This is a genomic window from Streptomyces sp. 840.1, assembly GCF_003751445.1.
GTDB lineage: Bacteria > Actinomycetota > Actinomycetes > Streptomycetales > Streptomycetaceae > Streptomyces.
On sequence record NZ_RJUU01000001.1, the window covers coordinates 5467285 to 5523879 of the forward strand.

At 72.6% G+C, this 56595-nt stretch carries 52 protein-coding genes (2 of these 52 cut by a window edge); 25 read left to right on the forward strand and 27 right to left on the reverse strand.

From position 1 onward, the window contains the following. Positions 1 to 586: the 3' portion of an Ig-like domain-containing protein gene (locus EDD93_RS25010; RefSeq protein ID WP_123527276.1), read on the forward strand. Its footprint begins 110 nt before the window's first position; the window shows 586 of its 696 coding nt (coding positions 111-696); the start codon falls outside the window, past its left edge; it ends in the stop codon at positions 584 to 586. A gap of 52 nt (positions 587 to 638) precedes the next feature. Here EDD93_RS25010 and EDD93_RS25015 read toward each other — a convergent pair whose 3' ends face one another. Next, the gene (locus EDD93_RS25015; RefSeq protein WP_260255856.1) at positions 639 to 2327 is read right to left on the reverse strand and encodes a hypothetical protein; all 1689 of its coding nucleotides are present in this window, start codon (positions 2325 to 2327) and stop codon (positions 639 to 641) included. Positions 2328 to 2554: 227 nt separating this feature from the next. Between EDD93_RS25015 and EDD93_RS25020 the strand changes: the two genes are divergently transcribed. Continuing rightward, the gene (locus EDD93_RS25020) at positions 2555 to 3856 is read left to right on the forward strand and encodes a phosphodiester glycosidase family protein (RefSeq protein WP_123527277.1); all 1302 of its coding nucleotides are present in this window, start codon (positions 2555 to 2557) and stop codon (positions 3854 to 3856) included. A gap of 113 nt (positions 3857 to 3969) precedes the next feature. On the opposite strand, the gene EDD93_RS25025 is transcribed toward EDD93_RS25020, so the two are convergent. The 5 genes from EDD93_RS25025 to EDD93_RS25045 form a co-directional block, all read right to left on the reverse strand. Then, positions 3970 to 6102 carry a 3-hydroxyacyl-CoA dehydrogenase NAD-binding domain-containing protein gene (locus tag EDD93_RS25025; RefSeq protein WP_123527278.1) on the reverse strand — a complete coding sequence of 711 codons (2133 nt, stop codon included), beginning with the start codon at positions 6100 to 6102 and terminating at the stop codon, positions 3970 to 3972. Next, positions 6099 to 7319, reverse strand: a complete 1221-nt coding sequence (locus EDD93_RS25030) for an acetyl-CoA C-acyltransferase (protein ID WP_123527279.1) — start codon at positions 7317 to 7319, stop codon at positions 6099 to 6101. The genes EDD93_RS25025 and EDD93_RS25030 overlap by 4 nt, the downstream gene beginning before the upstream one ends. 241 nt (positions 7320 to 7560) lie before the next feature. Further along, on the reverse strand, positions 7561 to 8835 hold the full coding sequence (locus EDD93_RS25035; protein WP_185092434.1) for a ribonuclease D: 1275 nt from the start codon (positions 8833 to 8835) through the stop codon (positions 7561 to 7563). A gap of 115 nt (positions 8836 to 8950) precedes the next feature. After that, complete coding sequence (locus tag EDD93_RS25040) at positions 8951 to 9613, reverse strand: response regulator transcription factor (protein WP_024488613.1); 663 nt, start codon at positions 9611 to 9613, stop codon at positions 8951 to 8953. Positions 9614 to 9898: 285 nt separating this feature from the next. Beyond that, positions 9899 to 10567: a DUF3000 domain-containing protein gene (locus tag EDD93_RS25045; RefSeq protein WP_123527281.1), complete on the reverse strand. Its 669-nt coding sequence runs from the start codon at positions 10565 to 10567 to the stop codon at positions 9899 to 9901. A gap of 92 nt (positions 10568 to 10659) precedes the next feature. On the opposite strand from EDD93_RS25045, the gene hemE reads away from it, so the two are divergent. Then, positions 10660 to 11733 (forward strand): uroporphyrinogen decarboxylase, encoded by a 1074-nt coding sequence (hemE, locus tag EDD93_RS25050; RefSeq protein WP_123527977.1) that lies wholly within the window; start codon positions 10660 to 10662, stop codon positions 11731 to 11733. A gap of 21 nt (positions 11734 to 11754) precedes the next feature. On the opposite strand, the gene EDD93_RS25055 is transcribed toward hemE, so the two are convergent. Next, the gene (locus tag EDD93_RS25055; protein WP_123527282.1) at positions 11755 to 13137 is read right to left on the reverse strand and encodes an FAD-dependent oxidoreductase; all 1383 of its coding nucleotides are present in this window, start codon (positions 13135 to 13137) and stop codon (positions 11755 to 11757) included. Positions 13138 to 13220: 83 nt separating this feature from the next. Continuing rightward, positions 13221 to 14174 (reverse strand): DUF4349 domain-containing protein, encoded by a 954-nt coding sequence (locus tag EDD93_RS25060; protein WP_123527283.1) that lies wholly within the window; start codon positions 14172 to 14174, stop codon positions 13221 to 13223. Between the two features lie 127 nt (positions 14175 to 14301). On the opposite strand from EDD93_RS25060, the gene hemG reads away from it, so the two are divergent. Next, on the forward strand, positions 14302 to 15813 hold the full coding sequence (gene hemG / locus EDD93_RS25065; protein WP_123527284.1) for a protoporphyrinogen oxidase: 1512 nt from the start codon (positions 14302 to 14304) through the stop codon (positions 15811 to 15813). 4 nt (positions 15814 to 15817) lie between these two features. Further along, positions 15818 to 16552, forward strand: a complete 735-nt coding sequence (gene hemQ, locus EDD93_RS25070) for a hydrogen peroxide-dependent heme synthase (RefSeq protein ID WP_123527285.1) — start codon at positions 15818 to 15820, stop codon at positions 16550 to 16552. 160 nt (positions 16553 to 16712) lie between these two features. Here the strand turns inward: hemQ and EDD93_RS25075 are convergent, their stop codons facing one another. The 3 genes from EDD93_RS25075 to EDD93_RS25085 form a co-directional block, all read right to left on the reverse strand. Next, positions 16713 to 17756 carry a TIGR04222 domain-containing membrane protein gene (locus EDD93_RS25075; RefSeq protein ID WP_123527286.1) on the reverse strand — a complete coding sequence of 348 codons (1044 nt, stop codon included), beginning with the start codon at positions 17754 to 17756 and terminating at the stop codon, positions 16713 to 16715. Position 17757: 1 nt separating this feature from the next. Beyond that, positions 17758 to 19068, reverse strand: coding sequence for a DUF692 domain-containing protein (locus EDD93_RS25080; protein WP_123527978.1), 1311 nt, complete (start codon positions 19066 to 19068; stop codon positions 17758 to 17760). 115 nt (positions 19069 to 19183) lie between these two features. Further along, complete coding sequence (locus EDD93_RS25085) at positions 19184 to 19951, reverse strand: peptidyl-tRNA hydrolase (protein ID WP_123527287.1); 768 nt, start codon at positions 19949 to 19951, stop codon at positions 19184 to 19186. Positions 19952 to 20022: 71 nt separating this feature from the next. Between EDD93_RS25085 and EDD93_RS25090 the strand changes: the two genes are divergently transcribed. From EDD93_RS25090 to EDD93_RS25105, 4 genes are read left to right on the forward strand one after another with little or no spacing between them, the layout of a single operon-like run. After that, positions 20023 to 20700, forward strand: a complete 678-nt coding sequence (locus EDD93_RS25090; RefSeq protein ID WP_123527288.1) for an AIM24 family protein — start codon at positions 20023 to 20025, stop codon at positions 20698 to 20700. A gap of 11 nt (positions 20701 to 20711) precedes the next feature. Next, a complete protein-coding gene (locus EDD93_RS25095; RefSeq protein WP_260255952.1) occupies positions 20712 to 21617 on the forward strand; it encodes an ATP-binding cassette domain-containing protein in 906 nt (301 codons plus the stop codon). Continuing rightward, the gene (locus tag EDD93_RS25100; protein ID WP_123527289.1) at positions 21614 to 22285 is read left to right on the forward strand and encodes an ABC transporter; all 672 of its coding nucleotides are present in this window, start codon (positions 21614 to 21616) and stop codon (positions 22283 to 22285) included. The genes EDD93_RS25095 and EDD93_RS25100 overlap by 4 nt, the downstream gene beginning before the upstream one ends. Before the next feature lie 13 nt (positions 22286 to 22298). Continuing rightward, positions 22299 to 22478: a hypothetical protein gene (locus EDD93_RS25105; protein WP_123527290.1), complete on the forward strand. Its 180-nt coding sequence runs from the start codon at positions 22299 to 22301 to the stop codon at positions 22476 to 22478. Positions 22479 to 22498: 20 nt separating this feature from the next. Here the strand turns inward: EDD93_RS25105 and EDD93_RS25110 are convergent, their stop codons facing one another. From EDD93_RS25110 to zapE, 4 genes are all read right to left on the reverse strand, one after another. Beyond that, complete coding sequence (locus EDD93_RS25110) at positions 22499 to 23380, reverse strand: polysaccharide deacetylase family protein (RefSeq protein ID WP_185092435.1); 882 nt, start codon at positions 23378 to 23380, stop codon at positions 22499 to 22501. A 140-nt stretch (positions 23381 to 23520) separates the two neighbouring features. Beyond that, positions 23521 to 24900 carry an alkaline phosphatase PhoX gene (locus tag EDD93_RS25115; protein WP_123527292.1) on the reverse strand — a complete coding sequence of 460 codons (1380 nt, stop codon included), beginning with the start codon at positions 24898 to 24900 and terminating at the stop codon, positions 23521 to 23523. Positions 24901 to 25035: 135 nt separating this feature from the next. Continuing rightward, complete coding sequence (locus EDD93_RS25120; protein ID WP_073734893.1) at positions 25036 to 25461, reverse strand: OsmC family protein; 426 nt, start codon at positions 25459 to 25461, stop codon at positions 25036 to 25038. A gap of 84 nt (positions 25462 to 25545) precedes the next feature. After that, positions 25546 to 26637, reverse strand: coding sequence for a cell division protein ZapE (gene zapE, locus EDD93_RS25125; protein ID WP_123527293.1), 1092 nt, complete (start codon positions 26635 to 26637; stop codon positions 25546 to 25548). A gap of 35 nt (positions 26638 to 26672) precedes the next feature. On the opposite strand from zapE, the gene EDD93_RS25130 reads away from it, so the two are divergent. The 4 genes from EDD93_RS25130 to msrB all read left to right on the forward strand — a co-directional run bounded on the left by EDD93_RS25130 (position 26673) and on the right by msrB (position 29919). Next, positions 26673 to 27437 carry a pyrimidine reductase family protein gene (locus EDD93_RS25130; protein ID WP_123527294.1) on the forward strand — a complete coding sequence of 255 codons (765 nt, stop codon included), beginning with the start codon at positions 26673 to 26675 and terminating at the stop codon, positions 27435 to 27437. A gap of 147 nt (positions 27438 to 27584) precedes the next feature. Further along, positions 27585 to 28037: an indole-3-glycerol phosphate synthase gene (locus tag EDD93_RS25135; RefSeq protein ID WP_123527980.1), complete on the forward strand. Its 453-nt coding sequence runs from the start codon at positions 27585 to 27587 to the stop codon at positions 28035 to 28037. Positions 28038 to 28106: 69 nt separating this feature from the next. Further along, positions 28107 to 29501, forward strand: coding sequence for a UDP-N-acetylmuramate--L-alanine ligase (gene murC / locus EDD93_RS25140; protein ID WP_123527295.1), 1395 nt, complete (start codon positions 28107 to 28109; stop codon positions 29499 to 29501). A 10-nt stretch (positions 29502 to 29511) separates the two neighbouring features. Continuing rightward, positions 29512 to 29919, forward strand: a complete 408-nt coding sequence (gene msrB / locus EDD93_RS25145; RefSeq protein ID WP_123527296.1) for a peptide-methionine (R)-S-oxide reductase MsrB — start codon at positions 29512 to 29514, stop codon at positions 29917 to 29919. Between the two features lie 13 nt (positions 29920 to 29932). Here msrB and EDD93_RS25150 read toward each other — a convergent pair whose 3' ends face one another. From EDD93_RS25150 to EDD93_RS25160, 3 genes are all read right to left on the reverse strand, one after another. Continuing rightward, a complete protein-coding gene (locus tag EDD93_RS25150; protein ID WP_123527297.1) occupies positions 29933 to 31537 on the reverse strand; it encodes a serine/threonine-protein kinase in 1605 nt (534 codons plus the stop codon). 132 nt (positions 31538 to 31669) lie between these two features. Further along, complete coding sequence (locus EDD93_RS25155; RefSeq protein ID WP_123527298.1) at positions 31670 to 32128, reverse strand: hypothetical protein; 459 nt, start codon at positions 32126 to 32128, stop codon at positions 31670 to 31672. 116 nt (positions 32129 to 32244) lie between these two features. Beyond that, positions 32245 to 34707 (reverse strand): GTPase-associated protein 1-related protein, encoded by a 2463-nt coding sequence (locus EDD93_RS25160; protein ID WP_123527299.1) that lies wholly within the window; start codon positions 34705 to 34707, stop codon positions 32245 to 32247. Between the two features lie 141 nt (positions 34708 to 34848). Between EDD93_RS25160 and EDD93_RS39690 the strand changes: the two genes are divergently transcribed. Then, positions 34849 to 34992, forward strand: coding sequence for a hypothetical protein (locus EDD93_RS39690; protein WP_185092436.1), 144 nt, complete (start codon positions 34849 to 34851; stop codon positions 34990 to 34992). On the opposite strand, the gene EDD93_RS25170 is transcribed toward EDD93_RS39690, so the two are convergent. Continuing rightward, the gene (locus tag EDD93_RS25170) at positions 34983 to 35231 is read right to left on the reverse strand and encodes a DUF397 domain-containing protein (RefSeq protein WP_123527301.1); all 249 of its coding nucleotides are present in this window, start codon (positions 35229 to 35231) and stop codon (positions 34983 to 34985) included. The genes EDD93_RS39690 and EDD93_RS25170 overlap by 10 nt on opposite strands. After that, positions 35228 to 36040 (reverse strand): helix-turn-helix transcriptional regulator, encoded by an 813-nt coding sequence (locus EDD93_RS25175; RefSeq protein ID WP_123527302.1) that lies wholly within the window; start codon positions 36038 to 36040, stop codon positions 35228 to 35230. The genes EDD93_RS25170 and EDD93_RS25175 overlap by 4 nt, the downstream gene beginning before the upstream one ends. 153 nt (positions 36041 to 36193) lie before the next feature. Here EDD93_RS25175 and EDD93_RS25180 point away from each other — a divergent pair, with 153 nt between their 5' ends. Next, positions 36194 to 36655, forward strand: coding sequence for an ATP-binding protein (locus tag EDD93_RS25180; RefSeq protein WP_123527303.1), 462 nt, complete (start codon positions 36194 to 36196; stop codon positions 36653 to 36655). Positions 36656 to 36678: 23 nt separating this feature from the next. Here EDD93_RS25180 and EDD93_RS25185 read toward each other — a convergent pair whose 3' ends face one another. After that, positions 36679 to 37299 carry an L-threonylcarbamoyladenylate synthase gene (locus EDD93_RS25185; protein WP_123527304.1) on the reverse strand — a complete coding sequence of 207 codons (621 nt, stop codon included), beginning with the start codon at positions 37297 to 37299 and terminating at the stop codon, positions 36679 to 36681. Between the two features lie 193 nt (positions 37300 to 37492). Here EDD93_RS25185 and EDD93_RS25190 point away from each other — a divergent pair, with 193 nt between their 5' ends. From EDD93_RS25190 to EDD93_RS25200, 3 genes are all read left to right on the forward strand, one after another. Then, complete coding sequence (locus tag EDD93_RS25190; RefSeq protein WP_123527305.1) at positions 37493 to 37945, forward strand: MarR family winged helix-turn-helix transcriptional regulator; 453 nt, start codon at positions 37493 to 37495, stop codon at positions 37943 to 37945. 149 nt (positions 37946 to 38094) lie between these two features. Further along, positions 38095 to 38541, forward strand: coding sequence for a hypothetical protein (locus EDD93_RS25195; protein WP_123527306.1), 447 nt, complete (start codon positions 38095 to 38097; stop codon positions 38539 to 38541). A gap of 43 nt (positions 38542 to 38584) precedes the next feature. Next, on the forward strand, positions 38585 to 39394 hold the full coding sequence (locus EDD93_RS25200) for a hypothetical protein (protein ID WP_123527307.1): 810 nt from the start codon (positions 38585 to 38587) through the stop codon (positions 39392 to 39394). Between the two features lie 44 nt (positions 39395 to 39438). Here EDD93_RS25200 and EDD93_RS25205 read toward each other — a convergent pair whose 3' ends face one another. The 3 genes from EDD93_RS25205 to EDD93_RS25215 are packed head-to-tail and all read right to left on the reverse strand — an operon-like array spanning position 39439 to position 41079. Next, entirely contained in the window at positions 39439 to 39909 is a 471-nt protein-coding gene (locus EDD93_RS25205) for a hypothetical protein (protein ID WP_123527308.1), read from the reverse strand. 44 nt (positions 39910 to 39953) lie between these two features. Next, positions 39954 to 40412 carry a cupredoxin domain-containing protein gene (locus tag EDD93_RS25210; RefSeq protein WP_123527309.1) on the reverse strand — a complete coding sequence of 153 codons (459 nt, stop codon included), beginning with the start codon at positions 40410 to 40412 and terminating at the stop codon, positions 39954 to 39956. Positions 40413 to 40449: 37 nt separating this feature from the next. Beyond that, positions 40450 to 41079 carry a hypothetical protein gene (locus EDD93_RS25215; RefSeq protein ID WP_123527310.1) on the reverse strand — a complete coding sequence of 210 codons (630 nt, stop codon included), beginning with the start codon at positions 41077 to 41079 and terminating at the stop codon, positions 40450 to 40452. A 378-nt stretch (positions 41080 to 41457) separates the two neighbouring features. Between EDD93_RS25215 and EDD93_RS25220 the strand changes: the two genes are divergently transcribed. The 7 genes from EDD93_RS25220 to EDD93_RS25250 all read left to right on the forward strand — a co-directional run bounded on the left by EDD93_RS25220 (position 41458) and on the right by EDD93_RS25250 (position 50979). Then, complete coding sequence (locus tag EDD93_RS25220) at positions 41458 to 42219, forward strand: hypothetical protein (RefSeq protein WP_398905145.1); 762 nt, start codon at positions 41458 to 41460, stop codon at positions 42217 to 42219. A 16-nt stretch (positions 42220 to 42235) separates the two neighbouring features. Continuing rightward, positions 42236 to 44386 carry a bifunctional serine/threonine-protein kinase/ABC transporter substrate-binding protein gene (locus EDD93_RS25225; protein WP_123527311.1) on the forward strand — a complete coding sequence of 717 codons (2151 nt, stop codon included), beginning with the start codon at positions 42236 to 42238 and terminating at the stop codon, positions 44384 to 44386. A gap of 5 nt (positions 44387 to 44391) precedes the next feature. Further along, complete coding sequence (locus EDD93_RS25230; protein WP_123527312.1) at positions 44392 to 46512, forward strand: bifunctional serine/threonine-protein kinase/ABC transporter substrate-binding protein; 2121 nt, start codon at positions 44392 to 44394, stop codon at positions 46510 to 46512. A 40-nt stretch (positions 46513 to 46552) separates the two neighbouring features. Further along, a complete protein-coding gene (locus tag EDD93_RS25235) occupies positions 46553 to 47410 on the forward strand; it encodes an alpha/beta fold hydrolase (protein ID WP_123527313.1) in 858 nt (285 codons plus the stop codon). A 286-nt stretch (positions 47411 to 47696) separates the two neighbouring features. Continuing rightward, positions 47697 to 48725: an L-threonine 3-dehydrogenase gene (gene tdh / locus EDD93_RS25240; RefSeq protein WP_123527314.1), complete on the forward strand. Its 1029-nt coding sequence runs from the start codon at positions 47697 to 47699 to the stop codon at positions 48723 to 48725. 78 nt (positions 48726 to 48803) lie between these two features. Continuing rightward, positions 48804 to 49997 (forward strand): glycine C-acetyltransferase, encoded by a 1194-nt coding sequence (locus tag EDD93_RS25245; RefSeq protein ID WP_123527315.1) that lies wholly within the window; start codon positions 48804 to 48806, stop codon positions 49995 to 49997. A gap of 55 nt (positions 49998 to 50052) precedes the next feature. Beyond that, complete coding sequence (locus tag EDD93_RS25250; RefSeq protein ID WP_123527316.1) at positions 50053 to 50979, forward strand: LysR family transcriptional regulator; 927 nt, start codon at positions 50053 to 50055, stop codon at positions 50977 to 50979. 53 nt (positions 50980 to 51032) lie between these two features. On the opposite strand, the gene EDD93_RS25255 is transcribed toward EDD93_RS25250, so the two are convergent. The 3 genes from EDD93_RS25255 to EDD93_RS25265 form a co-directional block, all read right to left on the reverse strand. Further along, complete coding sequence (locus EDD93_RS25255; protein ID WP_185092437.1) at positions 51033 to 53180, reverse strand: discoidin domain-containing protein; 2148 nt, start codon at positions 53178 to 53180, stop codon at positions 51033 to 51035. Positions 53181 to 53430: 250 nt separating this feature from the next. Further along, positions 53431 to 56121 (reverse strand): ABC transporter permease, encoded by a 2691-nt coding sequence (locus EDD93_RS25260; protein WP_398904838.1) that lies wholly within the window; start codon positions 56119 to 56121, stop codon positions 53431 to 53433. Continuing rightward, positions 56118 to 56595, reverse strand: partial view of an ABC transporter ATP-binding protein gene (locus tag EDD93_RS25265; RefSeq protein WP_260255862.1) — the 3' portion only. 233 nt of this gene lie beyond the right edge of the window; 478 of the gene's 711 nt are visible here — the last part of the coding sequence; its start codon lies off the right edge, out of view; it ends in the stop codon at positions 56118 to 56120. Before EDD93_RS25265 ends, EDD93_RS25260 begins: the two co-directional genes overlap by 4 nt.

Below are 56595 nucleotides of genomic sequence, written 5' to 3' on the forward strand. Positions count from 1 at the left end.
TCCCGGCCAGGAGATCGAACTGGGCCTGTCGCTGACCCCGGTCGGCGGCGCCTACCGCACCTACGGCTACCTGCTCGACGACCTGCTCGGCGACGTCGCGACGATGCCGCGCCACCCCGGCCTGAGCCACCTGGCCAACGGGCGCTTCGCCACCTACGCGAGCGGCGTCGAACCCCGGGTGGTGAGCTGCTTCGTGCGGGTGAACGACGAGGCTCCGGAGGGTGCGGTCCTGCTGCCCCGGGTGACCATCGGTCTGATGCTGGACCAGGGGGACAAGCTGGTCTCGTCGGCCATCGTCTCCGACGCCGGGTTCCGGGTCCGCCGGCAGCCCGTCGCCGCGCAGAGCATGGTGATGCGGCAGGGCGGCCGCGCCGTCCTGCCGGCCGGTCACAGCCCGGCCGAGGGCACGCGGTTCGTGGGCGTGGGCATCGCCGGGCACGGCGTCCTCACGTGCCGGCCCGACGGAAGCGTGGTCTACGAGGCCGACCCCGGGTACTGGGGGTACGACCGGTTCGAGCTGTGCTACGAGGACGCCCGGGGGCAACGCACCTGGTCCGAGGTGATGGTGAGCATCGGCGACTTCTGATTCTCGCCGAAGGCGGGTACGGCCGGAGAATGCGGTGCGCATTCCGTGGCCGTCACCCGTCCAGAGTGACGCTTCCGGCAGCGGCCGAGAATAGCGATCCGCCGGTGCTCAGCGAGACATAGACCTCGTAGACGCCCGGCGCCGCACGCTGGAGATCAACTCCGTTGTAACCGGAAGTGGCGAAGTACGCGAAATCGTAGTTTCCGTAGTCGCCCTTCCGTATCTGCTTACGGATGGCCCCGGTCTTCTTCGACATTCCGAGCCGGAAGGAATGGGTGGAGGCGGCTCCCTGGAGTACCAGGTAGTACTGCCCGTGTCCCCGGTCGCCGGCTTCGACGCCGTGGACGAAGAAGACCCCCTCCACATGCAGAGTCCGCTCCCTCAGCCAGGTCGACTCCAGAGAGAACGCCGTCTCTGCGGAGAAGTGACCGACAATGGGGCGGCGGATGAGCCGCACGCTCTTTCCGTCCCCGATGAGCGCCGCCTCGTTGCCGCCCACGGGACGCCGGATATCGAAGGGCCGGCGAGCCACCAGCGGAGTGCGCCGGTCTATTCCCTCCGCCGGGCTCGTGACGCGGACCGAGAGATCGTACGAGCCGACCGGTATCCCCTTCATGGAGATACCCGAAGGGCTTTCGGGCTCGAACCCACCGTTGGGATAGTCGCAGGAGTACCGGTCGAAGTACTGGCTGTAGAGATACTTCGCGTCGGTGGTGGCAAGAGGGAATTCGAACTTCCGGCTCCCGCTCTCCATGACGAGAGTCTTGGTCGTCGTCGCCGGGGCGTAGGGAGAATCCCCGGGGATGAACGCGTCACCGGACAGCAGGATGTTCGCCCCTCGGATGTCCTGCTTCCTCACGACCGCCGTCAAGGTGTCGGTGGCCCGCAGCCCGTGCAGAAAGGCTTGCCGATCAGCCTCGTTGACCTGCTGTTTTCCGTTCTCCACGAACCCCAGGCGCGGATCGGCGCCCTCCGTGAGCGCCGACAGGACACCGGCGATGAGCGGCATGTTGTAGCCGGACACCTCGCCGTGCTGACGGACCATGGGCGAGTCGGTGCGAATGAAGTTGAAGTTCTCGCAGGCCCAGAAGAGCTGCAGGTGCGGACTGATCTCGGTCTCGTACTGCTCGTCGGCTTCGGACGAGAACAGGTAGATGTTGTGCCCCTGCCCGCCACGGGCCTTCAGCATGCCGGGAATCGCGTCGTCCAGCATGGCGACGTCCTGCGAGGCCATCGCTTCCCCCAGCATGTACTGGCCGGTCGCCGGACGGTCGTGCACATAACTGCCGATCAGGAACTGCGGCACCACCGTGACGATATTCCGGTATCCGTAACGCAGCCCGTAATAGAGAGCCGCACTGCCGCCCTTCGAAACGCCGAGGAGGCTCACCTGATGACGGCCGAGCCCGAGCCCCGCGAGTGTGCGCTCGATGAGGCCGGCCACCGAGGTCTCGATACTGAAGTCCATCGACCGGCACATGTAGTAGCTGTAATGGCTGTCGAAATCGTCACGTATCCACAGAATGTTGGCGCGCAGATCCATCAGCGACTTGCCGGTGAAGTGGTAGCCATTGGGTGCGCCGAGCCCGGAGAACACCACGATCAGATGCCGGGCGTCCCCCGCTGCCGCGCGAAATCGGTACTCGACGGGGAAAGGGCCCGTGGTGTCCGTCTCGGTGACCACGCTCCGCCGGTCGGTGGCCGCGCGGTTCGGTACGAGAGGAGGAAGCGCTGTGGTCATCGGGTGCTCTGCCTGATCCTGTGTGATTCCGAACACGCCCCCCGGCGGAAGACATTCGAGTGTATCCGGCCACGAGTCCGCAGGTCGACCCCGAATTCATGAAGGCGTTTCTCCACGCAGCGGCTGTGGTTGATAGCATCCGCGCCGTCATATGACGAATATCCGGGGTGAATCCCCCGAGCGGTGCCGGCGGTTCGTCCGGTGTCCGGGGGCAGGGGAGCGATGGCGTGAACAGATGGTGGCCGGTCCGCGGCCTTGCGGTGTCCATCGCCCTGCTGGTCACTTCGTGCACCACGCAGGCGGGCGCCGGCCCCGACGGTGCGGGCGCGCGCCCGCACAGCCCGCTGCCCGGCTCCTCGCGCCCTGCGGACCGGCTGCCGGTGGGTGTCTCCTTCGACCAGTCGGTGCGCAGGCTCGCGGACGGGGCCCCGGTACGCGTGAGCGTGCTGACCGTGGCTCAGGGAGCCGATGCCGACGTCGAAGCAGGGCACGGGGGCGCCGTCGCGACGACCGCGACCGTCCGTGAACTCGCCCGGCGGGCCGGCGCCGCGGCAGCGGTCAACGGGACCTACTTCGACACCGACTCCCTCCTCTACAAGGGCGATCCGCTCGGGCTCTACGTGTCCCGCGGCGCCCTGCTGAGCGAGTCCGTGGGCGAGCGCACCACCCTGGTCCTGCCGGGCCCGGGGCTTCGCCCGTACATCACCGAGCTGCGTTCCTCCACGTCCGTCACCTCCTCCGACGGGGCGTCCGCGGTCGTGGACGGCACCGACCGGACCCCGGGCCGGATCCTGGGCTGCGGGGGAGTGGGCGGCGACCGGCTCGCGAGCACCGGTGCGAAGACCGTCGCCCCGCTTCCCGGCCAGGTCTGCGTCGACCCCGACGAGATCGTCGACTTCCCCGCGCAGTGGGGTGTGGCGACCCCCGCCGCGGGTCCCGGCAGCGTAGAGGTGCGGCTCGACGCGCGCTCCGTGGTCACCGGCGTGCACAGCCCCTCGGGAGGCCGCGTGCCGGCTGCGGGGCGCACGCTCGTGGGGACCGGCTCCGGTGCGGCATGGCTGCGCCGGCACGCGACGCCCGGCCGTACCCTCACCGTGGCCTCGCGGCTGACCGACGCCGAGGGGCGGCAGGTGGACCTCTCCCACGCCTCGCTCCTCGGGGCGGGCCCCGCACTGGTCCGCTCCGGCCGCGCGTGGATCAACACCACGGCGAACGGGGTGTCGGCGGCGGCCGCACGGACCCGCTCCCCCCGCACCGTGGCCGGTATCCGCCCGGACGGCACCCTGCTCCTCGTCGTCCTCGACGGCCGCCGCCCCGGGGTCAGCGAGGGGGCGAGCCTCGCCGAGGCGGCCGCCGTCCTGCTCTCGCTGGGGGCCGAGGACGCGATGAACCTCGACGGCGGCGGTTCGAGCACGATGGTGGTCCTGGACCGGGTCCGCAACAGCCCGACGGACCCGGGGAAGACGGCCGACACCCGCCAGCGCAAGGTCTCGAACGCCATCGTCGTCGTCCCGCGCCGAGATCGCTGAACACCCGGCCGCCCGCGCGGGAGCGAGCATCCGGAACACACGGACGCGCACACGCGGAACGGGCCGCACCGGAATCACCCGGTGCGGCCCGTTCGCGCGTGCGGCTGAGACGGTTACGCCGGAACGCTCGCCACGCCCTGCGCCAGGAACTTCTTCCCGTTCACCCGCTCGGAGACGCCCTCACGGTCCAGGTACGGCGTGATGCCGCCCAGGTGGAAGGGCCAGCCCGCGCCCGTGATCAGGCAGAGGTCGATGTCCTGGGCCTCGGCGACGACGCCCTCGTCCAGCATCAGGCCGATCTCCTGAGCCACCGCGTCCAGGACGCGGTCGCGGACCTGCTCCTCGGACAGGACGGTGTCGCCCTGCTTCAGGAGGGCGGCGACCTCCGGGTCCAGCTCCGGCTTGCCGGAGTCGTAGACGTAGAAGCCGCGCTTGCCCGCCTTGACCACGGCAGCCAGGTTCTGCGAGACGGTGAAGCGCTCCGGGAAGGCGCGGTTCAGGGTCTCGGAGACGTGCAGGCCGATCGCCGGGCCGACCAGCTCCAGGAGCACCAGCGGGGACATCGGCAGGCCGAGCGGCTCGATGGCCTTCTCCGCGACCTCGACCGGGGTGCCCTCGTCGATGACGTTCTGGATCTCGCCCATGAAGCGGGTGAGGATGCGGTTGACGACGAACGCCGGGGCGTCCTTCACCAGGACCGCGGTCTTCTTCAGCTTGCGGGCCACCCCGAAGGCCGTGGCCAGCGAGGCGTCGTCGGTCTGCTCGCCGCGGACGATCTCCAGCAGCGGGAGGATCGCGACCGGGTTGAAGAAATGGAAGCCGACGACCCGCTCGGGGTTCTTCAGCTTCGACGCCATCTCGGTGACCGAGAGGGAGGAGGTGTTGGTGGCGAGGATCGCGTGCGCCGGGGCGACCGCCTCGACCTCCGCGAACACCTGCTGCTTGACGCCGATCTCCTCGAAGACCGCCTCGATGATGAAGTCGGCGTCGGCGAAGCCCTCCGCCTTGTCCAGCACACCGGAGACCAGGGCCTTCAGGCGGTTGGCCTTGTCCTGGTTGATCCGGCCCTTGCCGAGCAGCTTCTCGATCTCGGCGTGGACGTAGCCCACACCCTTGTCGACGCGCGCCTGGTCGATGTCGGTCAGCACGACCGGCACCTCCAGGCGGCGCAGGAACAGCAGGGCGAGCTGCGAGGCCATCAGGCCCGCGCCCACCACGCCGACCTTGGTGACCGGACGGGCCAGGTTCTTGTCCGGGGCACCGGCCGGGCGCTTGGCGCGCTTCTGGACCAGGTTGAACGAGTAGATCCCGGAACGCAGCTCGCCGCCCATGATCAGGTCCGCGAGGGCCTGGTCCTCACGGTCGAAGCCGGCGGACAGGTCGCCGTCCTTGGCAGCGGCGATGATCTCCAGCGCGCGGTACGCGGCCGGGGCCGCCCCGTGCACCTTGGAGTCGGCGACGGCCTTGCCGCGGGCGACGGCCTGGTCCCAGGCGTCACCCCGGTCGACCTCGGGGCGCTCCACCGTGACCGTGCCGTTGAGCACGTTCGCGGTCCAGATCAGCGACTGCTCCAGGAAGTCCGCACCCTCGAAGAGCGCGTCGGCGATGCCGAGCTCGTAGACCTGCTTGCCCTTGAGCTGACGGTTCTGGTTCAGCGAGTTCTCGATGATCACCGAGACCGCGCGGTCCGCGCCGATCAGGTTCGGGAGCAGCGCGCAGCCGCCCCAGCCGGGGACCAGGCCGAGGAAGACCTCGGGCAGCGAGAACGCGGGAAGCGCCTTGGAGACGGTGCGGTACGAGCAGTGCAGACCGACCTCGACACCGCCGCCCATCGCCGCGCCGTTGTAGTACGCGAACGTCGGGACCGCGAGGCCGGAGAGGCGGCGGAAGACGTCGTGGCCGCCCTTGCCGATGGCCAGCGCGTCGCTGTGCTCCTTGAGCAGCTCGACGCCCTTGAGGTCGGCGCCGACCGCGAAGATGAACGGCTTGCCGGTGATGCCGATGCCGGTGACCGTGCCCTCGGCGGCCTCCTTCTCGACCTGGTCGATCGCGGCGTTCAGGTTCGCCAGCGACTGCGGTCCGAAGGTGGTCGGCTTGGTGTGGTCCAGGCCGTTGTCCAGGGTGATGAGGGCGAAGTTGCCCGCACCGCCCGGCAGGTCCAGGTGGCGTACGTGCGCCTGGGTGACGACCTCGCCCGGGAACAGCTCGGCCGCACCCTTCAGAAGCTCAGTGGTGGTCGTGCTCACTTGTTGCCTCCGTCGAAGTGCGGGTTCTCCCAGACGACCGTCGCGCCCATGCCGAAGCCGACGCACATGGTGGTCAGGCCGTAGCGGACCTCCGGCTGCTCCTCGAACTGGCGGGCCAGCTGAGTCATCAGCCGGACGCCGGAGGAGGCCAGCGGGTGGCCGTAGGCGATCGCGCCGCCGAACTGGTTGACGCGCGCGTCGTCGTCCGCGATGCCGTAGTGCTCCAGGAAGGCGAGCACCTGCACGGCGAACGCCTCGTTGATCTCGAAGAGACCGATGTCCGAGATGGACAGGCCCGCCTTGGCGAGTGCCTTCTCCGTGGCCGGGATCGGGCCGTAGCCCATGACCTCCGGCTCGACGCCCGCGAAGGCGTAGGAGACCAGGCGCATCCGGACCGGGAGGCCCAGCTCGCGGGCGACGTCCTCGGCGGCGAGCAGCGAGGCGGTGGCGCCGTCGTTGAGCCCTGCCGCGTTACCGGCCGTCACGCGGCCGTGCGGGCGGAACGGGGTCTTCAGACCGGCCAGGGACTCCATCGTGGTGCCCGGACGCATCGGCTCGTCGGCGGTGACCAGGCCCCAGCCCGTCTCGCCTGCCTCGGCGTTGGTGCGGCGCACGGAGACCGGCACCAGGTCCTGCTGGATCTTGCCGTTGGCGTAGGCCTTGGCGGCCTTCTCCTGCGAGCGCACGGCGTACTCGTCGGCGCGCTGCTTGGTGATCGAGGGGTAGCGGTCGTGCAGGTTCTCCGCGGTCATGCCCATGAACAGGGCGGACTCGTCGACCAGCTTCTCCGACACGAAGCGCGGGTTCGGGTCCACGCCCTCGCCCATGGGGTGGCGGCCCATGTGTTCGACGCCACCGGCGACCACGACGTCGTACGCGCCGAAGGCGATGGAGCCGGCCGTCGAGGTGACGGCGGTCAGGGCGCCCGCACACATGCGGTCGATGGAGTAGCCGGGGACGGACTGCGGCAGCCCGGCCAGGATTCCGGCGGTGCGGCCGAGCGTGAGGCCCTGGTCGCCGATCTGCGTGGTCGCGGCGATGGCGACCTCGTCGATCTTGGCGGGGTCCAGGTCCGGGTTGCGGCGCAGCAGCTCCCGGATGGCCTTCACGACGAGATCGTCGGCGCGGGTCTCGTGGTAGATGCCCTTCGGGCCCGCTTTGCCGAACGGGGTGCGGACGCCGTCGACGAAGACGACGTCCCGGATGGTACGAGGCACGATGGCTCTCCTCCAGGGTGCGGGATGGCACTGCTGCGGGGCACGCCCGGAAGCGCGCCGCCACCGCTCATGCTACTTGCGGGTAACCAGACTGCCCAGTCCTGGTGCCGGGAGCGGCGAAGGTCACATACGCGAAATGGCCCGGACGGCCCCCAAAACGGGTCGTCCGGGCCATGCGGCACGCGGCGGGCGGCCGAAGGCCGCGCAACCTGGCGTGAATACGCCCCTGTCCGATGCCCTCTCAGGCCTCCGGAGTCAGCGCGTCGAACAGCAGCGGGGCCACCTGCTCGATCTGCCAGTGCCGTGCGCCGTATCCGGCGAGGGCACTCTCCACCGCGTCCCGGGTCGGATTCTTCGGCGGCTCCCAGCACACACGGCGCACCGTGTCCGGCGTGATCAGGTTCTCCTGGGGCATGTGCAGCCGCTCCGCCAGCTCGGACACCGCGGCCCGCGCGGCGTGCAGACGGGCCGCCGCGACCGGGTCCTTGTCCGCCCAGGCGCGCGGCGGCGGCGGGCCCGTCAGCGGCTGGCCGGGCTGGGGGAGCTCCGTGTCGGGCAGCGCCTTGGCGCGCTCGACGGCCGCCTGCCACTGCTCCAGCTGCCGCCGCCCCATCCGGTGGCCGAAGCCGGGCAGCGCGGTCAGCGCCTGGACGTCGGCCGGGAGAGCCAGTGCGGCCTCGACGATCGCGCCGTCCCCGAGCACCTTGCCGGGTGAGATGTCGCGGCGCCGGGCGACCTGGTCGCGGGTGTTCCACAGCTCGCGGACCACGGCCATCTGACGGCGCCGGCGGACCTTGTGCATCCCGGAGGTGCGGCGCCACGGGTCCTGGCGCGGGGGAGCGGGGGGCGCCGCGGCGATGGCGGCGAACTCCTCCTGCGCCCACTCCAGCTTGCCCTGCCGGTCGAGCTCCTCCTCCAGGGCGTTGCGCAGATCGATCAGCAGCTCGACATCGAGGGCCGCGTAGCGCAGCCAGGGGTCGGGCAGCGGCCGGGTGGACCAGTCGACGGCGGAGTGGCCCTTCTCCAGCGAGTAGCCCAGCACGCTCTCCACCATGGCGCCGAGGCCGACCCTCGGGAAGCCCGCGAGCCGTCCGGCCAGCTCGGTGTCGAAGAGGCCGGTCGGGGTCATCCCTATCTCGCGCAGACAGGGCAGGTCCTGGGTCGCCGCGTGCAGGATCCACTCCGCATCGTGCAGCGCCTCGCCGAGACCGGACAGGTCCGGGCAGCCGACCGGGTCGATCAGCGCGCTGCCCGCACCGTCACGCCGCAGCTGCACGAGGTAGGCGCGCTGCCCGTAGCGGTAGCCGGAGGCGCGCTCGGCGTCGACGGCCACCGGGCCGGAGCCTGCGGCGAAGGCCGCGACCACCCGGGCCAGGGCGTCGTCGGAGGCCACCACCGGTGGAATGCCCTCGCGAGGTTCGAGCAAGGGGATCGGCGCCGGGGCGACGTCGTCCGGGGGGGCGCCCCCGGTGGTTCGCAGTGAAGTGTCTGCTGCGGTCTCTTGGGCGTCGGTCACGTGTCAAGGGTATCTGTGTATGCGCGGCGCCCGTCGACGGAACGTTCCGTCGACGGGCGCCGATGCACGTAAACCAGCCGGATCCGCATTTCTGCACACCGGCGGGGGTGTGGATTCAGTGGATGATGCCCGTTCGCAGGGCCACGGCGACCATTCCTGCGCGGTCTCCGGTGCCGAGCTTGCGGGCGATGCGGGCGAGGTGGCTCTTGACGGTCAGGGCGGACAGGCCCATGGAGACGCCGATGGCCTTGTTGGACTGCCCCTCGGCGACGAGACGGAGGACCTCCACCTCGCGGCCGGACAGTTCGCGGTAGCCGCCCGGGTGGCTCGGGGTGCCGGGAGGACGGCGGTGCATACGGGCGGCATTGGCGCCGATGGGGGCGACGCCGGGACGGGTGGGGTGGCCGATGTTGGTACGGGTGCCGGTGACGACATAGCCCTTGACGCCGCCCGCGAGGGCGTTGCGCACGGCGCCGATGTCATCGGCGGCGGAGAGGGCGAGGCCGTTCGGCCAGCCGGCGGCTCGGGTTTCGGACAGCAGGGTCAGCCCGGAACCGTCGGGCAGGTGGACGTCGGCAACGCAGATGTCGCGCGGGTTGCCGACGCGGGGGCGTGCCTCCGCGATGGACGACGCCTCGATGACGTCACGTACTCCGAGTGCCCACAGATGGCGGGTGACGGTGGAACGGACGCGCGGGTCGGCCACGACGACCATGGCCGTCGGCTTGTTCGGGCGGTAGGCGACCAGGCTTGCGGGCTGCTCTAGGAGAACGGACACCAGGCCTCCTGGGGAGTGGCGGGACGGGCCGGCTCGGGGATGAAGCCGGGGCGAACCGTGCTTGAAGGGTCATTGACCTCTTCGGCACGGGACGCCCGCTCCTTTAGAGGAAGATCACGATTTGGTGAGTAACAATTCGGGCAAATAGGACATGCGCTCGATTGTACGAAAAGAGCGCCGGTGCCTGTGCGAGGTTTATGACGCAGTGTCACGAAATGTGGATTCCGGGCCCGCCGCCACGAAATCTGCGGGCCCGTCGGCACGGAAACCTGCGGGCCCCCGCTGCTACGAAACCTGCGGTCCGCGCCGCTGCGGCAGCGTCACCACCGCCGCGTCGGCGGCGCCCGACGGCGGCAGACCGGCGATCTGGCACAGCAGGTCGCCCCACGCCATCAGATGCGCCGCCGTGTCCGGCACGCCGCCGCGCCCCTCGCGGGGCGTCCAGGACGCCCGGATCTCGATCTGTGTCGCCGGCCGCCGCGCGCCCAGGGCGCCGAAGTAGTGCGAGCTCGCACGCGTGACCGTGCCGCCCGCCTCGCCGTAGCTGAGGCCGCGCGCGTCCAGCGCCCCGGTCAGCCACGACCAGCACACCTCCGGCAGCAGCGGGTCGGAGGCCATCTCCGGCTCCAGCTCGGCACGGACCAGGGTCACCAGCCGGAAGGCCCCCTGCCAGGCCTCGTGCCCGGCCGGATCGTGCAGCAGGACGAGCCGGCCGTCCGCGAGATCGTCCTCGCCGTCGACGACGGCCGCCTCCAGCGCGTACGCGTGCGGAGCCAGGCGCTTCGGCGGCCGCGTCGGCTCGACCTCCAGTTCGGGGCGGAGCCGTGCCGAGCGCAGTGAGTCCACCGCCGAACGGAACGCGGGCGGGACGGAACCACCCTCCGAACTGTCGTTGCTGTCCTTGCTGTCGGTGCCGTCGGATTGACCGGAGAAGTGTCCCTGAGCCGGAGCCATGCGGGGAAGAGTAGGCGGAACCGGAGCCTCGCGCAGGGAGGGACACCCGTGCGGAGCCGGGCTCCTTCCGCATGCGTGCGAAGATTCTGTGCGTGAGTGCCAACGAACGCCCTTCGGGCCAGCAGACGAAGACCTCCGCCGCCTACGAGTCGGCGTTCCTCAAGGCGTGCCGGCGCGAGCCCGTACCGCACACACCGGTCTGGTTCATGCGACAGGCGGGGCGGTCGCTGCCCGAGTACCTGAAGGTGCGCGAAGGCATCTCGATGCTCGACTCCTGCATGATGCCGGAGCTCGCCGCCGAGATCACGATGCAGCCCGTGCGCCGCCACAAGGTCGACGCCGCGGTCTACTTCAGCGACATCGTCGTCCCCCTCAAGGCGATCGGCATCGACCTCGACATCAAGCCCGGCGTCGGACCGGTGATCGCCGAGCCGATCCGTACCCGGGCCGACCTGGCCCGGCTGCGCGATCTCACCCCCGAGGACGTCTGGTACGTCACCGAGGCCATCGGCCTGCTCACCGCAGAGCTGGGCTCCACCCCGCTGATCGGCTTCGCGGGCGCCCCCTTCACCCTCGCCAGCTACCTGATCGAGGGCGGGCCGTCCCGCAACCACGAGCACACCAAGGCCCTGATGTACGGGGACCCGCAGCTCTGGGCCGACCTGCTCGACCGCCTCGCCGAGATCGCCGGCGCCTTCCTCAAGGTCCAGATCGAGGCCGGCGCCTCCGCCGTGCAGCTCTTCGACTCCTGGGTGGGCGCGCTGGCCCCCGCCGACTACCGCCGCTCGGTGCTGCCCGCCTCCGCGAAGGTCCTCGACGCCGTCGCCTCGTACGGCGTCCCGCGCATCCACTTCGGCGTCGGCACCGGTGAACTGCTCGGCCTCATGGGCGAGGCCGGCGCGGACGTCGTCGGTGTCGACTGGCGGGTCCCGCTGGACGAGGCCGCGCGCCGCGTCGGCCCCGGCAAGGCACTTCAGGGCAACCTCGACCCCTCCGTGCTGTTCGCGCCGACCGCGGCGGTGGAGGCCAAGACCCAGGAGGTGCTGGAAGCGGCCGCCGGTCTTGAGGGCCACATCTTCAACCTGGGCCACGGCGTGACGCCGAACATGGACCCGGACGCGCTGACGCGGCTCGTCGAGTACGTCCACACCAGCACCGCCCGCTGAACCCCGGAGGGCGGGCGCCGCTCAGGCGGTGCCCGCCTTCCGTACGGCCGTCACGGCCTTGCGGGCCGCCACCAGGACGGGGTCCCAGACCGGTGAGAACGGCGGGGCGTACCCCAGGTCCAGGGCAGTCATCCCCTCGACCGTCATCCCGGCGGTGAGGGCCACCGCGGCGACGTCCACCCGCTTCGCCGCCCCGTCCCGGCCCACGATCTGCACGCCGAGCAGCCGCCCGGTGCGGTACTCCGCGAGCATCTTCACCGTCATCGGCCGCGCCCCCGGGTAGTAGCCCGCCCGGCCCGTCGACTCGATCGTCGCCGTGACGAACCGCAGGCCCACCGCGAGGGCGTCCTTCTCGCGCAGCCCGGTCCGCGCGATCTCCAGGTCGCAGACCTTGCTCACCGCCGTGCCGACCACACCCGGGAACGTTCCGTACCCGCCGGCGACGTTGGACCCGATGATCTGGCCGTGCTTGTTGGCGTGCGTGCCCAGCGCGATGTGCCGGGTGCGGCCCGCCACCAGGTCGAGCACCTCGACGCAGTCGCCGCCCGCCCAGATGTTGTCGTGGCCCACGACCCGCATCGACAGATCCGTGAGCAGCCCGCCGTGCGGACCAAGCGGCAGCCCGACCGCACGGGCCAGCGTCGTCTCCGGCTCCACGCCGATGCCGAGCACCACCACGTCCGCCGGGTACGAGTCGTCCGCCGTGTCCACGGCGCTCACCCGGCCGTCCGGCCCGGTGCGGATCGCGGTGACCCCGGCCCGGTTCACCGTGGTGATGCCGAGGGCGTCCATCGCGTCGTGCACCAGACGCCCCATGTCGGGGTCGAGCGTCGCCATCGGCTGCTCGCCGCGGTTGAGCACGGTCACCTCGAAGCCCCGCTTCAGCATCGCCTCCGCCATCTCGACGCCGATGTAGCCGGCGCCGACGACCACGGCGCGCCGGCCGGTCGCCCGGTCCAGGGAGTCGAGGAGCGCCTGTCCGTCGTCCAGGGTCTGCACACCGTGCACCCCGGGCGCGTCCATGCCGGGCAGCGCCGGACGCACCGGCCTGGCCCCGGTCGCGATCACCAGCTTGTCGAACCCGGTCCAGGACGTCTCGCCGGAGTCCCGGTCCACGGAGCGCACCCGCTGCCCCGCGACGTCGATCTCCGTCACCTCGGTGCGCATCCGCAGATCGATGTCCCGGGCCCGGTGCTCCTCGGGGCCGCGCGCGATCAGGTCGTCCCGCCGCTCGACGTCACCCCCGACCCAGTACGGGATGCCGCAGGCGGAGTAGGAGGTGAAGTGGCCCCGCTCGAAGGCGGTGATGCCCAGCTCGTCCGGCCCCTTGAGCCGGCGCGCCTGCGATGCGGCGGACATGCCCGCCGCATCGCCGCCGATGACCACCAGTCGTTCCGCCGTCATGACAGTCCCTTCGATACCCCGTCCGAAGGCCCACGCTACGGCGCCACGGTCCCCGGGGGCGCCCTGGCGCCCCCGGGAGGCGGTCACTCGCCCTCCGGCCCCGCCTTCCCGCGCCGGCGGCTCAGCCGCTGCCACAGGAGCACCACGACGGCCGCCACGGCCAGGAACGGGGCCGAGGCGCCCAGCGCCATCGTGAGCCACTTGATCACCGTCACGAACACGTGCCAGCCGCCGCTCAGGGCGTCCAGGAACCCCGGACCGTCCTCAGCGGCCGCCTTCGCGTGCGGCTTCGGCTCCGAGAGGTTGAGCGTGATCGTGGCCAGCGAGGTGCGGTCCTTCAGCGAGGCCTGCTCGGCGAGCATCGATTCGAGGGCCGCCTGACGGCTGCTCAGCTCGCCCTCCAGCGTCACCACATCGGACAGCTTGTCGGCCCGGTCCATCAGCTTGCGCACCCGCGCCACGCTCGTGCGCTGACTCGCGATCCGGCTGTCCACATCGACGACCTGGTCGGTGACGTCCTTGGCGGTCGACGTGCGCGACAGCAGCTTGCCCGTGCCCGAGAGTTCCCGCAGCACACTGTCGTACTCGTCCTGCGGAACCCGCAGCACCACGTGCGAGGAGGCCCGGGTGGCGTCGACCTGTTCGGTCTTCTCGTCGGCGATCAGGCCCCCGGCGGCCTCCGCCGTCGCCCGCGCGGCCGCCGCCGCCTCCGGCGCGCTCCTCACCTCCACGGACAGCGAGGCGGTACGGATGACATGAGCGGCGGCCGACGGGTTCGGCTTCTGCGCCGCCGAACCGCTCGCGCCCTCCCGCGCGCTCCCGGCGGCCGATCCGACGGTGTCCCGCTGGGCCGGGGCCGCGGCCCGCCGGTCGGCGCCCTTCCCGGAGTCGCCGTCGTCACCGGCCGTGCCGCAGCCGCTCAACGCCAGCACGGCGGTGAGCAGTCCGGCGGCGAGGGCGATCTGCCTGCGGCGGCCCGCCGGACGGCCCGTGCGGTCCGGATGTCTGTTCTCACGAGTGGCTGGCGCTTCATGCATAACTGTCCCCCCGGGACGGGTGATTGATGGTGCCGATTCGACGTACGAGGGGTCCGTCGGGGTTGCGCGATACCGGTTTCGAAGCAGTCACGGTCAGGACTCGGAACAGGTTTGAGAGAGTGGGGGTATGCAGCGTTCAGCAAACCGTTCGGACAGGGCCACGGGACACGTCGTCGTCATCGGCGGCGGCATCGCCGGACTCGCGGCCGCCAGGCGGCTTCTCGGCACCGGGCTGCGGGTCACCCTCCTGGAGGCGACCGACCGGCTCGGCGGCAAGCTCATGACCGGCGAGGTGGCGGGCGTCCAGGTCGACCTCGGCGCCGAATCGATGCTGGCCCGCCGCCCCGAAGCGGTCGGCCTGGCACGCGCCGTCGGGCTCGCCGACCGCCTCCAGCCGCCCGCCACGGCCACCGCCTCCCTGTGGACGCGCGACGCACTGCGCCCGATGCCCAAGGGCCATGTGATGGGCGTGCCGGGCGACCCGGCGGCGCTCGGTGAGGTGCTCTCGCCCGAGGGGCTCGCCCGGATCGCGCAGGAGCGCGACCTCACCCCGACCGAAGTCGGGGACGATGTCGCGGTCGGCGCGTACGTGGCCGACCGGCTGGGCCGCGAGGTCGTCGACCGCCTGGTCGAGCCGCTGCTCGGCGGGGTGTACGCGGGTGACGCCTACCGGATCTCGATGCGCGCCGCCGTGCCGCAGCTCTTCGAGATCGCCCGGCGGGGCGGCTCGCTGCTCGACGGCGTGACCCGCCTCCAGGAGCAGGCCGCCGCCCGGCAGCAGACCGGGCCGGTCTTCCAGGGCATCGCCGGCGGCATCGGCACCCTCCCGGACGCCGTCGCCGCCGCCGTGCGCGCGGGGGGCGGCGAGATCCTCACCGAGACCCCGGTGCTGGGGCTGACCCGTACCGCGAGCGGCTGGGACGTGCGCACCGACACCCGGGTGATCGCCGCCGACGGCATCGTCCTGGCCGCCCCCGCCTGGTCCGCCTCCACCCTGCTCGCCGCCGAGTCCCCGGCCGCCTCCGCCGAGCTGGCGGGCGTCGAGTACGCGTCGATGGCCCTGGTCACCATGGCCTTCCGCCGCTCGGACGTGGCCGCCGCCGGCACGCTCGACGGGCGCTCCGGCTTCCTGGTGCCCCCGGTCGAGGGCCGCACCATCAAGGCCGCCACCTTCTCCAGCCGGAAGTGGCAGTGGGTCGACGACGCGTCCCCCGACCTGTTCCTCCTGCGGACCTCGGTCGGCCGGTACGGCGAGGAGGACCATCTGCACCGCGAGGACGCGGAGCTCGTCGACGTGTCACGAAGCGATCTCGCGGCGGCGACCGGACTGGCCGCCCGGCCGGTGGCCACCGAGGTCACCCGGTGGATCGGCGGACTGCCCCAGTACCCCGTCGGCCACCTCGGGCGGGTCACCCGCATCCGGGACGAGGTCGCCAAGCTGCCCGCCCTGCGGGTCTGCGGCGCGGCCTACGACGGAGTCGGCATCCCCGCCTGCGTCGCGAGCGCCCACCGGGCCGCGGACGAGATCGTGGACGAGATCACGGGGCAGGCCGAACGGGAGAGCGCGGGGGAGGCGGCGGGGGAGATCATCGCCACGCCCACCCTGGTTCAGGGCACAGGGAGCGAGGCGGGACAATAGCCGTATGAGTGCTCCTGAGACTGTGACATCAAGCAAGGCCCCCAACGCCGGCAAGAAGGCGAAGGACCTCAACGACGTCGTCCGCTACACCCTGTGGTCCGTCTTCAAGCTCCGCGACGTGCTGCCCGCCGACGCGGACCGCGCCGCGTACTCCGGTGAGGTGCAGGAGCTGTTCGACCAGCTCGACGCCAAGGACGTCACCGTGCGCGGCACCTACGACGTCTCCGGTCTCCGCGCCGACGCCGACGTCATGATCTGGTGGCACGCCGAGACGGCGGAGGCCCTCCAGGAGGCGTACAACCTCTTCCGGCGCACCCGGCTGGGCAGGAGCCTCGTGCCGGTCTGGTCGAACATGGCGCTGCACCGCCCCGCCGAGTTCAACAAGTCGCACGTCCCGGCGTTTCTCGCCGACGAGACCCCGCGCGACTACATCAGCGTGTACCCCTTCGTCCGGTCCTATGACTGGTACCTGCTGCCCGACGAGGACCGCCGCCGCATGCTCGCCGACCACGGCAAGATGGCCCGGGGCTTCCCGGACGTGCGCGCCAACACCGTCGCCTCCTTCTCGCTCGGCGACTACGAGTGGGTGCTGGCCTTCGAGGCCGACGAGCTGCACCGCATCGTCGACCTCATGCGTCACCTGCGGGCCTCCGAGGCGCGGATGCACGTCCGCGAGGAGGTCCCCTTCTACACCGGCCGGCGCAAGTCGGTCGCAGACCTGGTGGCCGGGCTCGCGTAGCGAGCGGGTTCCGACCACCCCAACCCGGAAGATCAGACGGCGGGCACACGGCACTGTGTGCCGCCCGCTGTTCCAGCGACACCGGGTTCGGCTCCTGGTGCGGCGCGCAGCCTGCGCGCCGCACCGGCGTCGTTTTACGGGGCCTGCGCGCCGCGGACGTTCATGAGCTGCTGCCGCAGCTGGACCCCGAACTGCAGCTGGACCCTGAACTGCAGCTGGACCCCGAGCTGCAACTGGACCCCGAGCTGCAGCTGGACCCCGAGCCGCCGCCGCAGCTCGACCCACCGCCGCAGCTCGATCCCGACCCGCAGCCGTCACCACCCCCGCCGGTGTGCCCCGACGAGCCTCCGCACCCGCCGCCCGGCGCCGTACCGGCGCACCAGACTGTCGCGGCGAGCAGGGCGTCGGAGGACCCCGAGTTCGGGTACGACGAGGTGGACGCGGCGGCCGGCCCGAACCTGGACGCGGTCAGCAGGTGTGCCCGCAGCTCGGGATCGGGGACGGCCCGCGGCCCCTTGGTCGCCACCAGATGGGCCGGATCGGTCCGGTACGCGTTGGCGGTACGGTACTCGGCGCTGGCCCTGCGGCCCGCCTTGGTGATCCGGAAGCGCGAAGTGGCCGCGCAGACGAAGCCGATGGCGGCTCCGACGACGAGCGGCAGGAACACCTTCGCGAAGAACGGGAAGTCCTCTCCGCCGACGGTCTCCGACGAGACGAACTCGTTGATGGTCACCGCGACGGAGGCCGGGATGGCGAGCACGCAGAGCACCCCCTGCGCCATGCCCCAGCGCGTCCGGTGCCGGCTCGCTCCGGGCGTGCTCAGCAGACCGCGCGCCGCCAGGCCGTCGCCGATCTCCTGCACCGCGGCATGGCGCATCGTCGCGATCCGCAGGGTGTGCAGCGCGCCGCTCGGGGCCGAGGCGTGCTCCTGGAGGACGGCCCGCTCCACCGGGTCGTGAGCGACCGGCCGTTGGACGGCGACGATGCCGGGCCCGCCGACCGCGAGCCGGCCGTCCGCGTGCATGGCGGCGAGCGCGGTGTCCACGACCCGGCCGGGCCCCCCGTGCAGGAAGGCCACCTCGTAGAGGTCGTGGAGGGGGCCGCCCGGCCCGCGCCCGGCGCGTTGCGCCGCCCGGATCAGCAGCGTCGAGGAGACCGCGACGGCGGTCACCATGAGCAGGGCCGCGATGTTCGTTCCAGACATGTCATCGCCCCGCGAGCACGGTTCGGGCGGCCCGCGCCAGCCGGGTGGTACGCCGGGGAGGCCGCGGTGCTGCCCGGTCCTGCCACCAGTGGGTCAGCCGCCGGCGGGCAGCCTTGTCCTCGGGGCGGCCCGCGATGAGCAGCTGCTCCGCGAAGTCGAGCGCGTCGCGCCGGTATCCGGCGGACATCGGGCGGCCCTTGGCGTACGCGAGGAACGCGGCCCGGTAGGACGGCCCCAGGATCTCCGGGAGTTCGGGTGCCACCTTGGCGACGACATCGGCGCGCTTGGCGGCCAGCGCCCGGCTCTGCACACCGAGCCGGTGCTGGTCGAAGCCCTCCGGTACGGGGCTGCCGGCGACCAGGGCGGAGAGCAGCGAGGTCTGTGCCACCGCGACCCGGTCACGGGCGGCGTCAGACCCGCCGGACCCGCCCGCCGGGGCGGGAGCGGGGGCGGCCGACGGCCCGGCGGACCGCGTCCGGGGCACCCCGGCCCGGCCCGCGTCCAGCGTGGCCCGGATCGCGTCCAGTTCGCCCGCCAGCTCGGCGGCGGGCGGGAAGTCGTCGTCGCGCTCCAGCAGTACCCCGGGCGGGCTGACCCGGGAGCGCAGCTCGGCCAGGACCGCCAGGACCGGTTCGGTGACCGGGTGGGCGTGCGTGTCGTGCCAGACGCCGTCCTTCTCGACGCCGCCCGCCACGTGCACGTACGCGATGGCCTCCACCGGCAGCTCGTCGAGGGCCGTGGCCGGGTCCTCGCCCCGGTTGACGTGGTTCGTGTGCAGGTTGGCCACGTCGATGAGCAGCCGGACCCCGGTGCGCGCGACCAGCTCGGCCAGGAACTGGCCCTCGGTCAGCTCCTCGTGCGGCCAGGAGATCAGCGCCGCGATGTTCTCCAGGGCCAGCGGCACGGGAAGCGAGTCCTGCGCGATCCGCACGTTCTCGCACAGCACGTCCAGCGCGGCCCAGGTACGGGGCACGGGCAGCAGGTGTCCTGCCTCCAGGACGGGCGAGGCGGTGCGCGGGCCGCCCGCCCGTACGAACGCGATGTGCTCGGTCACCAGCGGTGTGCCCAGCAGCGCGGCCCGCTCCGCGAGGGCGGTGAGCCGGCCGGGGTCGGGGCGGTCGGCCCCGCCGAGCCCGAGCGAGACCCCGTGCGGCACCACGGTGACGCCGCGCTCCCGCAGCCGTGCCAGGGAGGCGGGCAGATGGTCGGCGCAGAGGTTCTCCGCGACCGCCTCCACCCAGTCGATCCCCGGCAGCGCCTCAACCGCGTCGGCGATCTCCGGCCGCCAGCCGATTCCGATACCCAGCTTCATGGTGTCCCCCCACTGCTCCACTTCGTGCAGGTGTCATGGCCCCGGCACCCGCCGCTGAATCCGATGAGGGAGACGTTCAGAGCTCGATTTGAGGTTCCCGGAAACCGTGCGGTGCCTACGGCCTGGGAAGCGCCGGCAGGGAGCCGACCCGGTGGGCGCCCTCGGCCACCACCGTCTTGCCGGGGGCGATCTCGGTGAACCCCGCATCCTCCACCACCGGCAGCCCGCTCACCGTCAGTTCCCGCCAGCGCTCCTTGCTCGCCGTGGCGACCGAGAGGGGGAAGCCCGCCTCGCGCCACGCCGTGCGCTCCGGCCCGGAGAGATCCCACCAGGCGAGCTGCGCCCCGTGCCCGACCTGCGCCATCTCCTTGCCGGCCGACATGTCGAGCTCCGGGTTCAGCCAGAGGACCGGCCCGGCGAGGTCCGGCGCTGCCGGCGGCTCGGGGTCGTCCAGCTCCGTCCCCGAGACCTGCAGCTTGGCGAGCTCCTTGGGCCAGCCGTCCAGCGGCACCGGCGGGAAGACCCGCACCTCGGCGCTCCCGCCCGTGACCGTGATCCCCGGCAGCGCGCAGGCCTTGCGCCACTCCGCGCCGCGCGCCCGCCGCACCACCTTGCGGATCCGGGCGTCCTGCCAGTCCCGCATCGCCTGCGCCCATTCGCCCTCGCCCAGCGACCGTTCGTCGGAGAGCATCACCAGCACCGCACGGGCCGCCGTGCGCAGGGCGTCGGTGCGGGCCGGGGGAGCCGTCTTCTCGATGTGGACGACCAGCGGGAGTACGTACTGCTGTGCTTCGTCCCGGTTCGTCCGCTCGGGGCGGAACGGGCTGTCCGCGGGCAGGCCGGCGGTCTCGGACGGGGATGCGGGGGTGTCGTTGCTGCTCACCCGTCCAGTCTGCCAGTCGCCCGGAATCCGGCTCTTGGCGGAATGAATCCGTCCGGGTGAGGATGCACCGCATGAAGAGCGATCTATTCTCCAGCGAGCACATGGCGGAGCAGGCAACCGCCCCCGGAATGACCCTGCAGAACGCCAAATCGATCAAGTACGCGGTCAGCGGCGAGATGCACGCCCGCCAGGGATCGATGATCGCCTTCCGGGGCGACCTCCAGTTCGAGCGCAAGGGGCAGGGGCTCGGCGGCATGCTCAAGCGTGCCGTGACGGGCGAGGGCCTGCCACTGATGGCGGTGCGCGGACAGGGCGAGGCGTGGTTCGCGCACGAGGCGGCCAACTGCTTCATCGTGGAGATGGAACAGGGCGACGTCCTCACCATCAACGGCCGCAACGTCCTGTGCTTCGACGCAACCCTCACCTACGAGATCAAGACCGTGAAGGGCGCCGGGATGACCGGCGGCGGCCTCTTCAACAGCGTCTTCAGCGGATACGGAAAGCTCGGCCTGATGTGCGAGGGCAACCCCATCGTGATCCCCGTCACGCCGCAGCAGCCGGTGTGCGTCGACACGGACGCGGTCGTCGGCTGGAGCGCCCACCTCACCACGTCGCTGCACCGCTCGCAGAGCGTCGGCTCGATGCTGCGGGGCGGTTCCGGCGAGGCCGTCCAACTGCGTCTCGACGGCGAGGGGTTCGTGATCGTACGGCCCAGCGAGGTCAAGCCGGAGAAGGCGTCCGCCAACTGAGTACGGACCTCCTGCGGCTGCGTGGCGTGGGCCGGCGGTACGGACTGGCGGGCCCCTGGGTGCTGCGCGGGATCGACCTCGGTCTGCCCGCGCGCGCCCTGGTCCGGATCGAGGGGGCCAACGGCACCGGGAAGTCCACCCTGCTGCGGCTACTGGCCGGCGTCGACGCCCCCACCGAGGGCCGGATCTCCGGCGGCCGCCCGCGCACGGCGTACGTCCCCGAGCGCTTCGCGGCGGCGCTGCCCTTCACCGCGTCCGGCTACCTCGTCCACCTCGGCCGGATCCACGGGCTGCGCACGGCCGAGGCGGCCGCACGCGCGCAGGCGTGGCTGACCCGCTTCGGCGCCGCCGGGCACGCCCGCACCCCACTGGCCGAGCTGTCCAAGGGCACCGCCCAGAAGGTCGCCGCCGCACAGGCGCTGCTCGCCGAACCGGAGCTGCTGGTACTGGACGAGGCCTGGACCGGCCTGGACACCGCGGCCCGCGGCGAACTGGACCGGGCCGTCGCCGAGCGGGTCGCCGCCGGGGCCACCGTCGTCTTCGTCGACCACGACCCGCACCGGCTCGCGGGCGCCGTCGACCACGCCTTCCGCGTCGAGGCGCACGGGCTGCTCGCGGTACCCCTCCCTCCTGCCGGGACGCGCACCGGCCCCCGGGTCCGGATCGAGGCGGCCGGCCCGCCCGGCAGCCCGCTCCCCGCCGCGCTGCCGGGCGATCCCGGCCGGGCGGACGGCGCGGACGGGGCCCTGCTGCTGACGGTCGCCGCCGAGCACTCCGACGCCCTGCTGAGCGCCCTGCTGACGGCCCGCCCGCCCTGGCACATCCGCCGCCTCACGCCCCTGCCCGAAACGGCCGGGCGGCCCACCGGTACCGCCCCGCCCCGGGCCCCCGCCGCCGCCCCCGGCGAGGCGCCATGAGAGCCCTCATCCGCTACCAGGCCGCCCTGCTGCTCCGCTCCCAGCGCTGGCTCGCCCCTGTCCTCCTGTACCTGGCCTTCCTCGGCATCGGCGTCCGCCCGGGACAGCCCGTGCTGGACTCGCTCGGCTACGCCTCGGCCGGACTGCTGCCCGTCAGCGCGTGGCTCGTGCGGATCTGCGCCGGCCAGGAGCCGCCCGCCGCCCGGAATGTCGTCGCCGCAGCCGTGGGCGGGGCACCGCGGGCCCATCTGGCCTCGCTGCTCGCGGCGCTGGGGTGCGCCGGGCTGCTGGGCGCGGCCGCCACCTCGGCCGTGCTGCTGATCAGCGATCCGGCCGATGCCCGCCACACCGTCCGGGTCCCGCTGCCCGCCGCCGGGTGCGCCGGGCTGCTCGCGGCCGCGTGCTGCGTCCTGCTGGGGGCGGCGGCCGGGGCGCTGTGCACCCGTCCGCTGCTCAACCGGCGCGGGTGGTCGGTCGCCGCTACGGTGCTCGCCGTGCTGCTGGCCCTGGTGACCAGCGGATCGCCCGCGAAGTACGCGGTGACGGGCCTGGTCACCGGTTCGCTCACCGGCACGGTCCATGTGCCGGTGGTTCCCTTCGCCGGTGCCGTGGCTGTGGCGGCCGTGTCCGTCGCGCTCGCCTGCAGGCTCACGTCCGTACGCGGCTGAGTAGGCTTGCGCCATGGACCGGAGGGTGGATGACGGTGTGAACGAGAGCGTGGACGAGTCGGCCTGCGAGCCGCGGTTCGCGGAGTGCGTGCTGTGCCGGAAGCCGACCGAGTACCCCGAGTCGGTCAAGGGGATCACGCTCTGCCCGGTCTGCGAATGGCAGGAGGCCCAGCGCACGGCCTGCTCGGGCTGACGCCTCGGCCCGGCTGGTGCTCAGCCGGTCATCAGCTCGGACACCTTCACGAAGCGGTATCCGCGCTTCCGTAGCTCGGGCACCACCTGGCCGACCGCCTCGGCGGTGACCGGTGCCGCGCTGCGGGTGCAGTGCATGACCACCAGTGAACCGGGCTTCACCCCGTCGAGCACCTGCTCCGCCACCGCGTCCGCGTCCGTCGCGAAGGCGTCGCCGCTGACCACGTCCCACTGCACCGCGGTCACCTTCTGCGCCGCGAGCGCGCGCAGCGAGTCGTCGTCGTAGCAGCCGCCGGGGAAACGGAAGTACGGCACCACGTTGCGGGCGCCGGTCCGGCGGATCGCGCCGAAGGCCCGCTCCACCTCGCCGCCGATCTCCTCGCTCCCCATCGTCGGCAGCCCGTAACAGGGCGAGGTGAAGGCGTAGTGGCTGTAGGAGTGGTTGGCGATCTCGAAGAGCGGGTCCGTGCCGATGGAGCGGGCCTGCGCGGGGTACTCCTCGGCCCAGCGGCCGGTCATGAAGACCGTCGCCGGCACCTTCAGCCGGCGCAGCAGCCCGATCAGCTCCGGGTTGTCGAAGTGCTCCCCCTCGGCCGCGCGTGGGCCCTCGTCGGCCGTCATGTCGGCGTCGAAGGTGAGCGCGACGACCTTGTCGGCGCTCTTCGGGCCCCGTTCGACGACGCGGGCGAGACCTGCCGGTCCCGGGGCCATGTTGGGCGGCTTCCCGGTGGCCGGGGGAGCGCTCGAAGGGGCTCTGGAAGGGGCGCGCGAGGAGGCGCCCGAGGGAGCGGCGGCCGAGGCTGCGGGCCGGTCGGCGGGCGAGCCTCCCGGAGTGCTCCCGCAGCCGGTGAGGGCGCTTCCGAGCACCACGCTCAGAACGGCGATAGCGGTCACAGTGGTCATTTTCCGTACAGATGTTGTCATTATCGGAAAATAACTGATCAGCCGTCACCGGTCCGTCCGCGCCGCCCCCGCGCCGCGCAGCGGCCCCCGGACGGCGGTGGGTCGGGCGCGGCCGCCGCCGTCCGGGGTGCCTCAGCCGGTCAGCGCCACGGGCCCGTCACGGCGAACGTGGTCCCGGGGGTGTAGCAGTTCATGAACATCGTCCGGTAGTCCGGGTCGAACGTGACCCCGGCGAACTCGCCCCACTCCGGCTCCTCGGGCGTTCCGATGTTCTGCCGGCCGCGCGCCATCGCGTACACCTCACCCCGCCTGGTCAGGCCGAACACGTGCTGGGCGCCACCGCCGTCCTCGCACACCATCAGGCCGCCGTCGGCGGCCAGCGTGATGTTGTCCGGGGACTCGCCGGGCAGCTGGATGTCCGTGTCCGGCCCGAAGACGATGACCAGGGTCAGCCGGCGCCGCTTCGGCTCGTACCGCCAGACCTGCCCGAAGTGGTCGGCGGCCGATCCCTCGGAGCTGTGGGCGAAGCTGGAGACGAAGTAGACGCAGGCGCCGCCCCAGTAGCAGCCCTCCAGCTTCTGGCCGTGGGTGATTCCCTTCGGTCCGAAGTCCTGGAACCGGATGGGCGTCCCGGCCGCCAGCGGGTCGGGTACGGGGACCCACTCGATGCCCTCGAAGCTCGTCCCGGTCTCCTGCACCGCCGAGAGGTCGGGGACGCCCGGCACCCGCATGGCCTCCAGCTGTCCGCCGGCCCGGAGCGAGCCCGTGCCGCCGAGCGGTTTCTCCGGCAGGAAGCGGTAGAAGAGGCCGAACGGCTTGTCGAACGCGTCCTCGGTCTCGTAGACGACACCGTTGTGCGGATCGATCGCGATCGCCTCGTGCTGGAAGCGGCCCATCGCGGTCAGCGGCACGGCTCCGGTGCGGCGCGGGTCGGCGCCGTCCACCTCGAAGATGTAGCCGTGGTCCTTGGTGTAGCCGTTGGTGCCGGCCTTGTCCTCGGTCTCCTCGCAGGTCAGCCAGGTGTCCCAAGGAGTGCGCCCGCCGGCGCAGTTGACGGCCGTACCGGCGATCGCGACGCGTTCGGACAGGACGCGGCCGCCGCCGTCGAGCTCAAGGGCCGTGCAGCCGCCCTTGCCCATCGGGTCGTAGGTCAGTCCCTCGACGACCGGCACCGCGATGGCCGCGTCGACCCGGTTCTCGTGGTTGCGCACCAGCCGGACGTGCCCGCGCCGGCCGGCGAACGCGGCCATGCCGTCGCAGTGGCTGGGGACCGGGCCCTCGCCCGAGCGGAGCGGGTCGCCCTCGCGGGAGAGCACCCGGTAGCGGAAGCCCTTCGGCAGATCGAGCAGTCCGTCGGGGTCGGGCACCAACGGGCCGTAGCCGGCGTGTCCGTGGGCGGCGGCGGTACCCGCGAAGAGTTCGGTGAACACCCCGGCGAAGGCGACCGAGGCGACGGCGGCGCCGGTGCCTGCCAGGACCTGACGTCGTGTCGCGGGCTGCTGTGCTGCTGCGGATGACATGAGGCAACTTCCTGTTGGGGACAGGAGCAGTGACCCGCACGTGTGTACCACGCGTCACACCGCGCGGGAACCGTGCGAGCCACTGGCCTCATGCGTGTCCCGGGCCCTCAGCGCCTCTCAGGCCCGGCGGGTGCCTCAGGCGAGCGACGCGCTCAGCGTGATCGTCGTGCCCGTCAGTGCCTGGCTCACCGGGCAGTTCGCCTTCGCGTCCTCGGCCGCCTTGACGAAGCCCGCCTCGTCGAGACCGGGCACCTCGCCCTCGACGGTGAGGTGGATACCGGTGATGCCGGTACCCGGCTGGAAGGTGACCTCGGCCTGGGTGTTCAGCCGGGTGGGCGGGGTGCCGGCCGTGGCCAGACCGTTGGACAGCGCCATCGAGAAGCAGCTGGAGTGCGCTGCCGCGATGAGCTCCTCGGGGCTGGTCTTTCCGTTCGCCTTCTCCGCGCGGGACGGCCAGGAGACCGGGTACTCCCCGATGCCCGAGGAATCGAGGGTGACGACGCCCTTGCCCTCGATCAGGTTGCCTTCCCAGACCGTGTGCGCCTGACGCGTGGTAGCCATGCTGGTTCCCTTCAAACGGAATGCGCGGTTGTACGGGAGCGGCGGGGCACTCCGTCGTGCCCGGCCGGTGTTACGCCCCCGAACCTACTGCGCCACCAGCCCCTTCGCGTCGCGCGCCAGTGCCGTGAGCCTGGAGATTGCCCGGAAGTACTTCTTCCGGTACCCGCCGTTCAGCATCTCCTCGCTGAACAGCCGGTCGAACGGCATCCCGGCGGCGAGCACCGGAACCTCCCGGTCGTACAGCCGGTCCGCCAGCACCACGAGCCGCAGCGCGGTGGACTGGTCGGGCACCGGCCGCACCTCGGTGAGGCACACGGCCCGCAGACCGTCCGTCAGCGCCCCGTACCGGCTCGGGTGGACGCGGGCCAGGTGGTCGAGCAGTGCGGGGAAGTCGTCCAGGCTGGCACCCTCGGTCGCGTACGCGGCCCGGGTGACCTGCTCCTCGGAGAACGGCGGCGGGGCGTCGGGCAGCCCGCGGTGCCGGTAGTCCTCCCCGTCGATGCGCAGCGGGCGGAAGTGCGAGGAGAGCCCCTGGATCTCGCGCAGGAAGTCGGCCGAGGCGAACCGGCCCTCGCCGAGCTTGCCCGGCAGCGTGTTGGAGGTCGCGGCCAGCGCCACCCCCGCCTCGACCAGCCGGCTCAGCAGCGAGGAGACCAGCACCGTGTCGCCCGGGTCGTCGAGCTCGAACTCGTCGATGCACAGCAGCCGGTGCCCGCTCAGCGTCCGCACGGTCTGCTGGAACCCGAGCGCGCCGACCAGGTTGGTCAGCTCGACGAAGGTGCCGAAGGCCTTCAGGGAGGGCGCGGCGGGCGTGGCGTGCCAGAGCGAGGCGAGCAGATGGGTCTTGCCGACGCCGTAGCCGCCGTCGAGGTAGACACCGCGGGGGCCACTGGGCGCCAGGGCCTTCTTCCCGAACCACTTGCGCTTCCCGGACCCGCTGGCGTGCGCCCCGCCGAGCCCGGCGGCGAACTGCCCCAGGACCTTGACGGCCTCGATCTGGCTCGGCTGGTTCGGGTCGGGAACGTACGTATCGAAGCGCACCGCATCGAAGCGCGGCGGCGGCACCATCTCCGCGACCAGCCGGTCGGCGGGGACGTGCGGTTCGAGGGCGCACAGGGACAGCGGGGCCGTTTCGGCTATGGGGCTGGGCCCCGGCACGGCGTGGGAGGACGACACAACTCTCAAGCTTAGGCCGTGCCAGACTGCCTGACATGCGACGCCTGTTCCCTGTGACCGACCCGACAGCCGCCGACGACCGGGGCGAGTGGAGTCTGGACGCCCTCGCCGACGCCTACGCCTACCCCGATACCGACGGCCCGTGGCTGCGCGCCAACATGGTCTCGACGCTCGACGGGGCGGCCCAGCACGACGGCCGCTCGCAGCCGATCTCCTGCCCGAGCGACATGCGGATCTTCGGCACCCTGCGCGGGCTCGCGGACGTGGTGATCGCGGGAGCCGGGACCGTACGGCTCGAGGGCTACCGGCCGGCCCGCGCCCGGGAGGCCTTCGCGGCGCGGCGGGCGGCGGCCGGCCAGGGGGCCGCTCCGGCGGTCGCCGTGGTGAGCGGCAGCCTGGACCTGGACTTCTCGTTGCCGCTCTTCACCTCGCCGCTGGTCCCGACGCTCGTGCTGACCGGCGCGGGCGCCCCGCCGGACCGGATCGCGGCGGCCCGCTCGGCGGGCGCGGAGGTGGTGATCGCGGGGGAGGGCTCCCGGGTGGACCCCGCCAGGGCCGTACGGGAGCTGGCCGCTCTGGGCCACCGGCGGCTGCTGACGGAGGGCGGGCCCAGGCTGCTCGGCCAGTTCGTGGCGGCGGACGCCCTGGACGAGATGTGTCTGACCCTGGCGCCGATGCTCACCGCCGGGGACGCGCAGCGGATCGCGGGCGGCCCGTCGGTGGCTGTGCCGGAACGATTCGCCCTGACATCGGTGCTGGAAGAGGCCGGGTTCCTCTTCTCTCGGTACCGTCGGATCTGACAATCAGCGGAATATCCCGTTCCGGTTAGCGTTCGGTGGGCAGAATGGAACGCGGACCCCGTGCGAGCACGGGGAAGGATGGTTTCAGCAGTGGCCGGCGACGGTCACTGAAGCAGAAGGGCGCCTGTGGTGTTCACCAGCGTTTTGATGATCGAGAAGCCCCTCACCTCCGAGGACGTCGAGTTCGTCACCACCCTGCACGGGGAGGAGCAGATCTCCTTCGTCGTGCTGATGCAGCCACGTGGCGACCAGGCGGATGTGCTGTTGCGGGCCATCGACGACCTGGCGATGGGCGAACTGAAGGAAGCGGCCCGTGAGAGCGAGGAACCGGAGGGCAGGAATGCCAGGGAGTCCGCCGAACTCGCGCTCGAAGTGTCCCTGGAGGCCCTGCGCCAGTCGGGCTCCGAGGCCGTCGGACAGGTGATCGAGACCCACCCCCTGGAGAAGCTCACCTCCGTGGTCGAGGAGTCGGAGGCCGACGAGGTCATCGTGCTGACCGCGCCGCACTACGTCGAGGAGTTCTTCCACCGCGACTGGGCGTCCCGCGCCCGGCACAAGGTCGGCGTACCGGTGCTCAAGCTCTTCGCGCACAGCGAATAGGCTGACCCTGCGGTCCGGGTTGGCCCTCGGCCGCGACTCGAAACCCGCAACCAGCACGCAGGAGCACAGATGGCACCCGGCATCCCCGCCGCCATGGAACGGCCGCACTTCATCGGCATCGGCGGCGCCGGAATGTCGGGCATCGCGAAAATCCTCACCAGGCGCGGCGCGAAGGTCGCGGGCAGCGACTCCAAGGAGTCCGCCACCGCCGAGGCGCTGCGCGCGCTGGGGGCGACCGTCCACATCGGGCACGCCGCCGGACACCTGGCGGACGATGCCACGTGCGTGGTCGTCTCCAGTGCCATCCGCGCCGACAACCCGGAGCTGGTGCGCGCCGGTGATCTCTCGATCCCCGTCGTGCACCGCTCCGACGCGCTCGCCTCGCTGATGGAGGGCACGCGGGCCATCGCCGTCGCGGGCACCCACGGCAAGACGACCACCACATCGATGCTGGCCGTCGCCCTGACCGAGCTGGGCCTCGACCCCTCGTACGCGATCGGCGGCGACCTGGCCGGACCCGGCACCAACGCCACGCACGGCGAGGGCGCGATCTTCGTCGCCGAGGCCGACGAGAGCGACCGCAGCTTCCAGAAGTACGACCCCGAGGTCGCGATCGTCCTCAACGTCGAACTGGACCACCACGCGAATTACGCCTCGATGGACGAGATCTACGACTCCTTCGAGACCTTCACCGGCAAGGTCGTCCCCGGCGGCACCCTCGTCGTCTCCGCCGACCAGGCGGGCGCCGTCGAGCTGACCCGCCGGGTGCGCGACCAGGCCGAGCTCAAGGTCGTCACCTACGGCGAGGCCGCGACCGCCGACGTACGCGTCCACAAGATCACCCAGCGCGGCCTGACCAGCGAGGTCACGGTCGTCCTGAACGGCAAGTACCTCACTTTCACCGTCTCGGTCCCCGGCCGCCACTACGCGCTCAACGCCGTGGCCGCCCTCGCCGCCGGTGTCGCCCTCGGCATCCCGGCGCACAACCTGGCCTCCGCGCTGGGCAAGTACACCGGCGTCAAGCGCCGCCTCCAGCTCAAGGGCGAGGCAGCCGGTGTCCAGGTCATCGACAGCTACGCGCACCACCCCACCGAGATGACCGCCGACCTCGAAGCGATGCGCGGCGCAGCCTCCGACGCCCGCCTCCTGGTCGTCTTCCAGCCCCACCTGTTCTCCCGCACCCAGGAGCTCGGCACCGAGATGGGCCAAGCCCTCGCCCTGGCCGACGCCTCCGTGGTCCTGGACATCTACCCGGCCCGCGAGGACCCGATCCCCGGCATCACCAGCGCCCTGATCATCGACGCCGCACGGGCGGCCGGCGCCGACGTCACCGCCGTCCACGACAAGACGGCGGTCCCCGGGGCCGTCGCGGGAATGGCGAAGCCCGGCGATCTCGTTCTCACCATGGGAGCGGGCGACGTCACCGACCTCGGCCCGCAGATCCTGGACCACCTGTCGAGCTGAGGGAGCCACCGTGCCGTACGACATCGACAAGCCCGACGAGGAGTGGCGGGCGGAGCTTTCCCCCGCCGAGTACGCGGTGCTGCGCCAGGCCGGCACCGAGCCCGCCTTCGTCGGCGAGTACACCGACACCAAGACGACGGGCGTCTACTCCTGCCGCGCCTGTGACGCGGAGCTGTTCCGCTCCGACACCAAATTCGAGTCGCACTGCGGCTGGCCGTCCTTCTACGACCCGAAGGACACCGACGCGGTCGAACTGATCCAGGACCGCACCCACGGCATGGTCCGCACCGAGGTCCGCTGCGCCCGCTGCGGCTCGCACCTGGGCCACGTCTTCGAGGGCGAGGGCTACCCGACCCCCACGGACCAGCGGTACTGCATCAACTCGATCTCGCTGCGGCTCACGCCCGACGGAAGCTGAACCGCAGCACGGATCAGGCCTGTGCCCGCGCCACCGCTGATGCCCCGGAACGGGGCATCAGCAGGGTGGTCACGAACGTGACGGCCGCCCACGCGCCCGCACCGGCCGCGATCGAGAGAAGCACGGAAACCTCGCCCCCGGCAGCCAGCAGGCCGGCAAGCACGACACCGTTCAGCAGACCGGTGGCCGTGCCGGCAGCCGTGTGCCACGGCGCCCTGCGGACCACCGCCCCGACGGCCCTGCGCACCCCCATGCCGGTGAAGAACAGCGCGGGCACGCCGAGTACGGCGGTCAGCAACGCCGTCCACCACGGCGACGGGGGCCACAGGAGCAGGAACACGACGGCGAGCACCGTGCAGAGCATCGCCATGAGGAGCAGGCCGGTGTCCGCCGGCGTCTTGTCGTCCGCCGCGACGGTCGGCGCCCCCATGTAAGCCGCCGCCAGGGCGACCAGGAAGACCGGTACGCACAGGGACAGGGTCCAGACCGGGGACCAGCCGGTCAGCAGGGCGAACTGGGACCACAGGGCGCCGGTGGCGAGCAGCCCGCTCCAGGCCGACACCCGTCCGGCCCCCGGCACCGCCTTCGGGTGGGCCGGAGTTCCGACCGGCTCCGGCACGGTGGGCGTGGCGGCCTGGAGCGAGGCGTCCGGCGTCTGCGGAGCGGGCTGCCTCGGCGCCTCCGGCGGGGACGGCTGCGGGGGCCCGGCCTGCGGTATGCGCGGGGCGTCGACCGTCGGGGCGGCGGCGAGCTCACGCACTCCGGGGGTTACGTCCCCGGGACCCTCCAGCGCCCCGCGCAGGCGCTCGGACACCTCGTCGGCCGTGGCGGGCCGGTGGTCGGGATCCTTGCGCAGCAGCGAGATGACCAAGTGGTCGAGAGCGGCCGGAACCCCGGGACGCAGACGCCGCACCGGTTCCGGTGTCCCGTTGAGGTGCTGGGACAGTACCGACCACCCCGCCCCCTCGAACGGCGGTCTGCCCGCGAGGAGTTCGTACAGCAGACAGCCCAGCGAGTAGAGGTCGCTGCGCCCGTCGAGCGTGCGGTCGCCGCGTACCTGCTCGGGTGACATGTAGGCGGGTGTGCCGATCGTCGCACCGGTGCCCGTGAGCCCGGTCCCGGACTCCTCGATCAGCCGCGCGATACCGAAGTCGCAGATCTTCAGGTCGAGTTCGCCGTCCCCGTACACCATGACGTTCGCCGGCTTGATGTCCCGGTGGACGACGCCTGCCCGGTGGGCGGCCGCGAGGCCGGCGCAGATCTGCAGCCCCCAGGCCACCACCGACTCGACGCTCCGCTGCTCCGTGGCGGTGAACGAGGCCATGGACCGGCCGGGGACCAGCTCCATGACCAGGAACAGCACCTGGTGCCCGGCGACGGCGGCCTCGCCGTGGTCATGGATGGTCACGATGCGGGGGTGGGTCAGACGCGCGGTCGCCCGTGCCTCCTGGCGGAACCGCGCGGCCGACTGGCTCGTCGTGAGGGGGCTCTGCGTGATGACCTTGACGGCCACGTCACGGTCGAGCCGTGAGTCGACGGCCCGCCACACCTGGCCCATACCGCCGGCCCCGAGCATCTCCACCAGCCGGTAGCGGCTTTCGAGCACCTCTCCGCGCACCGGGCGCCCCCCTTCGATCGTCGTGTCCGGGGCGTTGCACCCGGCGGCGCGCCCCTCGGCTCCCGGGGCAGAAGCCTACGCAGCGACCGGCCCGGAAACCCGCCGGGCCGCAGAGATCCCCCCGTGCGAAGCTCAGGCCTCGTCGGTCTCCGGCTTCAGCAGCGGGTGCACCACACCGGGGAAGACCCGGGCCCGCACGACCTCCTCGGCCGAACCGCCCTGGATCACCGTCTCCGCCACACCCCAGGGCCGCCCAGGCAGCTCGACGAGCAGCGTGTACGAGGCCGGGCAGCCGGTGCACTCGTAGCGGTCGACCCAGGTCTCCACCTCGGTGGCGCTTCCCGGGTACCGCGCCACGTGCCGGTGCCGGGCGTGGCAGCGCTCGCACGTCTCGCCGGGCTCACAGGTGCCGCCGCACGGACACGGCACGTCGAAGGACTCCGCCGGGCGCCAGCGCTGGGTGAGGACCGCCTCACGGGTGGCACCCATGTCCTTCATCGCCTTGAGGTTGCGGGCGGCGACGTTGTACGACTCACCGGTCGCGGCCATCCGGTCCCGGATCACGTCCTTGCGCCCACGGTTCGTCGTCATCTGTTCCTCCTGGGGTTCACGCAGCCCGCCAGGTGGCCCACGAGATCGGTAGGCCCCAGGTTACCGGGCGCGGCGAGGCGCCCGCGACACCCGGGACCGCCTACGGCCGGCGGACCTCAGCCCCGCCGGACGCGGCCCGCGAGCCGCCTGCCCAGCCGGCCCAGGGTGCCCTGGCTGCGGCGGTTCCAGTCCCGGAAGGCCTCCGCCCGGCCGCTGCTGCCGGAGCGGCCAACGGCCTCCTCCACGGCCGCCACCCCTCCGGCGGGCAGCGCGCGCACGGCGGGGCGCAGCACCTCCTCCAGCAGGGCGGCGGTGGTCCGGCTCCACTCGGCCCCGGCGTGCGGATGAGCCGTCCACACGGCGAAGCAGCCGGCCGCGTAGCCGGGGTCGGCGGCCAGCCGGGCCCGGACGTCGGGGCCGTGCGCGGCCCGGTCGTACGCGGCGATCAGGTCCGCGTCGCCGCTGTGCGCGAGGGCGTACAGCTCGGCCTCCGGCCCGTCCGGGGCGAGCAGCCGCCCGGCCAGGGCGCCGAACGCGTGGCCCAGCACCTCCGGCTCGACCGGCTCGGCGCCCGGCCGCAGCGCGCGGACCCGCTGGGCCCACTCCGGCTCCGCCTCCCCGGACCGCAGCTCGCGGGCGAAGTCCAGTAGCAGCAGGGCCCCGCGCTCCCGGCCCGTGATCTCCTGCGGGAACCCGCGCAGCAGGTCATGGGCGAGCCGGGGCGCCTCCTCGTCGTCGGCGGGGGCGTTCAGGGCGGCGGCGACCAGGTGCGACCAGGTGCCGGCCGTCCGGTGGGCGTCCGAGGTCGCGGTCTCCAGCAGCAGCCGGGCCTCGCCCACCGTGGGAGCGCCCTCCTCCCAGACCAGGCCCACCGCCGTGCGCAGCACCAGTGGCTCCGCGAACGGCGACATCCCGGCGGCCCGCAGGACCCGCTGCACCGCCGCCACCCGGTCGTCGCCGCAGGCCGCCTTGGCCTCGGGCGCCTCGGCGCACATCCGCAAATGCGGCAACAGCTGAGAACCGGTGAACGGTAGCGCCACCCGGCCCAGCAGCCGTTCCGCCCCGGCGGGGTCCTGCGGCGCGATCCGGTCCAGCGCGCCGAGCAGCGCCGTACGCACGTCGAACTGCTCGTCCATCAGCTCCAGCAGCGCGGGCGCCCAGCCCGGCGGGTCCTGCACGTCCGCGAGCAGGGCGGGCGCCAGCCGTCGTACGACGCCGGGCAGCAGGTCCGCGCAGTCCACGTCGAGCAGCCGGGCCACCCGCAGCAGCTGCACGGTGCGGGCCACGTCCAGACCGGTCCCCGTGCCGCTCAGCTCGGTGACGATCTCCGGGCCGAGCACCGCGGCGACGGCCGTGCCCTCCGGTCCGCTGAAGGCCGTGCGGCCGGGCAGCTCGACGGAGCCGTTCCCGCCGCGTACCGCCTCCGTCACCAGCATCGCGGCCAGCGGAGCCGTGGTCGTCGCGGGGGAGCGGCCGTCCAGTGCGGCGAACAGCCGCCCCGCCGCGTCGAACTCGGCCCCGGTGCGGTCGTCGACGCCCGCCGAGGTCAGGGCGTCGACCAGCTGCCGGGTGCGCTTCGCGTCCAGCGCGTAGGGGCGCTCGGCGGCCCAGCCGGCCGCTGCGGCACGCTCGTTCGGCCCCAGCGCGATCCCGGCGCACAGGGCGGTCACCGCGACCGGCCCGGCGGCGAACGGCTCGCCGGGCAGCTCGGCCGCCTCCCGGAACAGCTCCGGCGTACGGCTCCGCCAGATCCGGGCCGCGGTCTCGGCCCAGGCGTCGTCCACGGTCGCCTCCGGGCGGGGACCGGTGCAGGTGTGCACCCGGAAACCGGGTCCTGACAGCTCGTGGGCGTCCTGCGGCAGCACGCCGACGACACGCTGCGGGGCGCGCTGCGGGTGGCGGGTGTACGTGGTGAAGGTCAGCCGTTCGGCGCTCTCCGGGGGCAGGACTGCGGCGGCCAGCGCGATCCACCGGGCCACGTCCGCGCTCTGCCGCTCGACGAGCACGACCTTCGGGAAGTCGGCCGACTCGCTCAGCCCGCGCAGATCGGCCAGCACGCCCGCGAGCCAGGGGCCCCGGGAGACGGCGAAGTCGTTGAGCCCCTCACGGTCGGCGGCGCGGCCCGTCGCTGCGGAGAGCGCGGAGAGCGCGGTGACCGGGTCGACCGCCGGCACCCGGTCCGGTGTCACGGCGGCCCAGCGCGCCGAGCGGCAGGCGGTGATCGGGAGCATCCCGCCCGGCAGCCGGGTACCGGCGGGGAGGTGGACCGCGTGGGCGTGGAAGCGCAGCGAGGACAGCTGCGCGGTGCGCACCGGCACGGTCCGGGCGAGCAGGTGGCTGCCGTCGGACAGGACGCTGAAGCTGAACGATTCGGGCAGTGCGCGCAGCGCGTTCTCGGTGACCTGACGGGCGGTGCCGGCCGGCGGCTCGTAGGCCAGGAGCGGACCGCCCTCGGTCAGCACCGCCGCAGGTATCGCCGCGTCAACCGCGGTGAAACGGGCGGGTATCTCCGCGTCCTCGCCGCTCTCGGGTCCGTCCCCGGCCGTTGCGGAGGTGTAGTGCAACTGCGCGAGGCTCATGCGTCGGCTCTCTTCGTCCCTGCCATGAAGGTCCCCTGCCACCCGCACCCGCCGTCCGTGGTGGCAGCGCCGACCCGGCTGAGCGACGACCCCGGCGGGGAGAGTTCCGCAGTCGCTGGGGCGACGCTATCAAGTCCCCGCGTGCCCTTGCCGCGAGAAGGAGGCATCCCCGTCCGGCCGGCGGCGGCTCTCACCGCCGCCGACTGGGACGAGCACCTGCCGTACCTCGGTACCAGCTATCCCGCGTGGGAGTTCGAGAAGTGGCGGGAGGACGCTCAGCCCTGAACGGCGTAGCCGACGAACCGGGTCCAGGCGGCGGGGGAGAGGGCGAGCTGCGGGCCCGCTCCGACCTTGGAGTCGCGGATGTGGACGGTGGTGGGGCAGGTGGCGACCTCTACGCAGTCGTCCCCGGAGCCGCTGCTGTAGCTGGACTTGTGCCAGGACAGGGCGACCTCGACGCAGCTGTCGCCGTCGCCGCCGCTGTAGCTGCTCTTGAACCAGGCCAGTTCTGTGGTGCTGCTCATAACGCTCCTCGCATCTGCCGCAGCAGGCTCAAGGAGTCCTCCAGGGAGAGAGCCTGCGAACGCATCCTGGCATATCGCATTTGGAGCATGCTCACCACTTTGGGATCGGAGATGAACTGGCCGCTCTCCTGGCCCTCGCAGTAACCGAACCAGCGGTTCTCCGGGGTCTCCAGAAGTCGCATCGGGCCGCCCAGCCCCGCGTGCCGCTCCCGCATCACCGGCATGATCTGAATCTCGACGTTCCGCAGCGAGGCAAGCTCCAGCAGGTGGTCGATCAGCTCGGCGGTGACGGCCTTGCCGCCGAGGCCGCGCAGCAGCAGATGCTCCTCCAGGATGAAGCTGTAGGCGGTGTTGGGCCGCTGCAACAGCTCCTGGCGCTCCAGCCGGGCTGCCAACTGCGTCTCGATCTGCTCGTCACCCATGAGCGGCAGTTGCTCGGTGAACAGCGTCCGTGCGTATGCCTCGGTCTGCAACAGCCCCGGGATCAACCGGCATTCGTACGTGTAGAGGGCGATCGCCTCCTGCTCCAGCTGTGCCCACTGGCGGAACCAGTTGGCCAGCCCCGGCCGCCGCGACAGGTGCTTCGCCGCCGCCTTCAGTACCCCCAGGCCGTCGAGCACGGACTCGGCCCGCTCGACGAAGAGCGGCGGCGGAAACCGGCGGCCCTGCTCGATCGAGGCGACCATCGGCACCGAGTACCGCACCATCGGGGCGAACTGCTCCTGCGTCAGCCCGGCCCGTTTACGCAGGACCTTGAGTACCTCCCCGAACGACTTGAGGCTCTCCGAGTACTCGGGTTCGTCGGTCACGTGCGGCCACCTTTCGCGTACTGTCCCCGATCCGCAACCCGCCCATGGTCACGCATCGTTACGCATACTGTCCACGCTCCGTACCCGTACGCTGACCGAGCGTACGGGTTGCGTAACTGGTCGCCGAGGTCTCCGCCGAACAGGCTGACCCGCATGGAAGCACCCGTCACCCCCCACCGGCCGCGCACCGAGAGGCTGTTCGTGCAGCGGTTCAGCTCCACCCCCCGAGGGGCCCGGCTCGCCCGCAGGCTCGCCGTTCACCAGCTGCATGTCTGGGGCATCCCGTACCGCTCGGACGTGTCCTGCACCGCCGCGCTGCTTGTGGCCGAGCTGGCGGCCAACGCGGTGACCCACGGTCGCGTACCGGGAAGGGACTTCGAGCTGCTGCTCGGCATGACCGCCGGATGCCCGGGGGTGCTCGGCAGGCTCAGGATCGAGGTGTCCGACACCCGGGGCGAGCGCCGCCCGCCCGGCCCCGGGGAGATCGTGAAGCCGCCGCCCGGGTCGGGCGGCGGGTACGGGCTGGTGCTCGTCGAGGCGCTGGCGGACCGGTGGGCGGTGCTGGAGCGCGTACCGGGCAAGACGGTCGGTGTGGAACTGGACCTGGTGTACTGAGCCCGGCTGCCGTGCCGGCCCGGTTACTCGAAGCGGGAGGTGTCGCCCGCGCCCCGGCGTACGATCTCCAGCTCGCCGCTGGAGAAGTCGATGACGGTGGTCGGCTCGGTGCCGCAGTCGCCGGAGTCGACCACGACGTCCACCTCGTGGTCGAGGCGCTCCTTGATCTCCCAGCCCTGGGTCATCGGCTCCGGCTCGTCCGGCAGGAGCAGGGTGCTGGAGAGCAGCGGCTCGCCGAGTTCCTCCAGGAGGGCCTGGACGACGGCGTGGTCGGGGATGCGGACGCCAACGGTCTTCTTCTTCGGGTGCAGCAGCTGGCGCGGCACCTCCTTCGTCGCCGGAAGGATGAAGGTGTACTGGCCGGGGGTCGCCGCCTTGATCGTGCGGAACACGTCGTTGTCGATCTGCACGAACTGCCCGAGCTGGGCGAAGTTCTGGCACATGAGCGTGAAGTGATGGCGGTCGTCGAGGTTGCGGATCGCACGGATGCGGGAGATGCCGTCACGGCTGCCGAGCTGGCATCCCAGCGCGTAGCAGGAGTCCGTCGGATACGCGACGAGCGCGCCGGAGCGGATGCTGTCGGCCACGTTGCTGATGGTGCGCCGCTGGGGATTTTCGGGGTGTACATCGAAATACTTCGCCATCCGCCGAGTCTACGGGCGCGCGGGCGGTCCGGCCCGTAAGTGGGATGCATCATGCAATTGATGTGCATCATGCACTGATAGTGTGTCATGCACATCAAATGCAGCATGCATACAATCCGTGGTATATCTGTACAGAGGGGTGCCCTTCCCGGCAGGGAGGCGGGCCCGCACTCGCAGTCGGAGGAACCCTCGCGTGGACATGCCTGTGGACCGGATCGAGTTCGAGACCATGCTGCTCGGCCGCCATATGAACCTGCTCGCCTCCCGGGGCGGGGGCAGGCTGGACCGGAGTGCCTACATCCTCCTCAGCCGCATCCAGGTCGAGGGCCCGATGTCCATCGGTGATCTGCGCGACGCCTTCGGCCTCGACGCCTCCACGCTGAACCGGCAGACCGCCGCTATGCTGCGCGCCGGTGTCGTCGAGCGCATCCCCGACCCGGAGGGCGGCATCGCCCGGAAGTTCGTCATCACGGACGAGGGCACGCACCGCCTGGACCAGGACCGGTCGGAGAACCTGGACGGCCTCGGGAGGCTGCTGGCCGACTGGACGCCCGAGGAGGCGGCCCAGCTCGCGGACAACCTCGCCCGGCTCAACCGCGACATCGAACGCCTCGACGGGCGGCCCTGGCCCCGGGACAAGTCCTGATACCGCAGCCTTTCGGGGACCTTGCGGAAAGGCGCTGATTCGCCATCAATTGTGTGATTGCTCCGCGGTGTGTTCTCCCCCTAGCGTGATGGGCGCGCGGACGGCGCCACTCCTGCCGCCCGCCCACGGGGAACGAGGAGGACCACAGCATGCGCATGCGCACTTTCTCGACGTCGGCGGCTCTGACCGCCGTGTTACTCGGCAGCTCCGTTGTCCCCGCGACGGCCGCGACGGCCCCTGCGAAGGGCCCCGGCGTCTTCGTCACCAACGGTGATCGCGTACACATTTCGAGCACCCCACCACGCACGGCGTCGGCCCACGCCTGGTGGACCCACGTCAGTGGCCCCGGCACCAAGGCCAAGGTCACCATCTGGCTCCAGCTGAAGTCCGGCAAGAAGTGGCATTCGGTCGCCAGGAACGCGAAGAACCTCAAGTCCGGCAACGGCGGCAGCGCCCGCCGCGTCGTCGCGCGCAAGAAGTGCGCGAACCGCAGCAAGCGCCAGTGGCGGACCAAGATCGACGTCGATCTCATCGGGGTGCCCGACTCGCCGGAGAAGGCCTACACGAAGCCGGTCACGGTCAAGTGCGGCGTCTGATTCCCTGGTCCCCGTCGCAGCCGTTCGATCCAGGAGTACGACGATGAGTGACACCGGTCCGGACGCCACCCTCATCGTGGGACTGCACGGAGTGCTGGCCCGGCATCCCTGGATCGACCGGGTGAGCACTGAGTTCGACCTCGAAGAGGATGTCTTCAGCCTCGCCGTGAAGCGGGCGTCCGCCTACGCCTGGAGCTCCACCGTTCTGACGGACAAGCCCGCCGACAACCTCTGGGACCACAACGACGCCGACGGCGACTGGACGCAGGACGGGCAGGTCCGGCAGCTGGCCTGGCTCCAGTCGTCGCTTCCCCGGCCCCTGAACACTCCGGGGAAGCGGCAGCGGGCCCGCCGCCTGCCGGTGCTGCCCGTCATCACGGTCCTCTCGGACGCGCTGCGCCGCGTCGGCACCGTACGCCTCACCGGCACGCACGCCCTTGTGCCGCTGCACCGCGCCGGGGACGCCCGGGTCGAACTCGCCGAAGTGGCCGACTGGTTCGCCCTGGCGGACCCGTCGGGCGCGGCCTCACTGACGGTCACCGTGTCCGCCCCGCCCTCGGCGGATCTCGGCGCACGGGCCGGCGGGATCCGCGACGCGGCGCTCGACCGTACCTACGGGCACCTGTCGGTCGAGCCCCTCAAGCCCGCCGCCGCGAAGACCCCGGGACTGGCGCCGCCCCTCGCCGGTGCGGTGCAGGCCGAGGGGCTGCGGCGGGCGCTCGCCTTCCGCTGCGAGGCGCGCGAGTGGTCGACGGACGTGGCCGCCTGGACCACGGAGGTGTTCGCGGACTCGGTCCGGGCGGTGACGGGGCTCTCCGGCCCGGTGCTCCTCACGGTCTCGGCGGATGCCTGAGATCCGGGGCGGACGGTGCGCGCGGGCGGAGCGCCGCGGGGTGCTCAGTGCGGACGGTCGACGCGGGCCCGGCGCCGCGGCCGGAAGAGCAGCAGATACACCGTGGCGACCATCGCGACCGCCTGGGCCACGACGCTGACCCGCTTCTCGGTGAACCAGACCGGCTCGTACATGTTCGGGAACGGACCCCAGGCGCCGATGTCCGCGTACCGGTAGATCAGCAGGAGGGCCAGTCCGCCGGTCGCGACCGACCAGGCGAACAGGTCGGCCGGCCACCGTCGCCAGACCAGGACGAGCAGCGCGGCCAGTGCCGCCATGCCCGCCTCGATCCGGAACAGCGTGCCCTGGCTGATGTCGGCCATGACGGCGTCGTACTGCTCCGCAAGGTGCGCGTGCACATAGGCGTCCACGGCGAGACCGGCCGCCGCGAGCACCCGGGCCGTGCCGCGCAGAAGGCGGCCGGTGGTGTTCCCGTGCGCGGGGGCGTCCGGTGTGGCGGGCACTTCTGCGGACATTGCGGCTCCATTCGCGCCGGTGGCCGTCGGACGGCGTCCGGGGCTCACTTGACGGTGAGGGTCCCCGTCATGAAGGGGTGGATCGTGCAGTCGTACGGGTACGCGCCGGCCTTCGACGGGGCGGTGAAGGTGGCCGACTTGCCCGGCGCGATGTCACCGGTGTCGAAGGCCTTGCCCTTGGTCGCCGTCATCGTGTGCGTGGTCGTGTCGTCGTTGGTCACGGTGATCTTCGTGCCGGGTGCGACGGTCGGGGCGGCGGGCAGGAACTTGAAGTTCTTGATGCTCACCTTCGTCCCACCGCCCGCGGGCGGCCGGGACGAAGCGGACGCCGAGGGCGATGACGCCGTGGGCGGGATCAGCGAGGGAGGTGTGGCGGGGGCCGACGAGCTGCCGCCGCCTCCGCCGCCGCTGTCCGAGCAGCCCGCGAGGGCCGTCGACGAGAGCGCGATGGCGGCGGCGGCCACGGCGAACCGCGCCCGGCCGGTACGGAACGAGAACGGCATGGCGTCTCCGGGGGTGCGTGGGCCGGGCGGGCGGGGCTCAGTAGCCGGTGCCGGTGCTGCTGCTACTGCTGCTCGACGGCGTGGCGGAGGCGGAGGCCGAGGCCGAGGCCGTAGGGGTGGTGGTGGTGATCTTCTTGCCCTTGGCGTTGATGACGTACCACTTGGCGCCGAACGCGTTGACGCCCTGGCCCTTCGCGTCGCCGGCCTTCTTGTCCTGGTCGAAGAGGTACAGCGGGTGACCGTTGTAGGTCACCTGCTTCTTGCCGTCGCTGCGGGTCGTGGTCTTCAGCAGCTTCGAGACGACCCCGGTGCCGCCGGTCGGCGTCTTCTCGTCGAGCAGCGGCGGCCAGGCCTTGGCGCAGGCCCCTTCGCACATGGACTTGTCCTTGGTGTCCTTGTCGAACACGTAGAGCGTCATCTTCTTCTCGTTCACCAGCGACTTGCCGTACGTGCCCTTCTTGAGGGAGACCGTCGCGGGGGGCTTGGACGCGCTGGGGGACGCGGAGGCGGCGGCGGGCGCGTCGACGGGGCGGCCGCTGTTCACGCTGCCCGTGTCCGTACCGGTCGAGCTCTGGCCGCTCGATCCGCTGTCGGAGCATCCGGCCGCCGCGGCGGCCAGCAGGGTCACGGAGGCCAGCACTGCGGCCGTCCTGGTGTGGCGCTTCATCGGGGCTCCTCGGTCATGTCATCCGGCCGCCCGCACGGGCGGCGCGCGGCCGCATGAGTGGGCCGTCGGCCCCAGTGGACCGCAGGCCCCCGGGGCGGGCCATCCGGACGGGGCTGTTCAGGTAGTGGCCCGCAGACCGGTCCGGGGGCGTCACCCGATCGGCGGACCGGACGATATCCCCGTCGCCCCTACGCGGTGCGGACGGGTAAGTGAGCTGCTACGAAAGCGTCCTGATGGGGCAACAGTTTCGAGTACCACTGCCCTGTACGGGCCCGCGATCATAGGATCGGGGTGGTCTTCGGGGAGACGGGGTGGCTGATCGTGGCGTACGACGGGCCGATACGCAGATACGGAGTGCTGGCGCTGGTTCCACTGGTGCTGGTGGCGTGCTCCAGCGGCGGCGGGAGTCCGGGCGGTGAGGGCAGGAGCACCCGGGCGACCGGCGCCTCCTCCTCCGACCCGGCCCCGGACACCACCTCGGGCATCGAGGACACCGGCGACATCGAGGCGGACCCGGCCAGGCTGCCCACCTCCCGAGGCGAGGCGCTCGACTTCATCGACCGGATCATCGCGGACCCCGCCAGCTTCGGGCCCGATGTGACCAGGCGGACCCCGTATGAGAGCGATCCCGCCACCTGGCCGGTACTCGGCACCGACTGCGTCTGGCAGCAGCAGAAGCCGGCGGCCGGCGTCCTGGCCACCCGCAGCCGCTCCTTCGAGGTCCCCGCCGCCGACGGCAAGGGGCCCATACGGCTCTCCGCCGTCGTCACCGTGCACCGCAGCCGCGAGGGCGCCCAGTGGGAGATGGCGGAATCGGTGGAGGAGACGATGCGCTGCCCCACGCAGCAGTTGCGGAAGGGCGAACTGATCGGGTCGTTGGTCGCCGCCACCCTGCCGCAGGGCAAGGGCGGCCAGGTGAACGCCGCGGACGCGCTGACCGAGATCGGGACGTACCAGAGCTCCACGCTCGGCGGCCCCTTCGCGTACGTCTGGCAGCAGGCCCAGTCCCTCCAGTTCACCGTGGCGGTGACCGGGAAAGGGGCGAAGGGGCGGACCAGCGAGGAACTCGACGAACTGACGAGCCAGGCCCAGGCCACCATGCTGGTGCGGCTCAAGTCAGCCGTCGAGAAGCAGAGTTGAGAGAGCGGAGAGCGTGATGGAACGGCTGCGTCCCGCAGACCCCTCGACGATCGGCGGACACCGGCTGCTCGGGCGCCTCGGCGCCGGCGGCATGGGCGTCGTCTACCTCGGCCGCACGGACGGCGGAGCCCTGGCCGCGATCAAGGTGATCCTCCCGGAATTCGCCGGAAGCGAGGACTTCCGGGCCCGCTTCCGCCGCGAGGTCGAGGCCGCGCGCCGGGTCGAGACCCCCTGGGCGGTCGCCGTCACCGGTGCCGAGACGGAGGGCGAACGCCCCTGGCTCGCCACGGCGTTCGTGCCGGGGCCCGCACTGTCGGAGGCCGTAGCACGGTGCGGGCCCCTGCCCGCCCGCAGCGTCCGGGTACTCGGCAGGCTCCTCTCCCGCGCCCTGACCGCCGTGCACGCGGCGGGGCTCGTCCACCGGGACGTCAAGCCGGGCAACGTACTGCTCACGGTCGACGGTCCGCGCCTGATCGACTTCGGGATCGCACGGGCCACCGACGCCACCGCGCTCACCGTCGTCGGCCTCGTGGTCGGCACCCCCGGCTTCCTCTCGCCGGAACAGGCCTCGGGAGGCGGCACGGCCGCCGGGCCCGCGAGCGACGTCTTCTCGCTCGGCTGCCTCCTGGCCTACGCCGCGACCGGACGGCCACCGTTCGGCAGCGGAGCCGTCGATGCGCTGCTCTACCGGACCGTCCACGACGCACCCGACCTCGAAGGGATCGAGGACCCCGAACTCCGCTCGCTGCTCGGCGCACTGCTGGCCAAGGAACCGGGTGAACGGCCCACAGCGGCCGAACTCGACGCCCGGATCCCCGAGGACGCGCCGAACGGCTCCATCGACTGGCTGCCGGACGAGGTCGTGGCGCTGATCGCCGCCCGGTCCGCCGCCATGCTCGACCTGCCCGGCATCGAACCCACCGTCGCCGAACCGGGGACCCCGCAGCCCGCAGCCCGCCCCGGCCGGCGGAGACTGCTGCTCGCGGGCGCCGGTGTCGTGATCGCGGCGGGCGGCGGATTCGCCCTGCGGGAACGGCTGCGCGACGACCCCGGCCCCGCAGCGGCCGAGCCCGGCGAACGGGCCTGGATCATCGGCGTACAGGCGGACCTGTCCGGACCGCGCCGCGCCGCCGGACGGTCCCAGGAACGCGGGGTGCGGCTGGCCGTCAAGCAGTTCAACTCCCGCGCCGAAAAGCCCTTCACCCTGACCGTCAAGGCACTCGACGACGGCGGCGACCCCGCCCGCGCGGTCCGGGCGGCCGCCCAGTTCACCCGGGACCGCGACGTGCTCGCCGTGGTCGGCCCCACCGGTGACGACACCACCGAGGCCGTCCTCACCGCCTACGACGAGGCGATGCTGCCGGTCGTCACCGTCTCCTCGCTGCAGCTGTCCTACAAGGCCGCCTCCAGGAAGTCGTTCTTCCAGGCGGCCCCGACCGACGCCGCGCTGTGCGCGCCCGTCATCCGACGGCTGGTGCTCCGGCCGGACGTCGAACGGCTCGGGGTGCTGCTGGACCGGGCGGGCGGCCAGTCCGCCTACCAGGTCGGCTATCTCACCAACATGCAGACGAGCGTGATCACCACCGGCACCACCTACCCACGCGTGGTTCCCGCCGGGACCAAGGACCTGGCCCCGGTCATCGAGGACATGCTCCGGCACGACAGCGACGCCCTCTTCTACGCGGGCGACGCGGCCGGCGCCGCCCGCACCGCACGCGCACTCGGCGGCACCCCCTTCAAGGGACCCAGGATGGCCATGCACACCGCCATGGAACCGCGCTTCATCGAGGACGCCGGACAGGCCGCCGAGGGCTGGGAGTTCACCGCGCCCTACACCGACGCCACGACCCCGGGCGCCGAGAAGTTCGCCGCGGCCCACCGCTCGGAGTACGGCTCCGCCCCCGCCTACTGGGCCGCCGAGGCCTACGACGCGGCCGGGCTCGTGACCGCAGCCGTCACCGCACTCGCCGGCGGCGGCCCCAAGCCGGTCCGGCCGACCCGGACCGCGCTCGTCGCGAAGATCGCGGCGTCCTCGTACAAGGGAGTCTCCCGGACGTACGCCTTCGACGAACTGCACCGGCTCAAGGGGGCGGACGCCTTTCTCTACGGGGTGCGCGGCGGGCGCTTCGTCCACCTCGGCGCCGCGCCGAAGGGCGAGAAGGCCTGACCGGCATGCGCCCCCTCACCTCGGACGACCCGCGCACCATCGGTGAGTACCGCACCCTGGTCCGGCTCGGCGCGGGCGGCATGGGCGTGGTCTACCTGGCCCGTTCGGCGGGCGGGGCGCTCGCCGCCGTGAAGGTGATCCGTGCCGAGCACGCCGCCGACCCCGGATTCCGGGCCCGCTTCCGCCGCGAGGCGGAGGCCGCCGCCCGGATCACCGGCCCGTGGCTGGTCCCGGTCACCGGGGCCGACACCGAGGCCCGCGAGCCCTGGCTGGCCACCGCGTTCGTGCCCGGCCCCTCGCTGGCCGAGGCAGTCGACGAGCGCGGCCCCCTGCCGGTGGCGACGGTCCGGGCACTCGGCGCCCGCCTCGCCGGGGCCCTCGCCGCAGTCCATGCGGCGGGCCTCCTGCACCGCGACGTCAAACCCGGCAACGTGCTCCTCGCCCTGGACGGGCCCCGCCTCATCGACTTCGGCATCGCCCGCCACGAGGGCGCCACCGCTCTCACCGCGACCGGCGCGGTGCTCGGCACGCCCGGTTACCTGGCGCCCGAACAGGCCTCGGCGGGGCCGGTCGGACCGGCCTGCGACGTGTTCTCGCTGGGGTGCGTCCTGGTGTACGCGGCGACGGGGCAGCGGCCGTTCGGCCACGGCGAGGCGGCCGGGGTCCTCTTCAGGACCGTCCACGGCGAAGCGGACCTGGCGGGCCTGCCGTCCGCGTTGCTGCCGGTGGTGACGGCCTGCCTGGCCAAGGACCCGGCGGACCGCCCGACGGCGGCGGAGACCGAGCGGCTGCTCAGGGGCGACGGCACCGGCTGGGAGGTGCCCGGCCTCGCCGCCGTCGCCGCCGAACGCGCCGCCGCCGCCCTCGCCCTGCCCGACCCGGAACCCCTGCCCCTCGCGCGCGAGCCGGCGCCGGACCCGGCCCGCCCGACCCGCCGGCGCGTCCTCACCGCCGGAGCCGCCGCCGCGGTCCTGCTCACCGGCACCACCACCGCCTGGCTGGCCGCCCGGGGCGGCGGCAGCGGCAGCGGTGCCGGAGCGGCGGCCCGCAAGCTCCGCACGTACACGATCGGCCTGCACACGGACAGCACAGGGCCGGGCAGGGCCGTCGGGCTCGCCCACGAAAGAGGCGCCCGGCTCGCCGTCGACGACCACAACTCCCGTACGGACAAAGCCTTCCGTCTCGGCCTTCGGGTCGAGGACGACGCCGGGGACGCCACCCGCGCGCTCGCCGCGGCGGACCGGCTGGCGGCCGACCCCGCAGTGCTCGCCGTGATCGGCCCCACCGCCGACGTCGCGGCCGCGGCGGTGGCCGGCCGCTACGCGAAGGCCCGCCTCCTCCAGGTCGTCGTCGCCGCCGGGCACACGCCCCCCGACTCGGTGGACGCCGGGTACCAGTGCGTACTGCGCCCGTACGACTCCTCGCTCGTCTCCGGGCTGATCGACCACCTGGCGAACGTCCAGCACGTGAAGAAAGCCGTCGTCATCGAGGACCGGGAGGATCCGCCGGGCAGCTGGGAGATCGCCCGCCCCCTCCGGGACATGCGGACGGGCCGCATCACCGTCACCGCGCGCACCGTCGCGGCGGACACCGACAGCTTCGCCCCGGCCGCCCGTGCCGCGATCACCGCCGGTGCCGGAGCGGTGATCTACGCGGGCACGTCCCCCGCCCGGGGCGCCCGCTGCGCCACCGACCTCGCGGCCGCCGGATTCACCGGCGCCGTCCTGTCCACCGGCCCCGTCCTGGCACCCGCCTTCCTCCGGGACGCGGGCAGGGCCGCCGAGGGCTGGATCTTCGCGGAGGCGTACACCGACCCCACGGCGCTGCCCGCCGCCAAGGCCTTCACCGCCGCGCACCGCAAGAGGTTCGGCGCACCGCCCGCCACCTGGGCCGCCGAGGCCTACGACGCGGTGGGCCTGATCGCACGGGCCGCCGCCACCACCAGCGCCACCGACGCCCTGCGCGGCGGAATCCCCCAGCGCGTCTTCCGCACCGAGTACCGGGGCATCACCAGGCGCCTGGCCTTCGACAGCAGCCACCTGGTCCCGCGCGAGGAGGGCATCTTCCTCTACCGGATCGACCACGGACGGGCCCGCTTCCTCGGCCTGTACGGATCGGTACGGTGACCGTGCGCAGCTGTCCCGTGAAACGTGAAAGGTGTGCCAGATGACCGAACCGGAGCTTTCCACAGGCGTGTTGGAGCTGTCCGCCGGAGTCGTGGAGTACGAGGACACCGGCGGCGACGGGCCGGTGGTGGTCCTGCTGCACGGCGTCGCCATGGACGGCACGCTCTGGCGCCACGTGGTCCAGGACCTGCGGGCCGGTCACCGCTGCGTCGTCCCGACCCTGCCGCTCGGCGGCCACCGCCGTCCGATGCGCCCCGACGCGGACCTGTCGGTCCTGGGCGTCGCACGGCTGGTCGCCGAGTTCCTGGAGGCGCTCGACCTCACCGACGTCACCCTGGTGATGAACGACTGGGGCGGGGCGCAGGCGCTGGTGGCGGACGGCCGGGACGAGCGGATCGGGAAGCTCGTCATCACCTCGTGCGAGGCCTTCGACAACTTCCCGCCCGGCCTGCCCGGCAAGAACCTGTACGCCTCCGCCAGGATGCCGGGCGGCCTGCGGGCGGCCTTCGCGCTGCTCAGGCTGAAGCCGATGCGGCGGCTGCCGATGACCTGGGGCCGGATGACCAGGAGGCCGGTGCCGGACGAGGTGATGGACGGCTGGTTCCGGCCGCTGTGGACCTCGAAGGAGATCCGCCGGGACCTGCGGAAGTACGTCCTGGGGGTGCCGCCCAGGGCCGAGCTGCTCGGCTGGGCGGAAGCGCTGCGCACCTTCGACCGCCCGGCACTGGTCGCCTGGGCGGCGCAGGACCGGGTGATGCCGCCGGAGCACGGCCGCCGGCTGGCCGAGCTGCTGCCCAAGGGCGAGCTGGTCGAGATCGAGGACAGCTACACCCTGATCCCGGAGGACCAGCCGGCCCGGCTCGCCCGTCACATCAGGGATTTCCTCCTGAAGGGCTGACCCGGCCCCGGGGCGGCGCCGCGCGCGAACCCCCGGATGGAGCAGGCCTGCCCCGCCCGTGCGGCCGGGGTGTGAAGCGGAGCTGCGGCCGCGCTTAAGAAAACCTCGATGGACCTGGGGCGCGCGGTACGGCAGATTTCTCCGGGACGGCGCAGGATGGTGCGCGGCAGCCGGTCGTAGCGCGCTGCCGAGCCGTCCCCTCATTCCTCCCCGGGCCGCAGGCTTCCTCAGGCATGCCCCCTGCCCGGGGAGCTCAACGCCGTACCAGGTACAGGGAGCCGCAGCCGTGAAGGCACTCGTGAAGCAGAAGGCCGAGCCGGGACTCTGGCTGATGGACGTTCCCGAGCCGGAGACCGGCCCCTCGGACGTGCTCATCAAGGTCCTCCGTACCGGCATCTGCGGTACCGACCTGCACATCCGCAACTACGACGGCTGGGCCCAGCAGGCCGTGAAGACGCCGCTCGTCCTCGGCCACGAGTTCGTCGGAGAGGTCGCCGCGATCGGCGCGGACGTCGTCGACATCGCGGTGGGCGACCTGGTCAGCGGCGAGGGACACCTCGTCTGCGGCAAGTGCCGCAACTGCCTGGCCGGCCGCCGCCACCTCTGCCGCTCCACCGTCGGGCTCGGCGTCGGACGCGACGGGGCGTTCGCGGAGTACGTCGCGCTGCCCGCGTCCAACGTGTGGGTGCATCGGGTCTCGGTCGACCTCGACGTCGCGGCGATCTTCGACCCGTTCGGCAACGCCGTGCACACCGCGCTCTCGTTCCCGCTCGTCGGTGAGGACGTCCTGATCACCGGCGCGGGACCGATCGGCATCATGGCCGCGGCCGTCGCCAAGCACGCCGGTGCCCGTAACGTCGTCATCACCGACGTCAGTGAGGCCCGCCTGGAGCTCGCCCGCAAGGTCGGCGTCAGCCTCGCCCTCAACGTCGGTCAGCAGACCATCGCGGACGGCCAGCGGGAGCTGGGACTGCGCGAGGGCTTCGACATCGGCCTGGAGATGTCCGGCCGCCCCGAGGCGATGCGCGAGATGATCGCGAACATGACGCACGGCGGCCGCATCGCGATGCTCGGACTGCCCTCCGAGGAGTTCGCCGTCGACTGGTCCCGGATCGTCACCTCCATGATCACCGTCAAGGGCATCTACGGCCGCGAGATGTACGAGACCTGGTACGCCATGTCCGTCCTGCTGGAGGGCGGCCTCGACCTCGCCCCCGTGATCACCGGCCGCTACGGCTACCGCGACTTCGAGGCGGCCTTCGACGACGCCGCGAGCGGACTCGGCGGCAAGGTCATCCTCGACTGGACCGCCTGACCGCCCCCGTCCAGCTGACCACCCCCGCTGTCCAGCTGACCACCCCGTATCCAGCTACCGAGCCGGGAGACACCCCTCATGTTCGACTCCGTACGCGACGACATGCGCACCACCCTCGAAGAGATCGAGGCCGCCGGGCTGCACAAGCCCGAGCGCGTGATCGGCACCCCGCAGTCCGCGACCGTCGCCGTCACCGCCGGAGGCCGCCCCGGCGAGGTGCTCAACTTCTGCGCCAACAACTACCTGGGCCTCGCCGACCACCCCGACGTGATCGCCGCCGCCCACCAGGCGCTGGACCGCTGGGGCTACGGCATGGCCTCGGTCCGCTTCATCTGCGGCACCCAGGAGGTCCACAAGGAGCTGGAGCAGCGGCTCTCCTCCTTCCTGGGCCAGGAGGACACGATCCTCTACTCCTCCTGCTTCGACGCCAACGGCGGCGTCTTCGAGACCGTCCTCGGCCCGGAGGACGCGGTCATCTCCGACGCCCTCAACCACGCCTCGATCATCGACGGCATCCGGCTCTGCAAGGCCAAGCGCTTCCGCTACGCCAACCGCGACATGGCCGACCTGGAGCAGCAGCTCAAGGAGGCCTCCGGCGCCCGGCGCCGCCTGATCGTCACCGACGGTGTCTTCTCCATGGACGGCTACGTCGCACCGCTGCGCGAGATCTGCGACCTGGCCGAGCGCTACGACGCCATGGTCATGGTCGACGACTCGCACGCGGTGGGCTTCGTCGGCCCCGGCGGGCGCGGCACGCCCGAGCTGCACGACGTGATGGACCGCGTCGACATCATCACGGGCACGCTCGGCAAGGCGCTCGGCGGCGCCTCCGGCGGCTACGTGGCCGCGCGCGCCGAGATCGTCGCCCTGCTGCGCCAGCGCTCGCGCCCGTACCTCTTCTCCAACTCGCTGGCCCCGGTCATCGCGGCGGCCTCCCTGAAGGTCATCGACCTGCTGGAGTCCGCCGGTGACCTGCGCGAGCAGCTCAACGCCAACACCGCGCTCTTCCGTACCCGGATGACCGAGGAAGGCTTCGACGTCCTGCCCGGCGACCACGCCATCGCCCCCGTGATGATCGGGGACGCGGCGAAGGCAGGCCGGATGGCGGAGCTTCTCCTTGAGCGCGGTGTGTACGTGATCGGGTTCTCCTACCCGGTCGTCCCGCAGGGCGCGGCCCGTATCCGCGTCCAGCTGTCCGCCGCGCACTCCACGGCGGACGTGAACCGCGCGGTCGACGCGTTCGTCGACGCGCGGGCGGCACTGGGGGAGTAGGCCCCGTCGTGGAGGGCGTCCCGGACGCCCTCCACGACCTGGGACAATAGGTCACATGATCGACGCTCGGCGGCTGCGCATTCTGCGTGCGGTGGCGGACCACCGCACGGTGACGGCCGCGGCCGCCGCGCTCTACCTGACCCCCTCCGCCGTCTCCCAGCAGCTGGCCGCGCTGGAGCAGGAGACCGGGCACCGGCTGGTCGAGCGCAACGCCAGGGGAGCCAGGCTCACCTCGGCCGGTGAGATCCTGCTGACCCACACCAACGCGGTGCTGGCCCAGCTGGAGCGGGCCGAGGCGGAGCTCGCCGCCTACGGCGCGGGCGACGCCGGGACGGTCACGGTCGCCGCGTTCGCCACCGGCATCGGCCTCGTTCTCGCCCCCGCGATCGCCGCCCTCAGCGAATCCGCCCCCGGCATCCGGGTCCGGGTCCAGGACGCGGAGGGCGACGCGAGCGTCCCGATGGTCCTCGACCGCCAGGCCGATGTGGCGGTCGCCGTCGAGTACCGGGGCGCACCGGGGGAGGACGACCGCCGGCTGACCCGGGTGCCGCTGTACTCGGAACCGTTCGACGCGGTGCTCCCGGTGCGGCACCGGCTGGCGGACCGGGAGCAGGTGGCGATCGCCGACCTGGCGAAGGACACCTGGATCGGCCCCTACCCGGGCAACCCCTGCCACGACGTGGTGGTCCTGGCCTGCCAGTACGCGGGCTTCGAGCCGGGGCTCGAACACTCCTCGGACGACTTCCACGCGGTGGTCGCCCTGGCCGGCGCGGACGCCGGAGTGGCCCTGGTCCCCAGATCCGCGCTGCGCGGCATGGCCCTGACCGGTGTGGTGGTCCGCCCGGTGCACGGCAGCGCCCCGACGCGCCGGGTGTTCGCGGCGGTACGCCGGGGCGCGGAGGCGCATCCGCTGATCGCCCCGGTGCTGGACGCGCTGGCGGGGGCGGCGGGCGGGGTCGGGCTCGGCGCCGGCAAGGGCTGAGGCGCCGGTGCGGCGGGGGCCGTCGCCCCCGCCGCACCGGCGCCGGACAGCGGTCAGCTGTAGATGCCGAACTCCCAGAGGGAGTAGCCCCAGGCGGTACCCCGCTGGGTGGCGTTGAGCTTCACGTAGCGGGCGGTCTGGGCGATGTCGAGGTCGTCGGCGTCACCGTTGCCGCTGGTGGTGGAGTACACCGAGCGCCAGTTGCTGCCGTCGTCCGAGACCAGTACCTCGTACGCCTTGGCGTACGCCGGGTCCCACACCAGCTGGAGGTGGCGGAAGGACTTCCGCTCGCCCAGGTCGACCTGGACCGACTGGGGGTCGCTCCAGTCGCTGGCCCAGCGGGTGTCGAGCTTCCCGTCGAAGGCCATCGCCGCGGTGCACGGGCAGCCGCTGCTGCCGGCCTGTGCGGAGGAGGCGGTGGCGGGCCGGCCGAGTGCCAGGTTGGTGCCGGTGACCGGAGGCACCACCACCTTGACGGACTTGGTCTCGATACCGGCGTTGCCGTGTCCGTCCTCGGCCTGGATGTAGACCTTCCACACCCCGAGCCGCTCCGGCGCCTTCACCGCGAAGGTGCCGTTGCCGGTGGACCGCCACTCCGCCTCGACCAGGGCCTTGTCCCCGGTGGCGTAGTTCCCGCTGAGGTAGATCTTGTACGTCAGGGCGTCGTTGTCCGGGTCGCGGACGTCGGCGCGGACGGTGAACTCCTTGCCGCCGGGCGCCCCGTTGGCGTTCTGCACGGTCATGTTGCTGATGACCGGCGGAGTGTTGTCGCCCGCGGTGGAGCCGGCGTACGCCTTCTTCAGGGCGTAGTACGAGAGCCGCTTCTTGCCGTCGGGCACCAGGTTGAACCAGACGCCGCCGAAGTCGTGCTCCGTGCCGTAGTGGAAGAGCGTGGCACCGAGTGCGACGCCCTGGTGGCCGGTGATGCAGTTCCAGGCCTTGGTGTAGCCCTCGGCCTTCTGCACGTCGGTGGGCTCGTCCGGTACGCCGTTGGCGTCGTCGGGCACCTCCCACTCACCGGCCGGGCCGCCCTCGGTGATGATGTAGGGCTTGTTGTAGCCGCCGGACTCCCAGGCGGTGCGGACGCCGCAGATGTCGCCGTAGGAGTTCACCGAGTACAGGTCCAGGTCGGGCGCGTTGCGCTTGTAGTACGGCCAGGCGCCGGTCCACGCGTCGGTGGAGGTCACCGGGTGGTTCGGGTCGATGGTGTGGATCTTCTTCGCCACGTCGTTGACGAAGGTGGTGTAGGCGTTGCGCTGCTTCTCCAGCTCGTCACCGCTGTAGCAGTTCTGGAGACCGAGCACCGATTCGTTCCCGACGTTCCACATCAGCACGCCCGGGTGGTTCTTGTACGTGTCGACCCACTTGGCGAACTCGGTGAGCGAGGACGACTTGTACGCGTCGTCGGTGAGGTAGTTGACGCACCCTCCGCTGCCCGGACCGCCGCCCGGCTGGAGCCAGAAGCCGCTGACGACCCGGATCCCGTTGGCAGCCGCCGCGTCCAGCAGCGGCTTGGAGGAGCCGTCGGTGCCCCAGGTGCGGATGGTGTTGACGCCCATCGACTTCAGGTCCGGCAGGTAGCGCCCCGCGTCGGCGACGGACGGCCCCCAGGTCAGGCCCTTCACCTGGTACGGCTTGCCGTCGACGCTCAGCTGCCAGTTGCCCTGCGAACCGGTGACCCGCACCGCTCCGCCGGTGGCCGGGGGCGGGCCGGTGGTGCCGTACACCTGGAACTCCCAGAGGGAGTAGCCGTATCCGCCCGGCCGGGCGGTGCCGTACATCCTGACGTACCGTCCGGAGCCGGAGACGGCCAGCTCGTCCGTGCCGCCGTCGCCGTTGGTCACGGTCTTCAGCGTGCGCCAGTCGGACCCGTTGTCCGAGGCCTGGATCTCGTACGCCTTGCCGTAGGCGGCCTCCCAGGTCAGGACGACCCTGCTCAGGTCCGCGGTGGCCCCCAGGTCGACCTGGATCCACTGCGGGTCGCGCCATTCGCTGGCCCAGCGGGTGCCGGTCAGATTTCCGTCCACGGCGGCCGAGGCCGCGAAGGCGGCGCCCTCGTGGGAGGAGTCGGTCGCCGTCTTCCCCTGTGACAGCAGGGTTTCGGCGGCTCGCGCGGAGGTCGCGGTCAGCAGTACCAACGACGAAGCGAGCAGGGCGAGAAGCGTGATCAGCAACGTGCCCGTGCGAGGTCTCACGGGCATGGCTGCGCTAGGTCTGTGCACATTCACTCCAGGCGGAAGAGTGCGGGACCGGGGTCCCGAAATAGATGGGAGAGCGCTCTCCCAGGAGACTGACGTCTCGCTGTTCCGGTGTCAACGAGCGTGACGCGTTCGGTTTTACGGGTTCGGTGCGGCACGCGGCTTGCGGTACTCGCGCCGAACGCGGCCTGGCGCGTCGGGCGTTCAGCGGACGGGACGGGGGCCACCGCCGGGGACGGCGCCCCCGGCCGCCTCAGCCCCGGCCGCCGCGCCGGCCCGCGCCGCCCGCCCCCGGGAGCAGCGTGCCCGCCGCCGCGGCCACCGTCACGGTCAGCGCCAGTACGCCGTACCGCTCGGGCGGGAGGGAGGGCAGGGAGCCCGTCGCGCTCAGCGCGAACGCGGTCAGCGGGACCGCCGCGACCAGGGTCCCGATGGCCAGCCCGGCCACCGATATCAGGCCCGTCTCCAGGACCCGCATCCGCAGCAGCTGGCCGCGTCCCGCGCCGACCAGCCGCAGCAGGCGGAACTCGGGGCGGCGGCCGACCGTGATCAGGGCGAGGGTGCTGACCACCGCCAGCAGCGCGAAGCCGCCGATCACGCCCACACCGATGACGACCAGCGCGTCGTCCTGCGCCGATGACGACGGGCTGATCCGTACGTCGTCGGCCGTCGCCGCCCGGACCCGCAGCCCTTCGTACGGTGCGAGCGCGCGCCGTAGCGCCGACGCGGCGTCCCGGCCCTTCGAGCGCACCAGGATCTGCCGGTCGCGCGGCGCCGATACGTGGGCGGCGAGCGCCTCGCGCGGCAGCATGAACTCGCCCAGGCCCAGTGAGCGTTCGTAGACCGCGACCACCCGCAGCCGTACCCGCGTACCGTCGCCCAGGCGCAGTCGCACCAGGTCGCCGACGCCCGCGCCGAGTTCGCCGGCCCGGTCCCTGCCGACCGCTACCGTGTCCCGGCCGGTGAGGTCGGCCGGATCGCCCGAGGTGACCCGGGCGTCGAGCGTGCCGGACAGCTGGTCCGCCGTGACGCCCAGGACCGGGTAGCGGTCCAGCTTCGGATCGCCGGTCTCGCGGTGGGCGAGGACCACCGCGGACCGCAGCAGGCCCGTCGCGGCGGCCACCCCGGGGGTCCCGCGCGCCGCATCGGCCGCGTCCGAGGGGATACCGGCGGCGGGGCCGGTCACCACCAGGTCCGCCCGCAGGGCGTCCGATGCCTGGCGGCCGGCGGCCCGCTCCAGCGTGCTGCCCGCCGCCAGCTGCACGCAGACGAACGCGACGACCAGCACGATGGGGGTGAGCGCCGCACCCAGCCGCCGGCTGTGCGCGGCGGCGGACCGGGCGGCCAGGAACCCGGCGGCTCCGCCCGCCCGCCGGGCCGGCGCGCCGAGCACCCGCATCGAGATCCGCGCGACCCACGGGCCGAGCAGCGCCACCGCGATGATCAGCGAGGTCGCGGCGGCCGACGCGGCGAGCGCCGCCGCCTGGCCGCCCTGCGCGGTCGCCGCACCGGCCGAGCCGAGCCCCGCGACCGCCAGCAGCACCCCGGCGACCGTACGCGCCCGGCCCGGCTCGTCCGGCTCCGGCGCCCGCGCCGCGCCCAGGGCCGAGGCGGGCCGCAGCCGGGTGATGGAGCGGGCCGCGAGCAGCGCCACCGGCCGGGCCGCGAGCGTGACGATCACCGCGCCCACCGCGCCCGCCGCGAGCGGCAGCCACACCGGGACCGGCAGCGGCAGCGGATCCGTGGCCAGCAGCGACCGCATCAGCAGCCCCAGCGGCACGGACCCGGCCGCGCCCAGCAGCGCGGCGGCGCCCGCCACCCGGCTCGCCTCGCGGCCGACGGCCGACCGGAGCTGCCGGGGGGTCGCCCCGACCGCCCGGAGCAGCGCCAGTTCGCCGGACCGCTGGTGGACGGCCTGGGAGAGCGTGGTGGCGATCACGAGCAGCGCGATCATGACCACCGTCGCGGCGACCGACGCCAGCATCGCCAGCAGATCCCCGCGCGCGCCCGGCGCGTCGAGCTGCTCGGCCTCGCCGCGCTCCGCCCCGGTCAGCACCCGGGCCCCGCGCTCACCCCCGCCGTGGTCCTCTCCGCCGTGGCCCTTCCCGCCGTGCCCAGCCACGGCGTCGCCCAGGGCGGCCCGCAGCGCGCCGTCGGAGACGCCCCGCCCGGCCACCACGCCGATCGCGTCCACCGTGCCGGGATGACCGGCCAGTTGGATGAGGTGGGCCTCGGTGAAGAAGACGGCGGGCGACCCGCCGCGCTGCCGGGCGCCGGCCACCCCGCTGACGGTGTACCGCCGGGCCGCCCCGTCGACCTGGAGCGTCACCCGGCCACCGGGCCCGCCGCTCGTGGCCGCGAGCGAGGAGTCCACGACCACCTCGGACGCGGAACGCGGCGCGCGTCCGCCGGTCAGCTCGTACGGAGTGAGCGCAGCGGCGTCCCAGGAGCGCCCGACGGCCGAGATACCGCGGCCCGCCACCACCGGGACCGAGTCGTCCGCGACCGCCCGTGCCACGCCGTCGGCCGCCGCCGCCCGCGCCACCACCGAGCGGTCCAGGCGGACCCGTTCCGGCAGGTGCGCGGTCGCCGTCTGCGGCTCGCTGCCCCACGGCTTCGCCGTGTACGTGACCCGCTGGTCGGCCACCACCACCGCGTCGGCCCCGGCGTACCGTTCCACCGGCGGCCCCGTCAGCAGCAGTGAGCCGAGCACCAGGGCGAACGCCCCGAGCAGCGCCGAGGCGGCGGCCGCCGCCGCGAACACCGCGGCCCAGGAACGCCGGTGGGTCCTCAGCGAGCGCCGGGCCAGGAACGCCGAGGCCCGCCGCATCCCCGCCCGTGCGCCCGCGCCGCCACGCCCGCCGCCCGCCCCGGCCCGCGGGCCGTCGCCGGTGCGGGGCCCGCTGCCGCGCCTCTTGCCGTCACGCGCCTTCGTGTCACTCATCGCAGCCGGCCGCCGTCCATCGTCAGTACCGTGTCGGCCCAGCCCGCCGCCACCGGATCATGGGTGACCATCACGACCGTCCGGCCGTCGAGCCGTACCGCGTCCCGCAGCAGCCCGAGGACCAGCGCCCCGGACTCCGGGTCGAGCGAAGCGGTCGGCTCGTCCGCGAAGACCACCTCGGGCTCTGTCACCAGCGCCCGTGCCACCGCGACCCGTTGCTGCTCACCGCCGGACAGGGTCGTCGGTCCGCCGCTGCCGCGCCCGGACAGCCCGACCCGGTCCAGCAGCCGCCGCCCCCGGTCCAGGAGGCGCGCCGCGCCGGGGTCGGCGCCGGCCAGCACCAGCGGCAGCACGACGTTCTCCTCGATGCTCAGCGAGGGCACCAGATTCAGTGCGTGCGACTGGAAGACGAAGCCGATCCGGTCCCGGCGCAGCCGCGTCAGCGCGGCCTCGGAGAGCCGGCCGAGATCGGTG

Bases quoted from the DNA above. Each gene is read 5' to 3' on its own strand.
- murC (WP_123527295.1), top strand. From the start codon at position 28,107: ATGGCACCCGGCATCCCCGCCGCCATGGAACGGCCGCACTTCATCGGC.
- EDD93_RS25255 (WP_185092437.1), bottom strand. From the start codon at position 53,180: ATGCCCGTGAGACCTCGCACGGGCACGTTGCTGATCACGCTTCTCGCC.
- EDD93_RS25135 (WP_123527980.1), top strand. From the start codon at position 27,585: ATGATCGAGAAGCCCCTCACCTCCGAGGACGTCGAGTTCGTCACCACC.
- EDD93_RS25120 (WP_073734893.1), bottom strand. From the start codon at position 25,461: ATGGCTACCACGCGTCAGGCGCACACGGTCTGGGAAGGCAACCTGATC.
- EDD93_RS25090 (WP_123527288.1), top strand. From the start codon at position 20,023: ATGAAGAGCGATCTATTCTCCAGCGAGCACATGGCGGAGCAGGCAACC.
- EDD93_RS25230 (WP_123527312.1), top strand. From the start codon at position 44,392: ATGCGCCCCCTCACCTCGGACGACCCGCGCACCATCGGTGAGTACCGC.
- EDD93_RS25055 (WP_123527282.1), bottom strand. From the start codon at position 13,137: ATGACGGCGGAACGACTGGTGGTCATCGGCGGCGATGCGGCGGGCATG.
- EDD93_RS25205 (WP_123527308.1), bottom strand. From the start codon at position 39,909: ATGTCCGCAGAAGTGCCCGCCACACCGGACGCCCCCGCGCACGGGAAC.
- EDD93_RS25260 (WP_398904838.1), bottom strand. From the start codon at position 56,121: ATGAGTGACACGAAGGCGCGTGACGGCAAGAGGCGCGGCAGCGGGCCC.
- EDD93_RS25210 (WP_123527309.1), bottom strand. From the start codon at position 40,412: ATGCCGTTCTCGTTCCGTACCGGCCGGGCGCGGTTCGCCGTGGCCGCC.
- EDD93_RS25105 (WP_123527290.1), top strand. From the start codon at position 22,299: ATGGACCGGAGGGTGGATGACGGTGTGAACGAGAGCGTGGACGAGTCG.
- EDD93_RS25225 (WP_123527311.1), top strand. From the start codon at position 42,236: ATGGAACGGCTGCGTCCCGCAGACCCCTCGACGATCGGCGGACACCGG.
- EDD93_RS25180 (WP_123527303.1), top strand. From the start codon at position 36,194: ATGGAAGCACCCGTCACCCCCCACCGGCCGCGCACCGAGAGGCTGTTC.
- EDD93_RS25250 (WP_123527316.1), top strand. From the start codon at position 50,053: ATGATCGACGCTCGGCGGCTGCGCATTCTGCGTGCGGTGGCGGACCAC.
- EDD93_RS25215 (WP_123527310.1), bottom strand. From the start codon at position 41,079: ATGAAGCGCCACACCAGGACGGCCGCAGTGCTGGCCTCCGTGACCCTG.
- EDD93_RS25015 (WP_260255856.1), bottom strand. From the start codon at position 2,327: ATGACCACAGCGCTTCCTCCTCTCGTACCGAACCGCGCGGCCACCGAC.
- EDD93_RS25075 (WP_123527286.1), bottom strand. From the start codon at position 17,756: ATGTCTGGAACGAACATCGCGGCCCTGCTCATGGTGACCGCCGTCGCG.
- EDD93_RS25060 (WP_123527283.1), bottom strand. From the start codon at position 14,174: ATGCATGAAGCGCCAGCCACTCGTGAGAACAGACATCCGGACCGCACG.
- EDD93_RS25080 (WP_123527978.1), bottom strand. From the start codon at position 19,068: ATGAAGCTGGGTATCGGAATCGGCTGGCGGCCGGAGATCGCCGACGCG.
- EDD93_RS25170 (WP_123527301.1), bottom strand. From the start codon at position 35,231: ATGAGCAGCACCACAGAACTGGCCTGGTTCAAGAGCAGCTACAGCGGC.
- EDD93_RS25155 (WP_123527298.1), bottom strand. From the start codon at position 32,128: ATGACGACGAACCGTGGGCGCAAGGACGTGATCCGGGACCGGATGGCC.
- EDD93_RS25160 (WP_123527299.1), bottom strand. From the start codon at position 34,707: ATGAGCCTCGCGCAGTTGCACTACACCTCCGCAACGGCCGGGGACGGA.
- EDD93_RS25110 (WP_185092435.1), bottom strand. From the start codon at position 23,380: ATGACCACTGTGACCGCTATCGCCGTTCTGAGCGTGGTGCTCGGAAGC.
- EDD93_RS25200 (WP_123527307.1), top strand. From the start codon at position 38,585: ATGAGTGACACCGGTCCGGACGCCACCCTCATCGTGGGACTGCACGGA.
- EDD93_RS25185 (WP_123527304.1), bottom strand. From the start codon at position 37,299: ATGGCGAAGTATTTCGATGTACACCCCGAAAATCCCCAGCGGCGCACC.
- hemG (WP_123527284.1), top strand. From the start codon at position 14,302: ATGCAGCGTTCAGCAAACCGTTCGGACAGGGCCACGGGACACGTCGTC.
- hemQ (WP_123527285.1), top strand. From the start codon at position 15,818: ATGAGTGCTCCTGAGACTGTGACATCAAGCAAGGCCCCCAACGCCGGC.
- EDD93_RS25245 (WP_123527315.1), top strand. From the start codon at position 48,804: ATGTTCGACTCCGTACGCGACGACATGCGCACCACCCTCGAAGAGATC.
- EDD93_RS25100 (WP_123527289.1), top strand. From the start codon at position 21,614: ATGAGAGCCCTCATCCGCTACCAGGCCGCCCTGCTGCTCCGCTCCCAG.
- EDD93_RS25130 (WP_123527294.1), top strand. From the start codon at position 26,673: ATGCGACGCCTGTTCCCTGTGACCGACCCGACAGCCGCCGACGACCGG.
- EDD93_RS25045 (WP_123527281.1), bottom strand. From the start codon at position 10,567: ATGGCTCCGGCTCAGGGACACTTCTCCGGTCAATCCGACGGCACCGAC.
- EDD93_RS25235 (WP_123527313.1), top strand. From the start codon at position 46,553: ATGACCGAACCGGAGCTTTCCACAGGCGTGTTGGAGCTGTCCGCCGGA.
- EDD93_RS25115 (WP_123527292.1), bottom strand. From the start codon at position 24,900: ATGTCATCCGCAGCAGCACAGCAGCCCGCGACACGACGTCAGGTCCTG.
- EDD93_RS25195 (WP_123527306.1), top strand. From the start codon at position 38,095: ATGCGCATGCGCACTTTCTCGACGTCGGCGGCTCTGACCGCCGTGTTA.